The sequence below is a fragment of the Pseudomonas sp. RIT-PI-q genome (assembly GCF_001297125.1).
Classification (GTDB): Bacteria; Pseudomonadota; Gammaproteobacteria; order Pseudomonadales; family Pseudomonadaceae; genus Aquipseudomonas.
The window spans coordinates 55397-112042 of sequence record NZ_LHPC01000038.1 but is presented as its reverse complement, the minus strand read 5'-3'; the positions used below and the strand labels follow the sequence as shown (position 1 = coordinate 112042).

Annotated in this window: 51 protein-coding genes and 2 tRNA genes (2 of these 53 only partly in view); 30 read left to right on the top strand and 23 right to left on the bottom strand. The window is 60.0% G+C overall.

All coding sequences use genetic code 11. From position 1 onward, the window contains the following. Both AEQ67_RS19805 and AEQ67_RS19800 read right to left on the bottom strand, forming a co-directional pair. A protein-coding gene (locus tag AEQ67_RS19805; RefSeq protein WP_059405518.1) for a DNA topoisomerase III crosses the window boundary here: on the bottom strand, positions 1-1307 show its 5' portion. Its footprint begins 643 nt before the window's first position; the window shows 1307 of its 1950 coding nt (coding positions 1-1307); the start codon lies at positions 1305-1307; its stop codon lies off the left edge, out of view. 118 nt (positions 1308-1425) lie between these two features. Then, positions 1426-2325, bottom strand: coding sequence for an NAD-dependent epimerase/dehydratase family protein (locus AEQ67_RS19800; protein WP_059405517.1), 900 nt, complete (start codon positions 2323-2325; stop codon positions 1426-1428). Between the two features lie 113 nt (positions 2326-2438). On the opposite strand from AEQ67_RS19800, the gene AEQ67_RS19795 reads away from it, so the two are divergent. Beyond that, complete coding sequence (locus tag AEQ67_RS19795) at positions 2439-3347, top strand: LysR family transcriptional regulator (protein WP_059405516.1); 909 nt, start codon at positions 2439-2441, stop codon at positions 3345-3347. Here AEQ67_RS19795 and AEQ67_RS19790 read toward each other — a convergent pair. Further along, entirely contained in the window at positions 3344-4249 is a 906-nt protein-coding gene (locus AEQ67_RS19790) for a LysR family transcriptional regulator (protein WP_059405515.1), read from the bottom strand. The two genes, AEQ67_RS19795 and AEQ67_RS19790, sit on opposite strands and share 4 nt — an antisense overlap. A gap of 120 nt (positions 4250-4369) precedes the next feature. Between AEQ67_RS19790 and AEQ67_RS19785 the strand changes: the two genes are divergently transcribed. The 6 genes from AEQ67_RS19785 to AEQ67_RS19760 all read left to right on the top strand — a co-directional run bounded on the left by AEQ67_RS19785 (position 4370) and on the right by AEQ67_RS19760 (position 13760). Beyond that, the gene (locus AEQ67_RS19785) at positions 4370-5029 is read left to right on the top strand and encodes a gamma-glutamylcyclotransferase (protein ID WP_059405514.1); all 660 of its coding nucleotides are present in this window, start codon (positions 4370-4372) and stop codon (positions 5027-5029) included. A gap of 536 nt (positions 5030-5565) precedes the next feature. Beyond that, on the top strand, positions 5566-6744 hold the full coding sequence (locus AEQ67_RS19780) for an efflux RND transporter periplasmic adaptor subunit (protein ID WP_059405513.1): 1179 nt from the start codon (positions 5566-5568) through the stop codon (positions 6742-6744). Positions 6745-6759: 15 nt separating this feature from the next. Next, positions 6760-9921 (top strand): efflux RND transporter permease subunit, encoded by a 3162-nt coding sequence (locus AEQ67_RS19775; RefSeq protein ID WP_059405512.1) that lies wholly within the window; start codon positions 6760-6762, stop codon positions 9919-9921. Between the two features lie 13 nt (positions 9922-9934). Further along, positions 9935-11437 carry an efflux transporter outer membrane subunit gene (locus AEQ67_RS19770; RefSeq protein WP_059405511.1) on the top strand — a complete coding sequence of 501 codons (1503 nt, stop codon included), beginning with the start codon at positions 9935-9937 and terminating at the stop codon, positions 11435-11437. A gap of 312 nt (positions 11438-11749) precedes the next feature. Beyond that, entirely contained in the window at positions 11750-12115 is a 366-nt protein-coding gene (locus AEQ67_RS19765; protein WP_059405510.1) for a DUF427 domain-containing protein, read from the top strand. A gap of 106 nt (positions 12116-12221) precedes the next feature. Beyond that, complete coding sequence (locus AEQ67_RS19760) at positions 12222-13760, top strand: MFS transporter (RefSeq protein ID WP_059405509.1); 1539 nt, start codon at positions 12222-12224, stop codon at positions 13758-13760. A gap of 122 nt (positions 13761-13882) precedes the next feature. On the opposite strand, the gene lldD is transcribed toward AEQ67_RS19760, so the two are convergent. Continuing rightward, a complete protein-coding gene (gene lldD / locus AEQ67_RS19755; protein WP_059405508.1) occupies positions 13883-15031 on the bottom strand; it encodes an FMN-dependent L-lactate dehydrogenase LldD in 1149 nt (382 codons plus the stop codon). A 276-nt stretch (positions 15032-15307) separates the two neighbouring features. Then, the gene (locus AEQ67_RS19750; protein WP_236710385.1) at positions 15308-15751 is read right to left on the bottom strand and encodes a hypothetical protein; all 444 of its coding nucleotides are present in this window, start codon (positions 15749-15751) and stop codon (positions 15308-15310) included. 497 nt (positions 15752-16248) lie between these two features. On the opposite strand from AEQ67_RS19750, the gene AEQ67_RS19745 reads away from it, so the two are divergent. From AEQ67_RS19745 to AEQ67_RS19705, 9 genes are all read left to right on the top strand, one after another. Next, positions 16249-17199 (top strand): LysR family transcriptional regulator, encoded by a 951-nt coding sequence (locus AEQ67_RS19745; RefSeq protein ID WP_059405507.1) that lies wholly within the window; start codon positions 16249-16251, stop codon positions 17197-17199. A gap of 217 nt (positions 17200-17416) precedes the next feature. Continuing rightward, positions 17417-18877, top strand: coding sequence for an NAD(P)-binding domain-containing protein (locus AEQ67_RS19740; protein WP_059405506.1), 1461 nt, complete (start codon positions 17417-17419; stop codon positions 18875-18877). After that, the gene (locus AEQ67_RS19735; RefSeq protein ID WP_059405505.1) at positions 18874-19848 is read left to right on the top strand and encodes an ABC transporter permease; all 975 of its coding nucleotides are present in this window, start codon (positions 18874-18876) and stop codon (positions 19846-19848) included. The genes AEQ67_RS19740 and AEQ67_RS19735 overlap by 4 nt, the downstream gene beginning before the upstream one ends. Next, positions 19845-20765 (top strand): ABC transporter permease, encoded by a 921-nt coding sequence (locus AEQ67_RS19730; RefSeq protein ID WP_059405504.1) that lies wholly within the window; start codon positions 19845-19847, stop codon positions 20763-20765. Before AEQ67_RS19735 ends, AEQ67_RS19730 begins: the two co-directional genes overlap by 4 nt. Next, complete coding sequence (locus AEQ67_RS19725) at positions 20762-21775, top strand: ABC transporter ATP-binding protein (protein ID WP_059405503.1); 1014 nt, start codon at positions 20762-20764, stop codon at positions 21773-21775. Before AEQ67_RS19730 ends, AEQ67_RS19725 begins: the two co-directional genes overlap by 4 nt. Then, a complete protein-coding gene (locus tag AEQ67_RS19720; protein WP_059405502.1) occupies positions 21765-22778 on the top strand; it encodes an ABC transporter ATP-binding protein in 1014 nt (337 codons plus the stop codon). The genes AEQ67_RS19725 and AEQ67_RS19720 overlap by 11 nt, the downstream gene beginning before the upstream one ends. Before the next feature lie 54 nt (positions 22779-22832). Further along, complete coding sequence (locus AEQ67_RS19715) at positions 22833-24398, top strand: ABC transporter substrate-binding protein (RefSeq protein ID WP_059405677.1); 1566 nt, start codon at positions 22833-22835, stop codon at positions 24396-24398. Between the two features lie 68 nt (positions 24399-24466). Continuing rightward, complete coding sequence (locus AEQ67_RS19710) at positions 24467-24994, top strand: CMD domain-containing protein (RefSeq protein WP_059405501.1); 528 nt, start codon at positions 24467-24469, stop codon at positions 24992-24994. Then, positions 24994-25584, top strand: a complete 591-nt coding sequence (locus AEQ67_RS19705) for a peroxidase-related enzyme (protein WP_059405500.1) — start codon at positions 24994-24996, stop codon at positions 25582-25584. The genes AEQ67_RS19710 and AEQ67_RS19705 overlap by 1 nt, the downstream gene beginning before the upstream one ends. On the opposite strand, the gene AEQ67_RS19700 is transcribed toward AEQ67_RS19705, so the two are convergent. Beyond that, a complete protein-coding gene (locus tag AEQ67_RS19700; RefSeq protein ID WP_059405499.1) occupies positions 25581-26153 on the bottom strand; it encodes a TetR/AcrR family transcriptional regulator in 573 nt (190 codons plus the stop codon). The two genes, AEQ67_RS19705 and AEQ67_RS19700, sit on opposite strands and share 4 nt — an antisense overlap. Before the next feature lie 172 nt (positions 26154-26325). Here AEQ67_RS19700 and AEQ67_RS19695 point away from each other — a divergent pair, with 172 nt between their 5' ends. The 5 genes from AEQ67_RS19695 to AEQ67_RS19675 all read left to right on the top strand — a co-directional run bounded on the left by AEQ67_RS19695 (position 26326) and on the right by AEQ67_RS19675 (position 32921). Then, positions 26326-26604: a LysR family transcriptional regulator gene (locus AEQ67_RS19695; RefSeq protein WP_059405498.1), complete on the top strand. Its 279-nt coding sequence runs from the start codon at positions 26326-26328 to the stop codon at positions 26602-26604. Between the two features lie 140 nt (positions 26605-26744). Next, a complete protein-coding gene (mexE, locus tag AEQ67_RS19690; protein ID WP_059405497.1) occupies positions 26745-27989 on the top strand; it encodes a multidrug efflux RND transporter periplasmic adaptor subunit MexE in 1245 nt (414 codons plus the stop codon). 11 nt (positions 27990-28000) lie between these two features. After that, complete coding sequence (locus AEQ67_RS19685) at positions 28001-31195, top strand: efflux RND transporter permease subunit (RefSeq protein WP_059405496.1); 3195 nt, start codon at positions 28001-28003, stop codon at positions 31193-31195. Then, positions 31192-32610 (top strand): efflux transporter outer membrane subunit, encoded by a 1419-nt coding sequence (locus AEQ67_RS19680; RefSeq protein WP_059405495.1) that lies wholly within the window; start codon positions 31192-31194, stop codon positions 32608-32610. The genes AEQ67_RS19685 and AEQ67_RS19680 overlap by 4 nt, the downstream gene beginning before the upstream one ends. 95 nt (positions 32611-32705) lie before the next feature. After that, positions 32706-32921 carry a hypothetical protein gene (locus AEQ67_RS19675; protein ID WP_059405494.1) on the top strand — a complete coding sequence of 72 codons (216 nt, stop codon included), beginning with the start codon at positions 32706-32708 and terminating at the stop codon, positions 32919-32921. 330 nt (positions 32922-33251) lie between these two features. Here AEQ67_RS19675 and AEQ67_RS19670 read toward each other — a convergent pair whose 3' ends face one another. Then, positions 33252-34160 carry a LysR family transcriptional regulator gene (locus AEQ67_RS19670; protein WP_059405493.1) on the bottom strand — a complete coding sequence of 303 codons (909 nt, stop codon included), beginning with the start codon at positions 34158-34160 and terminating at the stop codon, positions 33252-33254. A 131-nt stretch (positions 34161-34291) separates the two neighbouring features. Between AEQ67_RS19670 and AEQ67_RS19665 the strand changes: the two genes are divergently transcribed. Beyond that, positions 34292-34684, top strand: coding sequence for a tautomerase family protein (locus tag AEQ67_RS19665; RefSeq protein WP_059405492.1), 393 nt, complete (start codon positions 34292-34294; stop codon positions 34682-34684). A gap of 59 nt (positions 34685-34743) precedes the next feature. Here AEQ67_RS19665 and AEQ67_RS19660 read toward each other — a convergent pair whose 3' ends face one another. After that, a complete protein-coding gene (locus AEQ67_RS19660) occupies positions 34744-35739 on the bottom strand; it encodes a zinc-dependent alcohol dehydrogenase family protein (RefSeq protein ID WP_059405491.1) in 996 nt (331 codons plus the stop codon). Positions 35740-35867: 128 nt separating this feature from the next. Here AEQ67_RS19660 and AEQ67_RS19655 point away from each other — a divergent pair, with 128 nt between their 5' ends. From AEQ67_RS19655 to AEQ67_RS19635, 5 genes are all read left to right on the top strand, one after another. Next, a complete protein-coding gene (locus tag AEQ67_RS19655) occupies positions 35868-36773 on the top strand; it encodes a LysR family transcriptional regulator (protein WP_059405490.1) in 906 nt (301 codons plus the stop codon). 353 nt (positions 36774-37126) lie between these two features. After that, positions 37127-39688, top strand: coding sequence for a nitrite reductase large subunit NirB (nirB, locus tag AEQ67_RS19650; RefSeq protein ID WP_059405489.1), 2562 nt, complete (start codon positions 37127-37129; stop codon positions 39686-39688). After that, positions 39688-40065: a nitrite reductase small subunit NirD gene (nirD, locus tag AEQ67_RS19645; RefSeq protein ID WP_059405488.1), complete on the top strand. Its 378-nt coding sequence runs from the start codon at positions 39688-39690 to the stop codon at positions 40063-40065. Before nirB ends, nirD begins: the two co-directional genes overlap by 1 nt. 233 nt (positions 40066-40298) lie before the next feature. Then, a tRNA-Cys gene (locus AEQ67_RS19640) sits at positions 40299-40372 on the top strand. A 193-nt stretch (positions 40373-40565) separates the two neighbouring features. Further along, positions 40566-40652 (top strand) — tRNA-Leu (locus AEQ67_RS19635). A gap of 82 nt (positions 40653-40734) precedes the next feature. On the opposite strand, the gene AEQ67_RS19630 is transcribed toward AEQ67_RS19635, so the two are convergent. Together AEQ67_RS19630 and AEQ67_RS19625 are read right to left on the bottom strand one after the other, a co-directional pair. Further along, positions 40735-41472, bottom strand: a complete 738-nt coding sequence (locus AEQ67_RS19630; protein WP_059405487.1) for a metallophosphoesterase — start codon at positions 41470-41472, stop codon at positions 40735-40737. Between the two features lie 209 nt (positions 41473-41681). Then, positions 41682-41885 (bottom strand): hypothetical protein, encoded by a 204-nt coding sequence (locus AEQ67_RS19625; RefSeq protein WP_059405486.1) that lies wholly within the window; start codon positions 41883-41885, stop codon positions 41682-41684. Positions 41886-42110: 225 nt separating this feature from the next. Here AEQ67_RS19625 and AEQ67_RS19620 point away from each other — a divergent pair, with 225 nt between their 5' ends. Further along, the gene (locus AEQ67_RS19620) at positions 42111-42506 is read left to right on the top strand and encodes a hypothetical protein (RefSeq protein ID WP_059405485.1); all 396 of its coding nucleotides are present in this window, start codon (positions 42111-42113) and stop codon (positions 42504-42506) included. 64 nt (positions 42507-42570) lie between these two features. On the opposite strand, the gene AEQ67_RS19615 is transcribed toward AEQ67_RS19620, so the two are convergent. After that, entirely contained in the window at positions 42571-43407 is an 837-nt protein-coding gene (locus AEQ67_RS19615; protein ID WP_059405484.1) for an NAD(P)H-binding protein, read from the bottom strand. 144 nt (positions 43408-43551) lie between these two features. Here AEQ67_RS19615 and AEQ67_RS19610 point away from each other — a divergent pair, with 144 nt between their 5' ends. Further along, a complete protein-coding gene (locus tag AEQ67_RS19610; RefSeq protein ID WP_059405483.1) occupies positions 43552-44214 on the top strand; it encodes a TetR/AcrR family transcriptional regulator in 663 nt (220 codons plus the stop codon). Here AEQ67_RS19610 and AEQ67_RS19605 read toward each other — a convergent pair whose 3' ends face one another. The 10 genes from AEQ67_RS19605 to AEQ67_RS19560 all read right to left on the bottom strand — a co-directional run bounded on the left by AEQ67_RS19605 (position 44215) and on the right by AEQ67_RS19560 (position 53720). Continuing rightward, entirely contained in the window at positions 44215-44640 is a 426-nt protein-coding gene (locus AEQ67_RS19605) for a hypothetical protein (protein ID WP_059405482.1), read from the bottom strand. It abuts the gene before it with no gap. A 157-nt stretch (positions 44641-44797) separates the two neighbouring features. Continuing rightward, positions 44798-45082, bottom strand: coding sequence for a hypothetical protein (locus AEQ67_RS19600; protein WP_059405481.1), 285 nt, complete (start codon positions 45080-45082; stop codon positions 44798-44800). Positions 45083-45394: 312 nt separating this feature from the next. Further along, positions 45395-45625: a hypothetical protein gene (locus AEQ67_RS19595; protein WP_059405480.1), complete on the bottom strand. Its 231-nt coding sequence runs from the start codon at positions 45623-45625 to the stop codon at positions 45395-45397. Between the two features lie 128 nt (positions 45626-45753). Next, positions 45754-45975, bottom strand: coding sequence for a hypothetical protein (locus AEQ67_RS19590; RefSeq protein WP_059405479.1), 222 nt, complete (start codon positions 45973-45975; stop codon positions 45754-45756). 216 nt (positions 45976-46191) lie between these two features. Then, complete coding sequence (locus AEQ67_RS19585; RefSeq protein ID WP_059405478.1) at positions 46192-47235, bottom strand: DNA topoisomerase IB; 1044 nt, start codon at positions 47233-47235, stop codon at positions 46192-46194. 75 nt (positions 47236-47310) lie between these two features. Beyond that, on the bottom strand, positions 47311-48390 hold the full coding sequence (gene modC / locus AEQ67_RS19580) for a molybdenum ABC transporter ATP-binding protein (RefSeq protein WP_059405477.1): 1080 nt from the start codon (positions 48388-48390) through the stop codon (positions 47311-47313). Between the two features lie 3 nt (positions 48391-48393). Further along, complete coding sequence (modB, locus tag AEQ67_RS19575) at positions 48394-49074, bottom strand: molybdate ABC transporter permease subunit (protein WP_059405476.1); 681 nt, start codon at positions 49072-49074, stop codon at positions 48394-48396. Then, positions 49075-49842, bottom strand: a complete 768-nt coding sequence (gene modA, locus AEQ67_RS19570; RefSeq protein ID WP_059405475.1) for a molybdate ABC transporter substrate-binding protein — start codon at positions 49840-49842, stop codon at positions 49075-49077. A gap of 257 nt (positions 49843-50099) precedes the next feature. Then, on the bottom strand, positions 50100-51164 hold the full coding sequence (locus tag AEQ67_RS19565) for an NAD(P)H-dependent flavin oxidoreductase (RefSeq protein ID WP_059405474.1): 1065 nt from the start codon (positions 51162-51164) through the stop codon (positions 50100-50102). A 102-nt stretch (positions 51165-51266) separates the two neighbouring features. Further along, entirely contained in the window at positions 51267-53720 is a 2454-nt protein-coding gene (locus AEQ67_RS19560; protein ID WP_059405473.1) for a hypothetical protein, read from the bottom strand. A gap of 168 nt (positions 53721-53888) precedes the next feature. On the opposite strand from AEQ67_RS19560, the gene acuI reads away from it, so the two are divergent. Then, positions 53889-54872, top strand: a complete 984-nt coding sequence (gene acuI / locus AEQ67_RS19555; protein WP_059405472.1) for an acrylyl-CoA reductase (NADPH) — start codon at positions 53889-53891, stop codon at positions 54870-54872. Positions 54873-54963: 91 nt separating this feature from the next. Here acuI and ada read toward each other — a convergent pair whose 3' ends face one another. Both ada and alkB read right to left on the bottom strand, forming a co-directional pair. Next, complete coding sequence (gene ada / locus AEQ67_RS19550) at positions 54964-56028, bottom strand: bifunctional DNA-binding transcriptional regulator/O6-methylguanine-DNA methyltransferase Ada (RefSeq protein ID WP_059405471.1); 1065 nt, start codon at positions 56026-56028, stop codon at positions 54964-54966. A gap of 87 nt (positions 56029-56115) precedes the next feature. After that, on the bottom strand, positions 56116-56646 hold the 3' portion of the coding sequence (gene alkB / locus AEQ67_RS19545) for a DNA oxidative demethylase AlkB (RefSeq protein ID WP_059405470.1). It continues 150 nt past the right edge of the window; the window shows 531 of its 681 coding nt (coding positions 151-681); its start codon lies beyond the right edge, outside the window; its stop codon occupies positions 56116-56118.

Below are 56646 nucleotides of genomic sequence, written 5' to 3'. Positions count from 1 at the left end.
TCGACGATCTGCTTGCCGACGGCGCGCAAGGCTTCACCGGCACAGTTGAAATCGGCCTGGGTCCGGTCGTATTCATGGTTGGGCAGAAACTGCGCCAGATAGCGCGCGCGGATCAGCGTATAGACCGCTCGCTGCTTGCCCACCAGACGCTCAAGGTTTTTCGCTGCCGCAGTGGGGATGATGCCGTGGTGAGCGCTGACCTTGGCATCGTTCCACGCTCGGGAGCGTCGCTGGGGCTCCAGGTAATCGTTCAAGGCGTTCAGCGTCGGATCCGCCTGGCGCAGCGCCGCCAGAATACCGGGCGCTTCGCTGTGCTGGCTCAAGGGCAGGTAGCCGCAGTCGCTGCGCGGGTAGGTGATGACTTTGTGGGTTTCGTAGAGCGCCTGGGCAATGTCGAGGGTTTCCTGGGCACCGAGGCCGAGTTTTTTCGAGCAGACTTCCTGCAAGGTGCCCAGATCGAACGGCAATGGCGCCACTTCACGCATCCGCTCGGTGCGCAGCTTGATCACGCGAGCGCTCGCCGCGCCGCCCATCGCTGCCGCTGCTTGCTGTGCCAGCGCCTGATTCAGACAGCGATCCTGATCGTCGCAAACCTCCGAGGCCGCACGCCACTGGGCGGTGAACGCCGTGCCGTCATGCAGCAGTTGCACGTCGATGGCCCAATAAGCCACCGGCACGAAATCAGCGATGCTGCGATCGCGATCCACCACCAGGCGCAGGGTCGGCGTTTGCACCCGGCCGACCGGCAAGACGCCCTGATAACCGGACTGCCGCCCCAGCAAGGTGAACAGCCGGCTCATGTTCATTCCGATCAGCCAGTCGGCCCGGGAGCGTCCCAGTGCCGAATGATAAAGGCTGAACGTTTCGGCCCCCGGCTTGAGCGCCGAGAGTGCCTTGCGGATCGAGGCATCATCCAGCGCCGATAGCCATAACCGCTGGATCGGCCCGCGATAGCGGCAATGTTCGACCAGTTCCCGGGCAATCATCTCGCCTTCACGGTCAGCGTCCGTTGCGATCACCAGCTCATCGGCCTCGCCGAGCAAGCGTTTGACCGCCTTGTACTGGCTGGCCGTGCGCGGCTTGACGGTCATTTTCCACTTCTCTGGAATGATCGGCAGATCCGCCAGTACCCAGCGCTTGTAGCGCGCGTCGTAGGCATCCGGCGGCGCGGTTTCCAGCAGATGGCCGATGCACCAGGTGACCGTGACGTCCGTTCCCAGCCAGCAGCCGTCGCCTCGACGCCTGGCGCCGAGCACTGCTGCAATGTCTTTGGCCTGGGAAGGTTTTTCACAGAGGTACAGCCGCATAACCACCATCGTTCAGTCGGTTTGAAGAGGTGAACAGAATGCGCAGGGAAAGCGATTGGAGCAACCTTTATCTGTATGGATATACAGATAAAAGATTGCCAGTGATGACGAACGCGGCTTAGAGCGGCATCTCGTTCTTGACCCAGTCCAATATCGAGTCGTGACGTGGCGCCCAGCCCAGTTCCGCCCGGGCGCGCTTGGCGATCACCCGGCTGTTGCTGCCGAACGTGTAATGCACGTGCATCGGGTCCCAGTGATTCGAGGCTTCCTCGACCGACCACGACTGAACCGGCCCCAGTTCCATGCGCTCGGCGAGGACCGCGCCGATATCGGCGAACGACGCCTCGCCATTCTCGATGAAGTAGAACGCCCCGGCCGGTGCCTTGTTCAAGGCCAGTACAAACAGTTCGGCGACATCATCGATGTGCACGTTGGACCAGCGATTGACCCCTTTGCCAACGATGCGCAACACACCGGTTTCACGGGCGCGGGCGATCAGGAAGGGCAGTTGAAAGCTGTGATCGGTCAGGCCGTGGCCCACGCCGTAAATGTTGCTGGGGCAAATCACTACGGTGCGAATGCCTTCACTGGCGGCCTTCATCAAACGCAGGTCGATGTCGTAGCGTGGTTGTTTCAGCGGCTCGACGATGAAGGGCGTGTCCTCGTCGAAGATGTTGCCGGACAAATCGTTGCCCTTGGCGTCATCGCCGATGATGCTTGAACCGCTGGTGTGGATCAGCAGTTTGCCGGAGCCTTTCAGCGCTTCGATGAACGACTCGACAGCGCCGGCATGATCGCTGTTGGCGGCGTCGATAACGGCATCGGCCTTTTGCGCTTCAGCGACCAGCAGCTCGTGGTCGTCGAGACTGCCGATCACTGGCGTGATGCCCAGCGCCCGAAGGTGTTCGGCTTTCTGTGGATCGCGCAGCAATCCGCGAATCGAGTGCCCTTCAGCGATCAGGCGATGAGCGACACTGCCGCCAACGAAGCCGTTGGCACCGGTCAGGAAAATATTCATGGAGGAAAACCCTTTGAAAGTGAGCGAGCGCCCACCTTAGCCCTCAACGATTAGCGGAAAAACAGGCCTCGGTTCTGTTTAGAATGGACTCTGGAGTCATCAATGGAGCTGTCATGGAAAGTCTGAGCGCTATCGGCGTATTCGTCGCCGCAGCCGAAGCCCGCAGCTTTGTCGGCGCGGGAAGAGCCTTGGGCATCTCGGCCTCCGCGGTGAGCAAAAGCATTGCGCGACTGGAGGCGAAATTCGGTGTGCGGCTGTTTCACCGCAGCACCCGCAGCATCACCTTGACTGCCGAAGGCACGCAGTTTGTCGAGCGTTGCCGTCGGGTCCTGGCGGAACTGGACATCGCCGGAGAGGAGCTTTCGCAAAATGTCTCGATGCCACAGGGACCGCTGCGCATCAGCCTGCCGATGATCGCCAAACCTTTTCTGTCGATGTTTGCCGAGTTCCAGTTGTGCTACCCCGATATCCAGCTGGATCTGGAATTCACCGACCGCCTGACCGATGTCATCACCGAGGGTTTCGACGCGGTGATCCGCAGCGGTGCGCCGAAGGACTCTGGGTTCTCGGCGCGGCCGCTGGGCACTTACCGCATGCTCATCGTCGCATCGGCCGAGTACCTGGCTCGCAAGGGGACGCCGCAATCGCCCGAAGATTTGCACCAACATGCCTGCATTCATTTTCGCTTTCCCAAATCCGGAAAATTGCAGACATGGCTGTTCAAGCGAGACGATCAGCCGGTCGAACTGGAGCTGCCACGTTCGATGATCTGCAATTCGGTGGAAGGGCGCATGGACCTCTCCGTGCAAGGTCTCGGCCTCACCTATGCCGCCGACTTTGTGGTGCGCGAGGCATTGGCCGATGGACGCTTGGTGGAAGTCCTCGAGGACTTCACCTGGGAGAAGGGCCAGTTCAATTTGCTCTGGCCATCCGGGCGGCAGGTGCCGCCGAAGTTGCGGGTGTTTATTGAGTTTGTGGTGGCGCACATGCCGCTGACGCCTGTGGCTCGTCCCTTGGTTTAACTCCCGCGCACACTGTCCGCCAAATGATTGAGCACCGCGCGGGTCTTCGCGCCCATGCGCTGACCCAACGGGATCAGCGCATGCACCGGCGGGCCGTCGACATCGGCGCCCGGCAACACATGCACCAGTTTCCCGGCCTCGACATAGGGTTGCGCCACCCGGTCGAGAATCTGTGTGATGCCCATGCCGTGCACGGTGGCTTCGATCAGGACTTGCCCGTCGCTCATGACCATGACCGGGTCCATGGCGATGTCGCGCACAAAGCCGTTGTCGAGGAGGGTCCAGGGCCGCAGGCGCCCGGTCGAGCCGCGAAAGACGATGGCGTCGTGGCTGGCCAGTTCGCTGACCGCGTTCACCGGGCCTCGGCGCGCAAGGTATTCCGGGGAGGCGTAAAGGCCGAAGCGCAGGTCGCACAGCTTGCGCACGGTCATGTCGCTGTCCTGGGGCAGTTCGCCGATCCGCACCACGATGTCCCAGCCTTCGGCCACCGGGTCGGACATGCGGTCGGTCAGCGCCAGTTCGAGCGTGACCTTCGGATAGCGCTGGCGCATGGCGGCGAACGTCGGCAGCAGCAGGCGACCGAAGCCTGCCGGTAAATCCAGGCGCACTCGGCCGATCGGTTCTTCGCGCCGCGCTGCCAGCGACAACTCCGCTTCGCGCAGCCCGTCCAGCGCGGCTTGTGCCGCCACCAGGTAAGTCTCGCCGTCTTCGGTCAGGCGCACCGCGCGAGTGGTGCGTTGGAACAGCTTGGTGCCAAGGCGCGCTTCGAGCCTTTGCACGGCCTTGCCGATGTTCGATTTGCTGCTGCCCAGGCCTTCGGCGGCCTTGGTGAAACTGCCGGTTTGGGCGACTGCGGCGAAAGCTGCGATGTCGGGAATCGAGGTGTCTGTGCGTTCGATCATTGTCTCTACCAGGGCGACTAAGCGTCTCGGGTGGGTCGGTTTATCAAGCAGGATGCGGCAGTCAGAATTGCTCCCACGGCTCCGGCAAGTCAAGCCCGAGCAGGACGTGAGGACGCCAACATGTTGACCCGACAGTCGCTCAGCTCGGGCGCCTACCTGGCGTGTTTTGACACGCTGCCCAAGGAGGTGCTCTGGACCCGTGAACGGATTGAACAATCATTCTTGGCCACGATGAACACCCGACCAGCGTCGCAAGGCATTTGGGTTTTCGGTTACGGTTCGCTGCTGTGGAATCCGGTGCTCGAATTCATCGACCAGCAAGCCGCGACGCTCCACGGCTGGCACCGCAGTTTTTGCCTGCGGATGATTTTTGGCCGTGGTTCGGAACACGCGCCGGGGCGGATGCTCGCGCTGGAACCCGGCGGGGTCACTCAAGGCCAGGCGTTTCAACTGCACCCCGACCGTGCCGATGAAGAATTGCTGCTGCTGTGGATTCGCGAAATGCCCACGGGGGCTTATCGACCACTCTGGGCGGATGTCACGCTCGACGATGGCCGCGAGGTCAGCGCGATTGTGTTTGTCGCCGAGCCGGATCATGTCCACTACGAGGCGGATTCCACTGTGGCGGTCATCGCGCCGTTGGTGGCCAGCGCTTCAGGACAATTCGGCAGCAATGCCGAATACGTCTTCAACCTCGCCACGGCGCTGGAGCAACGCGGTGATCGCGATGCCTGCGTCGATGCCCTGACCTGTGAATTGCAGCGTCTCTCTGATCGGTAACTCCCTCCTTATGAAGCTCATCGTCATCAGCAGTGCGGTGCTTGCGCCGTTGTATGTGTGTTCGCTATCGGTCGGCCTCCGGCATCGAGCTTGGCTTCAGGACACTTGCGCCGAAGCTGGCCCTGAGCAATTCGAACTCAAGGCAACGCGGAGCGCAGGGCCTGCGATTTATCAGCCACACCCCCCCCGTAGCAGCTGGCGAAGCCTGCGTTCGGCTGCGCAGCAGTCGTGAGATCAGGCAACGCGATCCTTCAGTAATACCGCGCATTCAGGTTTCACGACTGCTGCGCAGCCGAACGCAGGCTTCGCCAGCTGCTACAGGGGTTGCGTCTTGCTGGCGATGGCGGTTACGCATTCAACATTGATGTTGGTTGATCAACCGCTTTCGCTAGCAGGCTCGCTCCCACAAATTTATTGTCGCTTTATATGCTACAAATCGTCGCTAGTTAGGTTGTTTATCAAGAATGTAGCGACAGTCACACTTGGCCTCAGCCGGTTCTGATCTCCACGGAACCAACAAAAACACGAGGCCCCAAATGTCCACTTCCCGCAAACATCTGTCCGTCGCGCTGAGCGCGCTTGTTGTGGTCGGCCTCGGGGCCGGCCTTGCTGTTCATCATGGCTATAGCGTGAGCCCCGTCAGTTCGGCGGTGGCCGCGAACGTGGCACCGGCCACCGAGGTGGATGTCGCCCTGGTGGTGTCGCGCTCGATCTCGCAATGGCAGAGCTATTCGGGGCGGCTCGAAGCGGTGGACAAGGTCGATGTGCGGCCGCTGGTGTCCGGCACCATCGTCGCTGTGCATTTCAAGGACGGCGCCCTGGTGAAGAAGGGCGATCAGCTGTTCACCATTGATCCACGGCCGTATCAGGCTGAAGTCGATCGCGCCGCCGGGCAACTGGCCGCCGCTGAATCCCGGGCCGGTTACACCGCCACCGATGCGTCGCGCGCCGCACGCCTGATCGAAGCCAATGCGGTGTCGAAACGCGATTTCGATGAGAAACAAAACGCCTCTCGCGAAGCCGTTGCCCAAGTGAAAACCGCCAAGGCCGCGCTGGAAGTCGCGCGGATCAATCTGGCCTACACCGCGATTACCGCGCCCGTCAGTGGCCGGGTCTCCCGTGCGGAATTGACCGTCGGCAACAGCGTTTCCGCCGGGGCCAACGCGCCGTTGCTGACCACGTTGGTGTCGCTGTCGCCGATCTACGCCTCGTTCGATGTCGACGAGCAAACCTACCTCAACAACCTCAGCGCCGCGAACGGCCAGACCCCGGTGACCCTCGGCCTGGCCAACGAAAGCGGCTATTCCCGTGCCGGCGTGGTCGACTCGGTGGACAACCACCTCGACAGCAGCTCCGGCACCATCCGCGTCCGCGCCCGTTTCGATAACCCGCAAGGTGCGTTGCTGCCCGGCCTCTATGCGCGGCTCAAGGTCGGCGGCGACCAGCCCCACGCCGCGATCCTGGTCGACGACTCGGCCATCGGCACCGATCAGGCGAAAAAGTACGTGCTGGTGGTCGATGGCGAAGACCGTGTGCATTACCGCGAAGTCACCCTCGGCAATCTTCATGAAGGTCTGCGCGTGGTCACCAACGGGCTGCAGGCCGGCGAGCGCATCGTCGTCAACGGCATCCAGCGTGCCCGTCCCAACGACAGCGTTCGCGCCAACAGCATCGACATGGCCGACGTTTCACCCGTCGCCAAACCTGCGGCCTAAGGGGAGCAGACACTCATGAATATCTCGAAATTCTTCATTGACCGGCCGATCTTCGCCGGTGTGCTGTCGGTGCTGGTGCTGCTGGCCGGGCTGATTGCCCTGACTCAATTGCCCACCGCCGAATACCCTGAAGTGGTGCCGCCGTCGGTGGTGGTGCGCGCCGAGTACCCGGGCGCCAACCCCAAGGTCATCGCCGAAACCGTGGCTTCGCCGATCGAGGAGCAAATCAACGGCGTCGAAGACATGCTCTACATGCAATCGCTGGCCAACAGCGACGGCAAGTTGACCACCACTGTGACCTTCAAGCTCGGCACCGACCCGGACAAGGCCCAGCAATTCGTGCAGAACCGCGTGGCCCAGGCGTTGCCGCGTTTGCCCGAAGACGTGCAGCGCCTGGGCGTGACCACGGTCAAGTCGTCGCCGACCCTGACCATGGGCGTGAGCATTCTCTCGCCGAACAACCGCTACGACCTGACGTACCTGCGCAACTACGCGCTGATCAACGTCAAGGATCGCCTGGCGCGCATCCCCGGTGTCGGTGAAGTGGTGATGTGGGGCGCCGGCGATTACTCGATGCGCATCTGGCTCGACCCGCAGAAAGTCGCGCGGCTGAACCTGACAGCCACCGATGTGGTGAAAGCCATTCGCGAGCAGAACGTGCAGGTGGCGGCGGGGATCGTCGGCGGTGCGCCGATGATGAGCAACGTGCCGATGCAACTGAGCGTCAACGCCCAGGGCCGGCTGAAAACCGAGCAGGAGTTTCGCGACATCATCCTCAAGACCACGGGCGGCGCGGTGACTCGCCTGGCCGACGTGGCGCGGGTCGAGATGGCCGCCTCCGAGTACACCTTGCGGGCAATGCTCGACAACAATCCCGCCGTGCAGATGATCATCTTCCAGCAACCCAACGCCAACTCGTTGCAGATTTCCGATGACGTGCGCAAGGTCATGGAGGAGATCAAACAGGACATGCCTGACGGGGTCGACTACGGCATCAAGTACGACCCGACCCAGTTCGTGCGTGACAGCATCAACGCGGTGATCAAGACCCTGCTCGAAGCCATTGCCCTGGTGGTGCTGGTGGTGATCGTGTTCCTGCAAACCTGGCGCGCTTCGCTGATTCCGTTGCTGGCGGTGCCGGTGTCGATTGTCGGCACTTTCGCGCTGTTGCTGGGTTTCGGCTACACCATCAACGCCTTGTCGCTGTTCGGCATGGTGCTGGCCATCGGCATCGTGGTGGACGACGCGATCGTGGTGGTGGAGAACGTCGAGCGCAACATCGCCGCCGGCCTCTCGCCGCGTGACGCCACGTACAAGGCGATGCAGGAAGTCAGCGGGCCGATCATTGCCATCGCCCTGACGCTGGTCGCGGTGTTCGTGCCACTGGCGTTCATGTCGGGCCTCACCGGGCAGTTCTATCAGCAGTTTGCGATGACGATTGCGATCTCCACAGTGATCTCGGCGTTCAACTCGCTGACGTTGTCGCCAGCGCTGGCCGCGCTGTTGCTCAAGGGTCATCACGAGCCGAAAGACTGGCTGACTCGTGCCATGGACAGCCTGTTCGGGCGCTTCTTCAATGCCTTCAACCGGCTGTTCAACCGTGGCTCGGACAACTACGGCAAAGGTGTGCGCCGGGTGGTCAACCGCAAACTGGTGATGCTGGTGATCTACGCCATTTTGCTCGGTGGCGCGGTGTACATGGGCAAGATCGTGCCCGGCGGTTTCGTGCCGGGGCAGGACAAGGATTACGTGGTGGCCATCGTGCAGCTGCCGAGCGGCGCGACCCTGGAGCGCACCGAGAAAGTCGTGCGCCAGATGGGCGAAATTGCCCTGCAGATTCCCGGGGTGAGAAACGTGCCGCAGTTCCCCGGCCTGTCGGTGAGCCTGGCCAATTCGCCGAGCAGCGCGCTGGTGTTCGCGGTGCTGGAACCGTCGAACAAACGCAGCAAGGAGCAATCTGCGGCCGCCATCGTTGCGCAGTTGAACGCCAAATATGCCGGCATCAAAGAGGCTTCCATTGCGGTGTTCCCGCCGCCACCGGTGTCCGGCCTGGGCACCGTCGGTGGTTTCAAGTTGCAGATCGAGGACCGTGGCGCGTTGGGTTATGAAGCGCTGAACGCTGCAACCCAGGCGTTCCTGGCCGCTGCGGCGAAAGCGCCTGAACTGGGCCCGACGTTCTCGATGTTCCAGATCAACATGCCGCAGCTCAACGTTGAACTCGACCGGGTCAAGGCCAAGCAGTTGGGTGTGTCGGTGACTGACGTGTTCGACACCCTGCAGATCTACCTCGGCTCGATGTACGTCAACGACTTCAACGCGTTCGGTCGCGTGTATCAGGTGCGGGCCCAGGCCGATGCACCGTTTCGCGCTACCGCCGCCGATATCGGCTTGCTGAAGACCCGCAACGCTGCCGGCGACATGGTGCCGCTGTCGTCACTGCTCAAAGTCACCACCACCTACGGCCCGGAAATGGTCGTGCGCTACAACGGCTACACCGCAGCGGATATCAACGGTGGGCCGGCACCGGGCTATTCATCTGATCAGGCGCAGGCCGCGGTCGATCGCATCGCCAAGGAAGTTTTCCCGCGCGGCATCAGGTACGAGTGGACCGACCTGACCTATCAGCAAGTGCTGGCGGGTAACTCGGCGCTGTGGGTGTTCCCGATCAGCGTGCTGCTGGTGTTCCTGGTGCTGGCCGCGTTGTACGAGAGCCTGACCTTGCCGCTGGCGATCATCCTGATTGTGCCGATGAGCATTCTCTCGGCGTTGCTCGGCGTGTGGCTGACGGGAGGCGACAACAACATCTTCACCCAGATCGGTTTGATGGTGCTGGTGGGGTTGTCGGCGAAGAACGCGATCCTGATCGTCGAATTCGCCCGTGAACTGGAGATGCAGGGGCGCGGCATTGTCGAGGCGGCGATTGAAGCCAGTCGCCTGCGTTTGCGGCCGATTCTGATGACGTCCATCGCTTTCATCATGGGCGTGGTGCCGCTGGTGTTCTCCACCGGGGCCGGCGCGGAAATGCGCCAGGCCATGGGCATTGCGGTGTTCTTCGGAATGCTCGGCGTGACCCTGTTCGGACTGATGCTGACGCCGGTGTTCTACGTGCTGTTGCGCAAGCTGTCCGGAGTCAAGCACCTGGTGAACAAACACATCCACGAAACCACTGCCGCGTAACGAGGAGCACAGCATGAAATTTTTATCTGCACAGCGATTGTTGAAAGCCCCGTTGTTGGTGGTGACCTTGCTGGCGATTGCCGCGTGCTCCCTGGCGCCCACCTACGAAAAACCTGCATTGTCGATGCCGCCTGCGTTCAAGGAGGAACGTACCGAAGCACCGTTGAAACCCTCCGAAACGGGCAACTGGAAAACCGCGCAACCCTCGGAGGACGTAGCCCGTGGCCTGTGGTGGACGGTGTTCAATGACCAGACCCTGAACGGTCTGGAGCGCCAGGCGTTGGACGCCAACCAGAACCTGGCGGCGGCGACGGCGCGGGTGAAAGAGGCGAGGGCGCTGAATCAGTCTGCACGCTCGGCATTGTTCCCTTCCGTTGATGCCGGATTCGGTGCGACCCGCGAGAAGGTCTCGCCGGCCTCGCAGTTCCAGTCCGACAGCGGCAGTGGCGCGCAGCAAACGATGTGGCGGGCGCAGATGGGCCTGTCTTATGAAGTCGATCTGTTTGGCCGCGTGGCCAATAGTGTCGACGCGTCCGGCGCTGAAACCCAGCGCAGCGAAGCGTTGTTCCGTTCAGTGCTGCTGACGTTGCAGGCCGATGTGGCGCAAAACTACTTTGCCCTGCGGGAACTGGACGCCGAAGCCGCGGTGTTTGCCACCGCCGTGGATTTGCGTGAGCAAGCGCTGAAACTGGTGCAGCAGCGTTATTCCCTCGGGGACATCAGTGAACTGGACGTTGCCAGCGCCGAGGCAGAGCTGGCCACGGCGCGCTCCGATGCGATGACCGTGCAGCGTTTGCGTGCAGCGTCCGAGCACAGCCTGGCGGTGTTGCTGGGACAGAACCCGAGCACCTTCAGCCTGGCGGCCAATCCGCTGCAACCGGTTGATTTGCGGATCCCGGCCGGGTTGCCGTCGACGCTGCTGGAGCGGCGCCCGGACATTGCCGCGGCGGAACGTACGATGGCGGCGGCCAATGCGCGGATCGGGGTGGCGAAGGCGGCGTTTTTTCCATCGCTGACCTTGACCGGTTCGGGTGGGTTTGAATCCGGTTCGCTGGGCAATCTGTTCCAGTGGAGCAGCCGCACCTTCCTGCTGGGACCGTTGGCCGGCACGGCGTTGAACCTGCCGATCTTCGACGGTGGCAAGCGCAAGGGTGATCTGGCCAATGCCCGGGCCGAGTATGAGGAGGATGTCGCGCAGTACCGGCAGCAGGTGTTGGTGGCGTTTCGCGAAGTGGAGGACAGCCTTTCGCAGTTGAGGATTCTTCAGGGACAGACCCAGACGCAGGGGCAAGCCGTTGATGCATCGGCACGGGCGGCCAGGTTGTCCCAGGCGCAATACCGTGAGGGTGATGTGATCTTCCTCAACGTGCTGGATGCCGAGCGCAGTGTGTTGCAGGCGCGAAGGGCGGCGGTGCAGTTGCAGGGGCAGCAGGCGGTGGCGACGGTGAACCTGATTCGGGCGTTGGGGGGCGGTTGGGGGAGTGAGCCGGTTCAGGTTTCAATCCTCGACCAATAATCCGTTGAACCCATAAACCATCGCAGCCCTCAGCAACGCCTACATCGATCCCCTTGTAGGAGCTGGCTTGCCAGCGAAGGCGGTTGAACGGTCGACCTTCGCAGTGAGTCGCACATTGCCTTCGCTGGCAAGCCAGCTCCTACAAGGGATGTTTTTACATCCCTCATCCTCCGTTCGGCTGCGGAGCAGTCGTGATGGTGAAATCTGGGTTATACCTGAAAGTCATGATTGCTGGTTTTGGGGCTGCTGCGCAGCCCATCGCGGGCAAGCCATGCGCCTACAGGTCCATCACCGTCATGAGGAACGTGTTCCATGAAAAGCTCCGGTCCTAGTCCTGTCATCACCATCGCAGAGCAACCCGGCTGCCTGTTGGTGAAGTTTCACGGTATCCAGGTGGCCGCGTCCGCACGGGCGCTGGTGTTGCTGGAGGCCAACTATCCTCCGGTGTACTACGTTCCGCGGGAGGACATCGACGAAAAATATTATGCCCGCACTGATCACACCAGTTACTGCCCCTACAAGGGCGATGCCAGCTATTTCAGCCTGCAAATCCCGGGGCATGAAGGGGCCAACGCGGTGTGGAGTTATGAGGACCCCAAGGTGTCTGTCGAGCAGATTCGCGGATACGTGGCGTTTTATCCTGATCAAGTGACATTTGAGTTGCTCAAAGATGTCTGATTGTCGTTATTTTGGAGACAAAGTAGCCACTTTTTAACAGTTTATTTCCTTGTCGGCAAAATCCAGAATGTCCATCAACCCACCTTGGACACTCTGGATTCCCTCCATGACAACCTCATCCGGCCACGGCACCGACCGTGGCAAATTATTCATCCTTCTGGCGATCTGCCTCTCGGCGCTGGTGTTGCCCTTGAGCTTCACCGGCGGCGCCGTGGCCACCCCGGCGATTGGCCGCGATCTGGGCGGCAGCCCGGTGGCGCTGACGTGGATCACCAACGCTTTCATGCTGACCTTCGGCAGCCTGTTGATGGCCGCCGGAGCCCTGGCCGATGTCTACGGGCGCAAGCGTCTGTTCAGCCTCGGCATGCTGCTGTTCACCCTGGTTTCACTGGCTCAGGCGTTTGCACCTTCGGTGTTCTGGCTCGACGTGATGCGCGCCGTGCAAGGCGTGGCAGGTGCGGCAGCATTGGCTGCCGGCTCTGCGGCACTGGCCCAGGAATTCGAAGGACATGCCCGCACTCGTGCTTTCAGCATGCTTGGCACCACCTTCGGCATCGGCCTGGCCTTCGGCCCGTTGGCGGCGGGCATCCTGATCGAGCTGCTCGATTGGCGGGCGGTTTTCCTGTTTACCGCGCTGATCGGCGTGATCGCCATGCTCTTCGGCCTGCCGCGCATGCGCGAAACTCGCGACCCGGCCGCCAAGGGTATCGACTGGCCCGGCACGTTGACCTTCAGTGCCACCCTGGCGTTGTTCACCTTCGGCGTGATCCAGGCGCCGGAAAGCGGCTGGAGCAGCCCGTTGGTGATGGGCTTGCTGGCGACTTCGGCGCTATTGCTGGCTGCGTTCGTATTGATCGAACTGCGAATCAAGCGCCCAATGCTTGATCTGTCGCTGTTCCGCTACCCGCGTTTCGTCGGCGTGCAAATCCTGCCGATCGGCACCTGCTTTTGCTACATCGTGCTGGTGGTGATGCTGCCGTTGCGCTTTATCGGCGTGGAAGGCCTGAGCGAAATTGATGCCGGTTGGTTGCTGGTGGCGTTGTCGGCGCCGATGCTGGTGGTGCCGATCGTGGCGGCGACGCTGACCCGCTGGATCAACGCGGGCGTGTTGTCGGGGGTCGGGTTCCTGATCGCAGCCGTCGGCTTGCACTGGTTGAGCCTGTACCAAACGGGCGAACCGAAACTGGCGCTGATCCTGCCGATGCTGTTGATCGGTGTAGGTGCTGGCTTGCCGTGGGGGTTGATGGACGGACTGTCGGTGAGTGTCGGGCCCAAGGAACGTGCGGGCATGGCGGCGGGGATTTTCAATACCGCGCGAGTGGCGGGTGAGGGGATTACCCTGGCGATTGTCGCGGCGTTGTTGGCGTCCTTGGTGCAATCGAATCTGAGTGGCATTGCGCTGTCGGCGGATCCCGCGCGGCTGGCAGAAGCCGCGCAGCGAGTGACGACCGGGGACATGGGTGGCGCGGTGCATTTGTTGCCGGAAGTGGCCAGGCCGTTACTGGTGGCCGGGTATGCCGAGGCGTTTCAATACCTGCTGCATGTGTTGACGGTGATTACGGTGCTGTCGGCAGTGGTGGTCTTGAGTTTGCTCAGCCGTCGCCGCACCGAGGACGATCCGGTCGGTGTTCCTGCTCAAGTCTGACCCCGGCCTGATACTTTCAAAAACGTCAAAAGATCGCAGGCTGCGCCAGCTCCTACATGGCATGTGTACACCTGTAGGCGCTGGCGAAGGCTGCGATCTTTTGATGTCGATCGTTCCCATGCTCAAGCAAAAGATCGGACATCCACCAACGTGGATTGATCAATCTGGCTAATCGACGTCACTCCAGTCAACGTCATCGCTACGCGCATTTCCTTGGCGAAAATATCCAGCATATTCTCCACCCCGCGTTGACCATCGGCCGCCAGTGCATAGGCCATGGAACGCCCCAGCAATACGCCTTTTGCGCCCAGCGCCAACATCCGCACGACATCAAGCCCCGAGCGGATGCCCGAGTCGACCAGCACCGTCAGGTCATTGCCGATGGCTTGCATGATGGGCGGCAATGCCTTGGTGGTGGAGAGCACGCCATCCAGCTGCCTGCCACCGTGGTTCGACACCACAATGCCATCCGCGCCGAAACTGACCGCGTCTTTGGCATCCTGAGGGTCGAGAATGCCTTTGATGATCATCGGGCCTTTCCAGAAATCACGAATCCACTCCAGATCGCTCCAGCTGATCGAAGGGTCGAAGTTGTTGGCCAGCCAACCCATGTAGTCTTCGAGGGTGACGGCTTTACCGAGGTACTTGGAGATATTCCCAAGATCGTGTGGACGCCCCATCACGCCGACGTTGAATGCCCAGTCGGGTTTGGTCATGGCCTGAAGCATTCGTCGCGATGATGCAAAAGGACCTGACATGCCCGAGTGTGCGTCCCGGTAGCGGGCGCCAGGCGTGGGCATGTCCACGGTAAATACCAGGTTCTTCACCCCGGCGGCCTTCGCACGTTCCAGTGCGTTCCTCATGAAGCCCCGGTCTTTGAGCACATACAGCTGAAACCAGATCGATTGTTGGCTGTGGGCCGTGACTTCTTCGATCGAGCACACCGAGACGGTTGAGAGGCAGAGCGGGATGCCTTTGTTTTCCGCCGCTTTTACCGCCTGCACTTCGCCACGGCGGGCGAACATGCCGGTCAGTCCGACGGGTGCCAGGATGATCGGCATTGCCAGTGGCTGATCGAAGAGGGTGGTTTGCAGGCTCAGGGTTTCGACGTTTTTCAGGATCCGCTGGCGCAGGCTGATGCCTGTCAGGTCGGCGCTGTTGGCCCTCAGCGTGTGCTCTGCGTAAGCGCCCCCGTCAATGTAATCAAACAGGAACCGGGGAAGTTTGCGGCGGGCGGCCTCGCGATAGTCGGATGCGGATGAAATGATCATGGAGCCTCGGTCGGGTGAGTGGCGGGGCGATGGATGCGTGGTGTCAGAGTAGCGAAAACAACCCGGGTTTGCGGATGTTTCCCCGAAACCATTGTGGGAGCAACCGTCTTCACCATGCCGCTCGGCCTGTGGGAAAGGGGCGGCAGATCTGACGCCAAAGCAGCAGCAAGATCAAAAGATCGCAGCCTTCGGCAGCTCCTGCGTTGACCGTGTCGTCCCCCAACCCTTTGTAGGAGCTGGCTTGCCAGCGAAGGTCGTCAACGATGACGCGAGACGCTAAACACAGGCATCCGCGACGGCTTTTTCGGCGCGTTTGATTTCCTGCTTGATGTCAGTGGGTATTCGCTGTTTTTTGAGTTGTTGCTCGAGAAATTGCTGGCTTCCCTGGTTTTTTAACTCTGCGTCGGTTGCGGCGTCCTGCGTTTTCAGCTCGGCGGCGTGTGCGTCAATGACGGCTTCAACCTCGGCATCATTAGTTGCAGTATCCAGGGCACTGACCAATTTGCCCACCTCGGCCTTTTCGGCCTCTGCGTAACCTTCGACAGATAGCCCGGCAGCCATCGCTCGCGCTTGAATTTCCAGGGTTTCCATATGTTGCTGTGCTGTCTTGCACACTGCATCCCGCCGCTCGCTCTCGGCAGATTTCCATTCCATAAACTCATGCGCCGTAACACCAATCACCGTCATGATGATGACGACCCCAATCAAACTGCCTCTCACGTTTCGCAACCTCAACCGTCAAGGGGAACAGAGTTTCGTGAATATCGCCGAGTCCATTCGGCAAATTGAAAGCGTAGCAGGGGAGGCTGAAAAATTGCTTGCCGCCTGAATAACCAATGGAATAAACGCGGTGAGATCAGTCACCCTGGGCCGTTCAGGCATCATATATCATCCCTTTTGTCTGAAAATCCTTCCGCTGTTTTGTCTGGCAAGGGGGTAGGTTTCGCAAGCCTGGTTGAAGGTTAGCCTACGAATATCGCTGACAGCCGAGCCAGTGCGACCCACTCGGATTTTAGATGGATGGTCATGCAAAGCGGCCGTTTCTCGACGCGATCTCTACCCGACTCGCCGACCTCCAGTTACGCAACGCCGTGAGGCGCAGAAGGGCCGGGAGTGACGCGATATATGCTTCAACAGTGTGTAGACTTTCGCGCTTCGAACCTGGGAGCCTTACGTTCTGCGCTCCTGCCAGTCTGTGTATTGATTAAGGCGTGCTTATGGATCTGCGTCAGCTTGAAGCGTTTGCCGCTGTGATGTCGGCAGGCAGTGTCACCGCAGCAGGAAAGATGCTCGGTCGTTCCCAGCCATCGGTGACACGGGTCATTCAGGAACTGGAGCAAGAACTGGGTTTCGCTTTGTTCGAGCGCAGCGGGCCAAAGGTCACGCCGACCCACAAGGCGTTCATGATGTACGGCGAAGTCGAAAGCGCACTGCTGGGGATTCGCAACATTCGCCAGCGCGCGCAGCACATCGCTCGAGAAGAGAGTAATCAAATCAAACTGGTCGCGATCTCGGCGCTGGCGGCAGGGCTGTTGCCTATGGCGTTGTCGCGATTGCCTGACAGCCTGCGTCCGCAACAGATCCAGTTGCAGAGCATGTCGCCGGAAAATGTGGTGCAGGCGGTGCTGTCGAAAACCATGGACCTGGGCGCAGTGAGTCTGCCGCTGGAGCATCGCGGACTGGACATTCACTGGATCGGCGAGGCGCCTTGCGTCGCGGTGTTGCCGGCCAGCTCCGAACTGGCGGTGCACGAGGTGCTGTCGATGGAGCTGTTGGCGCAGCAGACCCTGATCACCATGGCCAATCCGTATCGTTTTCGCCGGCGCGTCGACAAGGCTTTCCACGATGCCGGTGGGCTACAGCCACGCATGCTCGACACCAACACCTCGTTGATTGCGATGCAGATGGCCAGGGTCGGATTGGGCGTTGCGCTGGTCGATCCCTTTACCGCCATGGGGGTGCCCCTGGAGGGCGTGGTGGTCAGGCCGATTGCCTGCAACATCCCGTTTTTCTTCGGCCTGATTTCGGCGTTCGCCAGCCCGTTGTCCGATGTGGCGCGTGCGCTGATCGACGAGATTGCCACGTCGGCAAAATGTCTCCTGCCGCAGATGATCATGCATGAAGCCAGCGTCCACGACGCTCTGTTGCAGAGTATTTACGCCGAGTAAAGCGCCCAGGCGTCCATGCATTCCATTGCTCTGTAATTCCATTTATGAATATCAATATACTTTTTTGCGCGTTGCAGGAATAAAAAACCCCTTTTAGTATTCACTTTAAGCATTCAAAGGCCTATAGAATTCATTTCTTGTCGCCCTGCAATGTTTTGAAGTGATTTCAATCAAAGGGTCGAGTGATGTGCTCTCGATCGTCATCGAGTAGCGATCAATGTCCGATGTAAACCCACCTGCCGGCCTCGCGGCACTCGAAGCACGCCTGCGCCAGGACCTGGACTGGCTCGACCTGCCCGCCAGTCCATGGGTCAAACCACGCCTCAGCGACGGCGCGGCCGTGCTCGATGTGGCGATCATCGGCGGCGGCATGGCCGGCTTGGCGCTGGCCGCCGAACTGCGCCACCTCGGTGTCGCTGCGGTGATTTTCGATCAGTCGGCGGCGGGCTTCGAAGGGCCGTGGGCCACCACCGCACGCATGGAAACCTTGCGTTCCCCCAAACACCTGACCGGACCGGCGCTGGGTTTGCCCGCGCTGACTTTCCGCGCCTGGTACGAAGCGCAATTCGGCGCCGAAGGCTGGGCCGCGCTGGACAAGATTGCGCGTCTGCAATGGGCCGACTACCTGCGCTGGTATCGCAAGGTATTGGCGCTGGATGTGCGCAACGAGCATCGCGTCAGCCGGGTTGCACCACGCGCCGACGGGTTGGTTGAGTTGGAGCTGGTGACGCCTGTACAGATGCACATTCTGTTGGCGCGTCATGTCGTGCTGGCCACCGGGCGTGATGGACTGGGCGGCCCTTGGGTGCCTGAGTTCGCTCGGCAACTGCCGCGTCAGTTGTGGGCGCATTCGGCGGACGGTTTGCAGGACGCGTGGTTTGAAGGCAAACGCGTCGCCGTCATCGGTGGCGGGGCATCGGCCATGGACAGTGCGGCGACAGCGCTGGAAGCCGGCGCGCAGGCGGTCGACCTGCTGATCCGTCGCGCCGAGTTACCCCGCATCAACAAAGGCAAGGGCGCTGGCAATCCGGGCATGATCCATGGCTATTGGCGTCTGCCGGATGCCTGGAAATGGCGCATTCGCAACTACCTCAATACGCAGCAAGTTCCTCCACCACGCAGCAGCACGCTCAGAGTGTCCAGCTCGGGCAGGGCGCGGTTTTTGTTGAACAGTCCGGTGGTGTCGGTCGAAGAAAATCCGGCTGGCGGTCTATGGCTGCACACGCCCACGGCCCGGATCGAAGCGGATTTCCTGGTGTTTGCCACCGGTTTCCGCACGGACTTTCAGCAGCGTCCGGAATTCGCGCCGTTCTCCTCGCACATCCGCGTCTGGCGGGATCGCTTCGAGGCACCGTCCACTGAACGTGATGCCGAGTTATCGGAACTGCCGGACTTGGGCGACTGTTTCGAATTTCAGGAAAAGATACCCGGCACTTGCCCGGGGCTGAACCACATCCATTGCTTCAGCTATCCCGCCGCACTGAACTATGGCGCGGTGTCCGGAGACATCCCGGCCATCAGCGAAGGCTCCAAACGCCTGGCTCATGCCTTGGTCGGCCAGTTGTTCAACGAAGACATCGCGCTGCATTTCGAATCCATGCGCAGCTACGCCGACCCCGAACTGCTCGGCGATGAGTGGGTGGCCGGCCAGCCGACTACCGAAGAGTGGCGGCAATGATCGGCTGGGCGCTGCGACGTTTGACTCAGTCACTGCTGGTTATTCTGCTGATGACTCTCGTGGTGTTCATCGGTCTGAACGCCATCGGCAATCCCATGGACATTCTGGTCGGCGAAGACCTCAATCAGGCGGAACGCTTGCAGGCCATCGCCCACCTGGGGCTGGACAAGCCGCTGTGGCAGCAATACCTGATTTTTCTCAAGGGCGCTGTCCACGGCAACCTGGGGCAGAGTTTTGTCTATCACGAAGACGCCATGCGCCTGATTCTGCAACGCCTGCCCGCGACGTTCGAACTGGCCTTCTGCGCGCTGTTCCTGGCCGTTGTGATTGGCGTCCCGTTGGGCATGTTTGCCGGCACCTATCCCGATCACCCGTTGTCGCGCCTGATGATGGCCGCCAGCATCGTTGGTTTTTCGCTGCCGGCGTTCTGGGTGGCGTTGATGATGATCATGCTGTTCTCGATCAAGTTGGGCTGGCTGCCCGCCAGTGGGCGCGGCGAAACCCGCGAGTGGCTGGGTGTGCAGTGGTCGTGGTTGACCCTCGACGGCCTGCAACACCTGTTGTTGCCGGCGCTGAACCTGGCGTTGTTCAAGATCTCGCTGGTGTTGCGCCTGACGCGCGCCGGCGTTCGCGAAGTGCTGCCACAAGAGTTCGTCAAATTTGCCCGGGCCAAGGGCCTTTCGCCGATGCGGGTGATGTGCATGCACGTCATGCGCAACAGCATGATCCCGCTGGTCACGGTGCTGGCGATGGAGTTGGGTTCGACCATCGCCTACGCCGTGGTCACCGAAAGCATCTTTTCCTGGCCCGGCGCCGGCAAGCTGATTCTGGACAGCATTAACACCCTGGACCGTCCAGTGGTGGTGGCCTATCTGATGGTGGTCGTGGTGATTTTCGTGGTGCTCAATCTGATTGTCGACGGCTTGTATTACCTGCTCGACCCGCGCGTGCGCATTGAGGTTTCCCGATGAATGCCCTGCAAAAAACAGCCTCGGTCGGCGTGCGCTTGCAGGCCCAGTCGCCTTGGCGTCGGGTGGCCGTGGAGTTCATGAATTCGCCGACGGCGGTGGTGGGGCTGTTGGGGTTACTGGCCATCGTGCTGGTCGCGGTTTTTGCCCCGTGGATCGTGGTGCAGAACCCCTACGACCTGATGCAACTCAACGTGCTCGATGCACGCCTGGCGCCGGGCAGCACCAACATGGACAGTGGCTACACCTATTGGCTCGGCACCGATGGTCAAGGCCGCGACCTGGTCTCGGCGATCCTGTATGGCTTGCGCATCAGCTTGTGGGTCGGTATCGGCTCGGCGCTGATCGCGGCATTGATCGGGTCGCTGCTGGGCCTGGTGTCGGCGTATATCGGTGGCTGGGTCGACGCCTTGTTGATGCGCCTGGTGGACTTGCTGCTGTCGTTCCCGGTGATTCTCATGGCGCTGATGATCCTCGCCTGGCTGGGCAAGGGCGTTGGCAATGTGATGCTCACGCTGGTCCTGCTGGAATGGGCCTATTACGCCCGCACCGCCCGTGGCCAGGCATTGACCGAAAGTCGCCGCGAATACGTCGACGCCGCGCGAGGGCAGGGGATTGGTCCATGGCGCATCGTCATCGGGCACATCCTGCCCAATTGCCTGCCGCCGCTGATTGTCATCGGCGCCTTGCAGATCGCTCGCGCCATCACGCTGGAAGCGACCTTGTCGTTTCTCGGTCTCGGTGTGCCAGTCACTGAGCCTTCGCTCGGCCTGCTGATCGCCAACGGCTTCCAGTACATGCTCAGCAACGAATACTGGATCAGCCTGTTTCCGGGGCTGGCGCTGTTGCTCACGATCGTCGCGATCAATCTGGTCGGTGACCGGTTGCGTGATGTCCTGAACCCGAGGTTGCAGCGATGAGCCTGCCTGAAGTGCTTTTGCCTCCGTCGACTGTGCAACAGCCAACCCTGGAAGTACGGGGCCTGTGCACCTCGTTCTACACCCGGGCCGGCGTGCTGCCGGCGGTGCGCGATCTGTCGTTGCAGGTCCAGCCGGGGCGGATTCTGGGATTGGTGGGTGAATCGGGGTCGGGCAAATCGGTGACCGGTTTTTCCATTCTCGGGCTGGTCGATGAGCCCGGTCGTATCAGTGCGGGCCAGGTGATGTTCAAAGGTCGAGACCTGACAAAACTCTCGGCTTCGCAATTGCGCGCGTTGCAAGGCAATCGGATCGCGATGATTTTTCAGGACCCGATGATGACCCTCAACCCGGTGCTGCGGGTCGACACGCAAATGATCGAAGCGGTGCGCGCCCATCGTCCACTGAGCCGGCGCCAGGCGCGCGAACACGCCAGCCGCACCTTGGCGCTGATGGGCATTGCCAGCCCTGAAGAACGCCTGCGCGCCTATCCGCATCAGTTGTCCGGCGGCATGCGTCAGCGGGTGGCGATTTCCATTGCGTTGCTGCACTCGCCTGACCTGATCATTGCCGATGAGCCGACCACGGCGCTGGACGTGACGATCCAAGCGCAGATCCTCAGCGAAGTGCAGAAACTGGTGCGCGAGCAGGGCACCTCGCTGATCTGGATCACGCATGACCTGTCGGTGGTGGCCGGGCTGGCAGATGATGTGGCGGTGATGTACGCCGGACGCATCGTCGAACAGGGTTCGGTCGCCGACGTACTCGATCGTCCGCCACACCCCCCCCCCCAAGGGTTGATCGATAGCCTGCCAAGCCGCAACCGGCGCGGTCAGCGCCTGCGGCAGATTCCCGGCATGGCGCCGGACCTGTCCGCGATGCCGGCAGGGTGTGCGTTCGCCGAACGCTGTTCGCGAGCGTCGCCGGCCTGCGCAGAGGAACCTGAACCTCGCGAGATCGTACCGGGCCAGACGGTTCGTTGTTTTCACCCGGGAGCCGCCGATGCTCAGTGATCAAATCCCCCTTATCGAATTGCACCAGGTCAGCAAGACCTTCGGCAAACCGCTGGAAGAACATTCCGTCCAGCACCTGCTGCAGCGGTTACACCTCTCGCGCCCCAAATCGGTGACCCATGCAGTCGACCGCGTAGACCTGCGCATCGCCCGTGGCGAAGTGGTGGGCCTGGTCGGTGAATCCGGCTGTGGCAAATCAACCCTCGGGCGCATGGTGGCGGGGCTGTTGCCAGTGTCTTCGGGCACGGCGGCGGTGGACGGCAAGTCGCTCGGTAGCATGACGGCGGATGAACGCCAGGCCGTGCGCCTGAAGGTGCAGATGATCTTTCAAGACCCGTCGTCGAGCCTCAATCCGCGACTGCGGGTCGACCGTATCGTTGGCGAGGGCGCGCTGCTGCACGGCTTGACCGACAATCAGGGCTTTGACGATTACGTCAGCGCGCAACTGCAACGCGCCGGGCTCAGCCCGCAGTTGCGCCAGCGCTATCCGCACCAGTTCAGTGGCGGTCAACGCCAGCGCATCGGCATTGCCCGGGCATTGGCGGTGCAGCCGCAACTGTTGGTCTGCGATGAGTCGGTGGCGGCGCTGGACGTGTCGATTCAGGCGCAGATTCTCAACCTGTTCATGGACCTGCGCGATGAACTGGGCCTGACGTATCTGTTCATCAGCCATGACCTGGGCGTGGTCGAGCACCTGTGCGACCGCGTGGTGGTGATGTACCTCGGGCGGGTGGTCGAGAGCGCATCGGTCGATGACCTGTTTGGCCGCGCCAACCATCCCTACACCCAGGCATTGCTGGCGCAGATCCCGCGTTTCGATGTCCGCAGTACCCGTTATGACGCGATCAAAGGGGAAATCCCCAGCCGGCTGAACCCGCCCGCCGGGTGTCATTTCCATCCTCGTTGCCCGCACGCTTCAGCGCGCTGTCGCGAGGAAGGTCCAGCACTCAGGGAGGTTTCGCCGAACCACCTGAGTGCGTGTCACCTCAACGACCATTTTTGAACGAGCGCTATGACGTTCGTCATGCCCATTGCCATTGCGTACAAGGAATTATTCATGAAGCCACTTGTTCGTTCACTGTTAGCCTCGGCGCTTATTCTGGCGGCCGGCAGTGCTGCCGCACAGACCCTGCGCATCGGTTACGCCGACCCCGTGTCGTCTCTCGATCCGCAACTCAACAACTACGCCGGCGACCGTTCGGTGGCGTTGCATGCCTTCGAATCGCTGGTCAGTCGCCGCGACGACAAAACCCTGCCGGGGCTGGCCAAGAGCTGGAAAGTCATCGATGACACGACCTGGGAATTCGCCCTGCGCGACGACGTGAAATGGCAGGACGGCACGCCGCTGACCGCCGATGACTTTGTGTTCTCGTTCGAGCGCGCCCGCAGTGTGCCGGGCAGCGTGGCCTCTTATGCCGGGTCCACCCGTACCGTGGAATCGGTCACGGCCAAGGACGATCACACGCTGATCATCAAGACCCGCACGCCGAACGCGAACCTGCTGCCGGACGTCGATTCGATCTACATCGTCAGCCGTCACGCCGGCGCCAATGCCAGCAGCGCCGATTACAACTCGGGTAAGGCCATGGTCGGCGTAGGGCCGTACCGTTTCGTTTCCTACGTGCCGGGTGACCGGACGATCTTCGAGCGAAATGATAGCTACGGGGGTGCCAAGCCGCCCTGGGACAAGGTCGACTACCGCTTCATCGCCAACGCCGCCAACCGCACCGCCGCGTTGCTGGCCGGCGATGTCGACGTGATCGACAAGGTCTCGCCCACTGATGTCGAGCGTTTGCGCAATACCCCGAGCGTCAACGTCTACGCCTATCAGGGCTTGCGTGCACTGATCATCCAGCCAAGCTTTCGCGAAGGCCCCAACGAGTTCATTCGTGATAACGCCGGCCAGCCGCTGGCCGAGAACCCGCTGCGTGATGTGCGCGTGCGCAAGGCGCTGTCTCTGGCGATCAACCGCCAGGCCATTGACGAACGCATCATGCAGGGCACCGTCACCGAGGCCAATCAATGGATGCCGGCCAATACGTTCGGCTACAACCCGGACCTGAAAAACATTCCGTACGACCCGAAACAGGCCAAGGAACTGCTGGCGCAGGCAGGCTTCCCGGACGGCTTCCAATTGACCGTGCATGTCCCGGGCGATCGCTATCCACAGGCGCCGGAAGCCATGCAGGCGGTGGCGCAGTTCTGGTCGCGGATCGGCGTCAAGGTCCAGCTTGAAGTGTTGCCGTGGGCCGTGTATGCCGGCAAAGCCAACAAGAATGAACTGGCGATCAGCGTGATCGCCTGGGGTAACGGCACCGGCGAAGCGGCGTATGCGTTGACCAACATCCTGACCACGGTGGACAGCAACAAAGGGCAGGGCGCCTCCAACTGGGGTCGCTACAGCAATCCGCTGGTGGACAAGGCGCTGGTGGATTCGACCGCCGAGTTTGATGAGGCCAAGCGCCGCAAGATCCTTCAGGAGTCGGTCAAGGTGGTCAGTGATGACGTCGGCATCATCCCGCTGTTCCACTACCAGAACATCTGGGCCGCCCGCAAAGGCCTGAAAGTCGAACCTCTGGTCAGCGACCGCACGGCGGCGACCATGGTCACCGAACTACCTTGAATCGATGTGCGCCAGAGCCCGCGCGGGCTCTGCGCGCAACACCTGCCAACCGTCTTACGGGATTTTTCATGACCTCGACCGCTGAACGTACTGCCGAGCCGGATTTGCTCGACAGCTTGCTCGACATCCAGCCGGGCACACCGCTGCACACCGTGCGCCACGCCCGGCACAAGGTCGCCTCGGCGACGCAGGGTAGCCACGATCTGTTTTTCGATCCGGCACTGGAAAACAACCTGTCATTGAGTGAGCGCCTGTGGGTGGCTTACTACGCGGCGCGACTGACGCCGCAAGCGACGTTGACCGCGCACTACCGGGAGCAATTGCAGGCGCTGGGCGTGGATGGAAGCGTGCGCGCAGCCGTCGACGCCGGTGCCATCGAAACGCTGGAAGATGCGCGTCTGCGGGCGATCCTGGGTTTCACCCGGACCTTGATCGAATCACCGGTCGACGGCGATCAAGCCGCGTTGCAAGCGCTGCAACATGAAAGCCTGAGCACCGCCGAAATCGTCGTGCTGGCGCAGTTGATTGCCTTCCTGTCCTATCAAGTGCGCCTGGCTGCTGGGCTCGGCGCGTTACTGTCTGCCGGAGCAGCCTGATGAGTGAGCCCATTCGCAGCAACGGTTTCACCAACGAAGTGTTGGGCTGGAAAGCCTGGCTGCCCACCGTCGACCTGGACAGCGCCACGCCCGAGCAAGTGGCGGTGCTGCAAGAGAGCCATCCGCAGGCCATGACGTCGGACTACTACCTGACGCTGGCGCACCACCCGGACATCCTTCGCCAGCGTTCGCAGGCCTTCAACGCCATCATGTATGCCCCCGGCGGTTTGTCCCGTGCCGAGCGCGAACTGGCGAGTACCGTGGTGTCGCGGGTCAATCGCTGCGTGTACTGCGCGTCGGTGCATGCGCAACGGTTCGAGCAACTGGCCAAGCGCAATGACGTGATCAGCGAGGTGTTTGCCGACCCTGCCACCGCCGGCACGACAGTTCGCGAAAAGGCCATCGTGCAGTTCGCCATTGACCTGACCCTGGCGCCGGCGTCGCTGAACGCCAGTCACATCCAAATGCTGCGCGAGCAAGGGCTGGACGACGCTCAAGTCCTGGATCTGATCCACGCGATTGCGATTTTCGCCTGGGCCAATCGACTGATGTTGAATCTGGGTGAGCCGGTGTTTGACCGCGACGTTTAATCGCCTGCTGTTTTTTTCTCGGGAGCGGCAGGCCAGGCATTGATGACCGACTGCAGGAATTGCTCGGACAACTCAGGGTTGTCCAGCGCTCGGGCAATCAGCATCGCACCGGTGATCGACGAGAGTATGCGTAGCGACTCCTGATACTTCTCGTCGTGGGTTTCCCCTTCGACAAGCGCCATCAGCGTATCGATCAAATGTTCGATGCCTTTGGTGAAGGAACTGCTGACAGCACCGCCGGTGCGGGCAACATCTGCGGCCAGTGCCGGGATGGGGCAGCCATCGATCCAGTTATTCAGATGCCCCAGCGTCAGGTAACGCTTGATGAGTTCGGGAACGGATTTGGCGTCTCGCCAGACATTGGACTCGAACGTGCGGGTGATCGCCTCCGAAGCCAGCTGTTCCTTGCCGCCCGGAAACTGTCCGTAAAAGCCGCCATGGGTCAGGCCCACGGAGCGCGACAGTTCGCCAATGCCGATGCCGTCGATGCCTTTTTCCCGGTACAGCCGAGACGCGGCCGTGAGGATCGCTTCTTTGTTCGCCGCGGCCTGGTCTTTCGTGACTTTCATGAGACTGCTCCTGTAGCGCACTGGGCCTCGCCTGCGCAAAGCTTGACTGAGAGGCTAGCTTTGATGATGCTCGTCATATAAAGTTGATGCAATGGCTTTGTCGGTATCGTCGGTAGTCTGGCGGATCCCGAGCCTGCGGCTCAAGTCAAACATCTCTACGTGGACCTGACTCATGAAACGTAATGACCTGCGCAGTATCGATCTGAATCTGCTGGTGGTGTTCGAAGCGCTGATTCAGGAGTGCAACGTCAGCCGCGCCGCCGAGAAATTATCACTCGGCCAGCCAGCGGTCAGCGCAGCGCTGGTGCGTTTGCGAAAGCTGTTCAACGACCCTTTGTTCTTGCGCGTCGGTCGCAGGATGGTGCCCACGCCACGGGCATTGAGTGTTGCGCAGACGGTTGGGCCGGCACTGGATTGTGTTTGTACCGCGATCAGCAATGCAAAGATTTAGTCAGGCCGATCCCTTTTTTTGTCCTTATACATGACGGTCATCATTATTGTTGATAGCCAACTTCACTCCGTTCGATTCGTCGTGACCTCGCGCGAGGTCGAGAATCCGGAAAATCCTAAATCGTCTGGCGGACACTACCCATGGAACAGTCACTCAAACCTTTGCGTTATCCCCTTGCTGCGCTGGCGCTGATGGCGCTTGCCGCGTGTGATCGGACACCCAATGCCGCTCAGGCTCCGAAGGCGCCGCAGGTCACCGTTGCGAAAGTGCTTGAACAGCCTATTACCGAATGGGATGAAGTGACTGCGCGTCTGGAAGCGCCGGAAACCGTCGAGGTGCGTCCACGGGTAACCGGGCAGATTGACCGCGTAGCCTTCGCTGACGGCGCGCTGGTGAAGAAGGGCGATTTGCTGTTCCAGATTGATCCACGTCCGTTCGAACATGAAGTGCATCGCATCGAAGCGCAGCTGCAACAGGCTCGCGCCACACTGGTCCGCACCGGTAACGAAGCGCAACGCGGCCAGCGACTGTTGAGCAGTAACGCGATCTCCGCCGAGCTGGCCGACACCCGCACCACCACCGCCCAGGAAGCCAGGGCCGGTGTCGATGCCATTCAGGCGCAGCTGGATCTCGCGCGTTTGAACTTAAGCTTCACCCGCGTCACCGCGCCGATCACTGGCCGTGTCAGCCGTGCGGAAATCACCGCTGGCAACATCGTGACCGCCGACACCACAGCGCTGACCAGCGTGGTCTCCACCGACAAGGTTTACGCCTACTTCGATGCGGACGAACGCATGTTCCTCAAATACAGCCTGCTTTCCCGCCAGGGGCAGCGCGGTCAATCCACCCCAGTGTACATGGGCCTATCGAACGAGGAGGGCAACAGCCACCTCGGGCAGATGAACTTCGTCGATAACCAGGTCAATCCGAAAACCGGCACCATCCGGGGTCGCGCGGTGTTCGACAACGCGGACGGCCAGTACACCCCCGGCCTCTACGCGCGGTTGAAACTGGTGGGCAGTGCCGCTTATCCCGGCCTGCTGATCAAGGATGAAGCGGTGGGCACCGACCTCGGCAAAAAATTCGTGTTGGTAGTCGATCAGGACAACAAAGCCGTGTATCGCAGCGTCGACCTGGGGCCGAAACTTGAAGGCTTGCGCATCGTGCGCAGTGGTTTGCTGAAAGAAGATCGCATCGTCATCAACGGCCTGCAGCGCGTTCGGCCTGGCGCGCAGATCGATCCTCAAGATGCACCGATGGCCAGCCCGGAAACGGTCGCCACGCTAGCCCGCCAGCGTCAGGCAATTGAAGCCGCCAATCAGCCGGATTCCGCCAAGTCGCCCGCGCTGGTGAAAGCGGACTCTGCCGCTGCACCTCGCGGATAAGGAGCCTCGACATGAAGTTTTCCCAGTTCTTTATCACGCGACCGATCTTCGCCGCCGTGCTGTCGCTGCTGATCCTGATTGCCGGCGCCATCTCGCTGTTCCAGTTGCCGATCAGCGAATACCCGGAAGTGGTTCCACCGACCGTCGTGGTCCACGCCAACTACCCGGGCGCCAACCCGAAGGTCATCGGCGAAACCGTGGCGGCGCCGCTTGAGCAAGCCATCACCGGCGTCGAGAACATGCTGTACATGTCCTCGCAGTCCACGGCGGATGGCCGGCTGACATTGACCGTGACGTTCGCCTTGGGCACCGATCTGGACAACGCCCAGGTCCAGGTGCAAAACCGCGTGACCCGCACCGAACCCAAGCTGCCCGAGGAAGTGACGCGCATCGGCATCACCGTCGACAAGGCGTCGCCCGAACTGACGATGGTGGTGCACTTGACCTCGCCGGACAAACGCTACGACATGCTCTACCTGTCGAACTACGCGATCCTCAACGTCAAGGATGAGCTGACTCGTCTGAACGGTATCGGTGACGTGAAGATGTTCGGTATCGGCGACTACTCGCTGCGAATCTGGCTCGATCCAAACAAGACTGCTTCGCGCAACCTGACCGCGACAGACGTCGTCAACGCGGTGCGTGAACAGAACCGTCAAGTCGCGGCCGGGCAACTGGGTTCGCCCCCGGCACCGAATGCCACGAGCTTTCAGATGTCGATCAACTCACAGGGACGCCTGGTCACCGAAGAAGAGTTTGAAAACGTAATCGTGCGCAGTGGCCCGGACGGCGAGATCACTCGCCTCAAAGACATTGCGCGGATTGAACTGGGTTCCAACCAATACGCGTTGCGCGCCTTGCTCAACAATCAGGAAGCGGTAGCGATGCCGATCTTCCAGCGCCCCGGCTCCAACGCGATCGACGTCTCCGACCAGGTACGGGAGACGATGGCCAGGCTCAAGAATAACTTCCCGCAAGGCATGGACTACGAGATCGTCTATGACCCGACCATCTTCGTCCGCAGTTCGATTGAAGCGGTGGTCCATACGCTGTTCGAAGCGCTGGTCCTGGTGGTGCTGGTGGTGATCCTGTTCCTGCAAACCTGGCGCGCTTCGATCATTCCGTTGGTGGCGGTGCCGGTGTCGCTGATCGGTACGTTTGCCGTGATGCACCTGTTCGGCTTCTCGCTGAATGCCTTGTCGCTGTTTGGCCTGGTGCTGGCCATCGGCATCGTGGTCGACGATGCGATTGTGGTGGTGGAGAACGTCGAGCGGAACATCGAGTTGGGCCTCGAGCCGATGGAGGCCACCAAAAAAGCCATGGGCGAGGTGACCGGCCCGATCATTGCCACGGCATTGGTGTTGTGCGCGGTGTTCGTGCCGGCGGCGTTCATTTCCGGGCTGACAGGACAGTTCTATAAACAGTTCGCGTTGACCATCGCCATCTCCACGGTGATCTCGGCGTTCAACTCCCTGACCTTGTCGCCAGCCTTGGCGGCGGTGTTGCTCAAGGCTCATGGCGCACCGAAAGATCGTTTCTCCAAAGTGCTGGATCGCCTGTTGGGTGGTTGGCTGTTCAAGCCGTTCAACCGTATCTTCGAAAAGGCCAGCCATGGCTATGTGATCGGGGTGGCCAAAGTCATTCGAGGCAGCAGCGTGGCCTTGCTGGTGTACGCCGGTCTGATCGCCATGACCTACATGGGTTTCAGCACCACGCCAACCGGTTTCGTACCGACCCAGGACAAAAAGTACCTGGTGACCTTCGCGCAACTGCCGGATGCCGCGAGTCTTGATCGCACCGAGTCGGTGATCCGCCGCATGAGCACCATCGCCATGAACGAGCCGGGTTTTGACAGCGCCGTGGCATTCCCCGGATTGTCGATCAACGGCTTTACCAACAGCCCGAACGCCGGCATCGCGTTCATCGGCTTGAGTTCTTTCGATGAGCGTAAGGACCCAAGCCTCTCAGCCCGCGCGATTTCCGCTTCGCTCAATGCCAAGTTCGGTGGCATTCAGGACGCCTACATCGCCGTATTCCCGCCACCGCCGGTGCAAGGCCTGGGCACCATCGGTGGCTTCCGTCTGCAGATCGAGGACCGCGGCAACCTGGGCTATGACGAGCTGTACAAAGAGACCATGAACATCATCGCCAAGAGCCACAGCGTTCCGGAACTGGCCAACTTGTTCACCAGTTACACCGTCAACGTGCCGCAGGTCGAAGCCGCCATTGACCGGGAAAAAGCCAAGACTCACGGCGTGAAGATCAACGATATCTTCGACACCTTGCAGGTGTACCTGGGCTCGCTGTACGCCAACGACTTCAACCGTTTTGGCCGGACCTATCAGGTCAACGTGCAGGCCGAGCAACAGTTCCGCCAGGAGCCCGAGCAGATCGGCCAGCTGAAAGTGCGCAATGACCACGGCGAGATGATTCCGCTGGCCACGTTCGTCAAGGTCAGCCCGACATCAGGCCCTGACCGCGTCTCGCACTACAACGGTTTTCTCACCGCAGAAATCAACGGCAGTGCAGCCCCCGGCTACAGCTCCGGCCAGGCACAAGCGGCGATTGAAAAGCTGCTCAAGGAAGAGTTGCCCAATGGCATGACCTACGAGTGGACCGACCTGACCTACCAACAGATTCTGTCCGGCAACACCGCGCTGCTGGTGTTCCCGCTCTGCGTGCTGTTGGCGTTCCTGGTACTGGCCGCGCTGTATGAAAGCTGGAGCCTGCCATTGGCGGTGATCCTGATCGTGCCGATGACCCTGCTGTCGGCGATTGCCGGGGTGATCATTTCCAAGGGCGACAACAACATCTTTACCCAGATCGGCTTGATCGTGCTGGTCGGCCTGGCCTGCAAGAACGCAATCCTGATCGTCGAGTTTGCCAAGGATAAACAGGAACAGGGCATGTCGCCGCTGGAGGCGGTGCTGGACGCCTGCCGCATGCGTTTGCGGCCGATTCTGATGACCTCCTTTGCCTTCATCATGGGTGTGATTCCGCTGGTGACGTCCACCGGAGCCGGCTCGGAAATGCGCCGCGCAATGGGCGTCGCGGTGTTCTCCGGAATGCTCGGTGTGACCTTCTTCGGGTTGCTGCTGACGCCGGTGTTCTTCGTTCTGATCCGCCGCTACATCGAGCGCAAAAACGCGCACAAGGTTACCAAGGCTCACCAGGCAAACGCAGTGAATCCGGAGGCACACGCATGAACACCTTGAAGCTTTTTTTACCCAGCCTTCTGGTCATCGGGCTCGCCGCGTGTACGGTCGGTCCCGACTACAAAACGCCCGATACCGCGCCTGCAAATATCGTGTCTGTGCAAACCGGCCACTACGATCAATCGCGTTTTGAAACGGTGTGGTGGCAGCAGTTTGATGACCCCACGCTCAATCAGTTGGTGAGCAAATCCCTGGAGGGCAACCGCGACTTGCGCGTCGCGTTTGCCCGCTGGAAAGCCGCCCGTGCGATTCGTGACGACATCAGCAACGACAATTTGCCGGTGGTCACCAGCCGTGTCAGCAGCCAGCAGGGCAAGGCGCAAGTGCCGGGTCAAACGGAAAACCGGGTCAATATCGAGCGTTACGATCTGGGGCTGGACATGGCGTGGGAAGTCGATCTGTTTGGGCGGATCCAGCGCCAACTGGAATCCAGCGACGCCCAGGAAGACGCAGCGGCGGCAGACTTGTATCAGCTTCGCGTGACGATGATTGCCGAACTGGTGGATGCCTATGGCCAACTGCGCGGCGCACAGCTGCGGGAAAAAATTGCCCTGGCCAACCTGAAAAATCAGCAAGACTCGCGCTCCGTGACGGTCAGCCTGCGTGATGCCGGCGTCGGCAATGAACTCGACGTGGTGCGTGCCGACGCACGTTTGGCCGCGGTCGAGGCAACGGTGCCGCAACTTCAAGCAGAGCAGGTACGGCAGAAGAACCGCATCGCCACGCTCTTGGGTGAACGCCCGGATAAATTGAGCGTGTCGTTGAGCCCCGCCGAGTTGCCCGCCATCGCTAAAGCGCTGCCGATCGGTGATCCCGCCGAATTGCTGCGTCGGCGTCCCGATGTGCTCGCCGCCGAACGCCGGCTGGCTTCCGCGACGGCGGATATCGGTGTGGCCACCGCTGACCTGTTCCCGAGAGTGAGCTTGAGCGGATTCCTGGGTTTCACTGCCGGCCGTGGTTCGCAGATAGGTTCCAGTGCTGCCAGGGCCTGGGGTCTGGGACCGAGCATTACCTGGGCGGCGTTTGACCTGGGCAGCGTGCGGGCGCGCATCCGCGGTGCCGACGCCAATGCCGAAGGTGCGTTGGCCACCTATGAGCAGCAAGTGCTGTTGGCGTTGGAAGAGTCGGAAAACGCCTTCAGCGACTATGGCAAACGCCAACAGCGGTTGTTGTCGTTGATCAAGCAAAGCGAGTCGAGCCGTGCCGCGGCGGACCTGGCGGCTATCCAGTACAAAGAAGGAACGGTGGATTATCTGGTGTTGCTGGACGCACAGCGTGAGCGGCTGAATGCCGAGGATGCTCAGGCACTGGGTGAAACTGATCAGTACCGCGCAATCGTCGCGATCTATAAAGCGCTGGGAGGAGGCTGGGATAGCAGCGGTGGCAAGATAGCGGGGATTAATTGATGTGCCCGTGGGGCAGCGTCAACGCGCGGAGCTGAAACATTGCCGAAATATCCGGGCCGTATGATTCAGGTCATCGAAAACCTGGGGTGTTATGGATGAATCGGTCATCACGGAGCATGCGCAAACTGCTGGACGCTGTCGCCAGCAACAATGAAGTCGCCGCGTTGGACGTCATGCGCGCCACCGAGCAACTCAAGGACGAGCTGTTGCGCCAGCGGTTGCTCAACCTGATTCACCAGCTGAATCAGGACGCCCATGACTTACGACTGGCTCGTGACGACGTCCAGGGCGGGACCATCAAATTCGCGTGATGGGCCACCCAGCGACTCTATGCAGCGACCTATGCAAAGCCGAGGAACGACAGGACCACTACGACTACCACAACTAATCCGACGATGTAGATGATGTTGTTCATGAAGCCCACCTTTCAATCTGAATAGGATTGCGATACGAGGGTGCTGCACATAGGTACTGCACCTTTTGCGCGCCCTTCCATTTGGCAATTCAAATAGCCCAGCCCTGCCCAGGCAGTACGCGTACCAACCCCGGGCAGATGTACAACGCGGGTCAGTATTAGTAGGACCCGCTTGTTCTGCGCAAGGTTTCAGCCTTTCATCAGAGGCTGCTGAGGATGGGGCGCTTCAGGCGTCACCGACTGGCACCCGTAAGCCATCCAACACCCTATCGATCAGCAGGTCATACGCCTGCCTCAGGTTTCCAGGTTGGGTGGACTGAACAATCCAGATGTCCATCTTGAGCGAGAAGTCGTTGATTTCGACGATGGACAATTGATCCGCTGACGGACTGCTTTGCAGGAGTTGCACGGGGATCAAACCGAGCCCCAATCCGGCCACGACCATCCGCATCTGCATGGCCGCGCTATGAGTGTCGACCCCCAGTTTCAGTTTTTGCCCCTGTCCGCCCATTGCCGCTTCCAGAGCTGCTCGATACCCGCACCCCTTGGGGTTCAGGATCCACTCTTTGCCAGACAAGCTTTTGATATCGCTATGCGAGCCCACGACCGGCTTTTCTTTGCTTTGAACCACGAGGATCTCAAGCGTGGTCACCCGCTGGCCTTTCAGTCCGTCAGGCAGGTTGCTGGGGGCGGGCAGCATCAGCGTTGCTGCGTCCAATGCCCCATGCAGTATCAAATGCTCCAATTCGGAGCTCCAGTCAGTAATAAGTTGCATCTCAAGATCAGGAAATTTCTCCCGCATACGGGTCACAACGTCGAAAGCCACCGCGTCCGCAACCATTTGTGTAAACCCGACCCGGAATCTGCCGCTCGGCAACGCATCTTCCTGCGGAATGCTCAGCAGGTAGTGGGCATCGCGCAGTAAACCGACAGCGGACGCATAGATTCGGTGACCCATGGCAGTGGGTACAGGAGGGCGACTGGTGCGATCGAACAAGCTGACGTTCAGCGACTCCTCCAGATGTTGAATTCGCCGGGAGACCGCCGACTGGGTTATGCATAAAACTTCGGCGGCTTTGGTCAGTGAGGCGCACTCAATCACCGCGACAAAAGCTTTCAGATCTTCAAATAGCATGCGTAATACTCATTTATATCGAGCAAATAATGCGCTTGATGAATTTTGTCGTCCAGCCTAGCGTATTGCCACGTGCCAAATCATTTGTTCCGGCCGTACGAGCACATCCCATTCAATCAGGAATGCCCCCCATGCCATTAGCCAGAATCGACGTTGCCGCGCACACCTCAGCAGAAACAGTCGCCGCCATTGGCGATGTTGTTTATGAGGCGATGATCAATATTGCCAATGTTCCGGAGCACGACAGATTTCAGATTATCCATCGCCATGCAAAGGATGAATTGGTCTATCCCTCTGCAGGTTATCTCGGTTTGACCTACACGCCGGACATCATTTTTATCCAGATAACCTGGGTTGCCGGGCGCACGGTTGAGATCAAAAAAGCGTTCTACAAGGCGATCGCCGACGCGATTCACACCAGAACCGGGCTGCGCAAGGAGGACATCTGGATCAACTTGATCGATGTGAAGCGCGAGGATTGGTCCTTTGGTAATGGAGAAATGCAGTACGAACCGAAGGAATAATATCGATACTCAATGAAGGGAGATGTATCTCCCTTTTTTGCACCCTTTGAGTGAGTCAGTTAGATATCGACAACGACCTTACCCGTTGCCTCACCCCCGGCAACAATCGCATAGGCGTCATTAACGGTGTCGAGCGTAAAGCGCCGATCGTCCAGCAGAACCCGCAACTGTCCTGCTTCGGCCATTACGGTGGCTTCAGCGAGGATTTCGCCGTGGTGCTTGCGTCCTTTGCCGGTAATTAATGGCAGCAAGGTGAACACCCCGGAATAGGTCGCACCGCGAAACGACAGTGGCGCGAGTGTGTGTTCACCCCACCCGAGGCAACTGACGACGTGGCCGGTGTAGACCTTCGCCACGGCGAACGAGGCGTCCAGTGTCGCACCGCCGACGGTGTCGTACACGATGTCGAAACCCTCACCGTCGGTGCATTGCTCAAGATAATCCGCAGGCTTCTGTGCTCGGTAGTCAATGGCTGTGGCACCGAAGCGCTCGATTATTCCGAGTCCTTTAGCACTCCCGGTAGCGAATACTTCTGCGCCGCGTGCCTTGGCAATCTGAACAGCAACATGTCCGACGCCTCCGGCGCCACCTTGCACCAACACCCGATGCCCCGACCGAACATTGGCCCGGTCCACAAAACCTTCCCACGCGGTAATGAAAATCAGAGGCAATGCAGCAGCTTCGCGCATGCTCAGGTTACGCGGCTTAAGCGCCAGCAAGTCGGCATCGACGGCGATGTATTGCGCCAGCGAACCCTGTTGGCCGCCAATGCCACCGGCCATGCCGTAAACCTCGTCGCCGATTTTAAATGCCGTGACGTCGGCACCGACCGCTTCAATCACACCGGCCAGATCCATCCCCAAAACAGCGGGCAAAGGTTGGCGGGCGTGAAGTCCCTGACCGTTGCTGATTTTCGTATCCAAAGGATTTACGCCACTGGCGATGATCTTGACCAATACCTGTCGGGCGCTGATCTCAGGCAACGGCAGGTTCTGAATCTGTAAAGCGCTCGCAGGATGCCGAGCGACGGCAGCGAACATGGTTTTCTGGCTCATGTGGAACTCCTGTTGAAATGATGACTGCCACTTGGGGGCGATGGGTACAGTCTCACGCAGCAGAGGGATGCCGATAAGAGGGCAAATGCCTATAGTATTAATTCCAAATCATCGCTAAGTGGGCGGCTATGGATACGTTGGAAGCGATGGCGATTTTTATGCGAGTGGTCGAGCGGGGCAGCTTCTCAGCCGTTGCCCGAGAGATCGGGCTCAGTCAGCCGACGATCAGCAAGCAGATAGGCGCCCTGGAAACGCGGCTGGGCGGCCGACTGTTTGCCCGCAGCACGCGCAACCTTTGTTTGACGGACGAAGGTCAGCGCTACTACGAACATTGCCGGTTGATTCTGGCGGCTGTGGACAACGCCGAGCACAGTTTTCAGACTGGGCAGGAGCGGGTTGCCGGTGCACTGCGCATCGCGTCTTCAGGCAGTTTCGGACGGATACAGATAGCGCCGCGGCTGCACGGTTTTCTCCAGCAACATCCCGACGTGACGATCGACTTGCAACTAAGCGACAAAAACGTCGACCTGGTCAGCGAGGGGATCGATGTTGCCGTGCGAATAGGCGAGTTAAAGGACAGCAGTCTGGTCGCCAGGCAAATCGGCCTGACAAGACGTCGGGTGTTCGCGTCCCCGACGTATCTTGAGCAACACGGGTGGCCTGCAACACCTGATGATCTGCGCTTTCACAACTGCCTCGTGTTCAATCAACTGGAACACTTCGACAACTGGAGTTTCGAGCACGGCGGCCAATGGAGCAGCGTGCAGGTCAAGGGCAATGTACGCAGCAACAACAGCGAGTCGATTCGGCAAATGGTCCTGAGTGGATTAGGCATATCACTTTCCCCATCATGGTTATTTCGCGAGGACCTGCAGGCCGGGCGAGTGCTGGCGTTGCTGGATGGGCACACACCGTCATCTCTGCCCATCCATGCAGTGTCTCCCCCGGATCGCCGGCAGTCGGCTCGAGTGCGGGCGTTTACCGACTATTTACGCGATGCTTTTGCGGTCGACGGCGACGTCAAACCCATGTAGCGCTGTCATTTGTGCACTTTTATAAAGCCGTGGGGCAGGTCTCTGCACTATGCGATGGCAAACGCCGGATGGCTTCCCATGCCGCTTCAACAGTCACACGCCTGAAAAGCCTGCTCGAAGCGCTGTCTGCGCGATCTGGCACAAACGCTGCAAGACACTGTTCAGGCCCACCGCAAACGCAGTCGAGTGGGCAGCTCCCTCGGTCAACGACGATCGATTCGTGGGCAACATCGGTGGATCAGGCATAGACGTCTGGTGCTAACACCGCAAAAGAACAGGCAAAGACGCCTGGAACCGCAAAGGTTTCAGGCGTTTTTTTTTGCTTTTTGAACCGTTTTAGCCGGGTGCTTCTTATGAACTCCAATGTTGCCACGTTGAACAAGCTGCAAACGCTGATCGTGATCGGCAATGGCATGGTCGGACATCATTGCGTCGAACAACTGATCGAGCGCGGTGCGCTCGATCACTATCGGCTGCACGTCTTCAGCGAGGAGCCGATGCGAGCCTACGACCGCGTGCACCTGTCCGAATACTTCTCCGGCCGTGATGCCGAATCACTGGCGCTGTCTGACGCGTCGCTTTACCAGACGCCGGGCGTCACCCTGCATTTGGGTGTCCCGGTCCTGGAAATCGACCGCGCCCGGCGTGAGGTAATTACCGCGCAAGGTTGCGTCACTTACGACAAATTGGTCCTGGCCACCGGGTCCTACCCGTTTGTGCCGCCGATCGAAGGCGCCGAGGGCGACTCGCGCCTGGTCTATCGAACCCTCGAAGACCTCGACGCTATCCGTACAGCGGCTACCAACGCCCGGCGCGGTGTGGTGGTGGGCGGTGGCTTGCTGGGCCTTGAGGCCGCCAATGCGCTGAAAAGCTTGGGCCTGGAAGCGCATGTCGTGGAATTCGCCCCGCGCCTGATGCCGGTGCAGCTGGACGAGATGGGCGGCTTTGCGCTGAAGTCGCAGATTGAAAGGCTTGGCGTCGGTGTGCACCTGTCGCGCGCCACTCAATCGATCAGTGCCGGCGAGCATTACCGCTACCGCATGAATTTTGCCAATGACGAATTCCTCGAAACTGACCTGATCGTGTTTTCGGCCGGTATCCGCGCACAAGATGCGCTGGCCCGCCAGTGCGCACTGGAAATCGGTCCGCGCGGCGGCGTGGTAATTGACGATGAGTGCCTGAGCATTGATCCGAACATTTACGCCATCGGCGAGTGCGCCTCCTGGAATGGCAGCCTGTTCGGCCTGGGCGCGCCGGGCTACCAGATGGCTCGCAGCGTCGCGGCGCGGCTGGGCCACGAGGTCGCCGAGCCGTTCATGGGCGCGGACATGTCGACCAAGCTCAAGCTGCTGGGCGTCGATGTCGGCTCCATCGGTGACGCTCACGCCAACACGCCGGGTGCACGCAGTTATCAGTTCATCGACGAAACCACGGCCAGCTATCGACGCCTGGTGGTGGACGCGACCGGCAAACACGTACTCGGTGCGGTGCTGGTTGGCGACAACAGCTATTACGACACCCTGTTGCAATACATGCAGAACGCCATTGCGCTGCCGTCCGAACCAGCCAGCCTGATTCTGCCGTCGTCCGAGGGCGCACCAGCCCTGGGGCCAGGCGCGTTGCCTGAATCGGCAACCGTCTGCTCGTGCCATAACGTCACCAAGGGCGCCATCTGCTCGGCCATCGACGGCGGCTGCACCGACCTCGGCCAGCTCAAGTCGCAGACCAAGGCGTGTACTGGCTGCGGCGGTTGTGCCGGTTTGCTCAAGCAAGTCTTCGAACACGAACTGATCGCCCGTGGCGTCAGTGTCGACAAAAGCCTCTGCGAACACTTCGCCTATACCCGTCAGGAGCTGTACGCGCTGGTGCGGGTAGAAGGGGTGATCACCTTCGAAGAACTGCTGGCCAAGCATGGCCGTGGCCACACCGGTTGCGATGTCTGCAAACCGGCCGTGGGCTCGATCCTCGCTTCGTGCTGGAATCAGCCGATCATGGACGCCTCACTGGTGCCGTTGCAGGACACCAACGATACCTTCATGGCCAACATGCAAAAAAACGGCACCTATTCGGTAGTGCCGCGCATCCCCGGCGGTGAAATCACCGCCGACAAGCTGATCGCGATTGGTGTGGTGGCGAAGAAATATGACCTCTACACCAAAATCACCGGTGGCCAACGTATCGACCTGTTCGGCGCCCAGTTACATCAGTTGCCGGAAATCTGGGGCGAGTTGATCGAAGCCGGTTTCGAAACCGGGCACGCCTATGGCAAATCGACCCGCACGGTGAAGTCCTGCGTCGGCAGCACCTGGTGCCGTTACGGCGTGCAGGACAGCGTACAAATGGCCCTGACCATCGAGGACCGCTACAAGGGCCTGCGCTCGCCGCACAAGCTCAAATTCGCGGTGTCCGGTTGCACCCGCGAGTGCGCCGAGGCACAGAGCAAAGACGTTGGCGTGATCGCCACGGAGAAGGGCTGGAATCTCTACATCGCCGGCAACGGCGGCATGCGCCCACGCCACGCCGAACTGTTCGCCACCGACCTCGACGATGAAAGCCTGATCCGATACATCGACCGCTTCCTGATGTTCTACATCCGCACCGCCGACAAATTGCAGCGCACCTCGGTGTGGCGCGAAAGCCTCGAAGGCGGCCTCGATTACCTCAAGGACGTGATCATCCACGACAGCCTCGGGCTCGGCGCAGAACTCGAAGCGCAAATGCAGTTGGTGGTCGACCGCTATGAATGCGAATGGGCCAACGCCCTCAAAGACCCGGAAAAACTCAAGCGCTTCCGCACCTTCGTCAACGATAAACGCCCGGACCCAGACATCCACTTCGTCCAGGAGCGCGGCCAACGGCGCCCGATCATGGCCGCCGAACTCAACCTTATCCCTGTCACCGAGGAGATTGCCTGATGAGCCAGTCCAATACCCAACGCATCGACTCCCTGAAAAACACCGAAGTCTGGCAAACGGTGTGCGAACAACAGGACCTCGTCAGCAACTCCGGCGTCGTCGTCTGGCTCGACGGCGCACAAGTGGCACTGTTCTACCTGCCGGCTGCGGAGGGCCGGACCCTCTACGCCATCGACAACCATGACCCGCAATCCGGGGCGAACGTCATCGGTCGTGGGTTGGTGGGGAGCATCAAGGGTGATCTGGTCGTTGCTTCGCCAATCTACAAGCAACATTTCCGCCTGGAGGACGGCAGTTGCCTGGAGTATCCGCAACAGCGCCTGCGTGTCTGGCCGGTGCGGTTGAACGGCGACGAGGTGGAAGTTGGACGGGCTTAAGCGTGCTATCTGGAGTCTGGTGGGGCAGTATGACTCTGGAAAAACAGGCAAACCGCCCGGTAGAATTTTTTTTGAAATCAAGGGGTTGCCAGCCTCGGGAAATCAGTACATAATTCACGCCATCGAAAGCACTGACCGCTCAAAAAGCTCAATGTTTTCAAGGAGTTAGATCAAGTATCTAAATCCAAGTTTGTACGCGTTTGGTGTTGTGCTACATGACATCAGATGTTTGAGGCCGAGTAGCAAAATGGTTATGCAGTGGATTGCAAATCCACCTACGCCGGTTCGATTCCGACCTCGGCCTCCACTTTAAACAAGCTCCGTAGATCTATGATTTACGGAGCTTTTTTATTTGCACTGCACTGCAAGATTTAGTCTTGAAAAGGGTAGATGCGAACTTGCTTCACCGGGGTGGGATGTATATATTTCCTCCTCTGCTGCACAAGCGTCAGAACTGCCAGATTGTTATGTGCAGTGTCAGGCCGCTTTACCGCGCTACCGCCCGAATGGCGAAACTGGTAGACGCATGGGACTTAAAATCCCCCGCTCGTAAGGGCGTGCCGGTTCGATTCCGGCTTCGGGCACCATCTAAAATCAAGGGTTTGCGGGCGAAAGCTGATGCAAACCCTTGTTTGTTTCTGGGTCGCTATTTTCCATCTGCTCCACAATTCACTGCCTATGCGATTGGTTGGGTGGCATTGCGGGGATAGTTTCCAGTGTGTCGAGATTCAGAAGGGTGAAATAACCACGGTCCGGTTTCCAGCCAGCGGTGTCGATGTGAATCACATTGCCAAGCCTGACTGGCCTGCGAAGCGGTGTATGTCCCACCACCAGTGCGCGTAGGCCTTCAACACCCTGCGTCTCAAGCTGATCGATTCGCCGTCGTGACCACATGCACCTATTCTGCAATTGCGTCAGTTGCACATTGTTTTCTGGCGTTTCCAGTTCTATTCGCAGTTCCTCCCACGATGGAAACGGGCAGTCGGCGTGCACGATGCCGATCAGGCCGTGTGCTGTTTCGATTTCGATGGCGATAGGGAGTTCGGCGAACTGCGCCGAGAAAGCTTGCTGGTCGGCTAGCGACAGGCCTGCAAACCATGAACCGCCGTTGTAGATCCAGCTGTCGACGTCGCAGGTATCGAAGTGAACCACGTAGTCGTCATGGTTGCCGCGCACCGGATGGAACCAGGGCCTGGCAAGCCAATGAAGTACATCGCGGCACTCAGGCCCGCGGTCAATCAGATCGCCGACACTGAACAGGCGATCGAGCAAGGGATTAAACCCGGCTGCATCCAGCGCGGCCTGCAACCGAGTGAAATAGCCATGAATGTCGCCGACCGCGAAATCTCGGCCGACCGCGTTCGCGGTGAAGCGCTTCACGCGCGACACCTCTATCGTTTTTCGCATGGGAATGCCTTGCCCCTCACAGGCCAACGGGCTGGTGTTCAGTTGAGTTTAGGCCAGGACGGGGTGGAGGGCAGTGAGGCTGGCAGCCCCGATATCGTCGGTGCTGACATGGCGGGTGTGCCTGTTCGATTTCAGCTTAAAAAACTATCTAAAACCAAGGGTTTGCCGGCGAAATCTGAAGCAAACCCTTGTTCATTTCCGGGCCGTTGTTAGCGACCACCCGCAGACGGATCGGCATTGCGCCGATCACTCCCGTCAGGGTTGCCCGTGTCCAATAGCCTTCTTTCCACCAACACATTTTGCAGGGCCTGGCGGGCCACAGGATCCAGCTGATGCTCTCGCTCCTTGAGTTCCAGCAAGATCGGGCTGGACCAGGTGCGATAGGTTTGCTCGGCAATACGAATGGCAGTCATCTATCTCTCCTTGATTGGGCGTCTTCCAGCAAGGCGCCACATTTCGATGCGATAGAAATCCTAGTTGAGGAATCTGTTTATCGCCAACACACGACCTGGCAAGGCTGACGCAAGTGCAGGTGAAGCTATTGAATTAATAGTCAAATAGTATATTCAGTGCTTTTAGTTTATCTAATCTTAAGGTTTGCGTTGCCTGATTGTATAAATAAGAAAGAGGTGGAAGTGATGAGTAAGTTATTGACTGCCTTTGCAGTAACGCTATTCCTGGCTGGATGCGCTTCAGGTCAGCAGACGCCCAATGCAGCCCATATGCCCGCACCTCCAGGCGCGAAGCAATTGAGTGGAGCCGAGATTCACCAGACGTTGATTGGTCGTAAGCTGCAAAGCGAAACTGCTGGGGGACTGCCTTTCTGGGAGACCTTGAGCCCTGATGGAACAGCGGCGATTCAAATTGCCAAAGATCCGATTCAAAAAGGCAGTTGGACCGTTGCTGGCGACGTCATCTGTGTCACCTACCAAGAGTACGGAAAAGAATGCAATACAGCACACAGTGACGGTGTTTCAGTCTGGCTTGTCGATCAGACGAAAAAGACGACCAACAATAGGTTCAGTGTGCATTAGTTCAAGGTTATCTAACTAACGCACACTAACTGTCTCACTCGCAAGCGTGCACCGGGCCGCCAATTCAACCTTCGTTTGCCCAGACGCCCGAAGCGGCTGTGCGCCGAACATAATCGGTAAAGTCCCGCGCCGGTCGACCCAATGCACGCTGTACGCCATCGGCAACCGGTGTATTGCGGCCATCGAGTACGGTGGTGAAGAGGTACAGCACCAGGTCAATCAGTTGAGCCGGTAGTTCTGCCTGTTCCAACGCCTGGCGATATTCTTCCGCTGGCACTGCGGCGAAACGGATATTGCGTTGGGTCTCATCGGCGATTTCAGCGACTGCCTCGGCAAAGGTCAGCGCGCGTGGCCCCGTCAGTTCATAGAGTTGGCCTGAGTGCCCTGGTTGGGTCAGCGCCTCGACCGCGATCTCGGCGATGTCTTCTGCGTCGACGAAGGGTTCTGCGATGTTGCCGACGGGGAGGGCCAGTTCGCCCTGAAGAATCGGTTCCAGGAAATGCGCCTCGCTGAAGTTCTGGAAGAACCAGCTGGCGCGCAGGATTGTCCAGTCGACTCCGCTGTTTTGTACGACGCGTTCGGCTTGCTCAGCTTCGACTTCACCGCGACCCGACAGCAGCACCAGTTTGCTGACGCCGCTTTTGACGGCCAGGTCGGTGAATGCCTGAACCGTTTCAAGGGCGCCGGGGACGGCGAGGTCCGGTTGGTAGGAGATGTAGACCGCGTGTATGCCATCAAGCACCGCGTCCCAAGTGGTTCGATCTTCCCAGTCGAAGGCCGGAGTCGCGGCGCGCGAGCCCTGGCGAACGGCCAGGCCGGCGGCTTGCAGGCGTTCAGTGATGCGCCGTCCGGTTTTGCCCGTCGCGCCGAGAATCAGGATGGTTTCTTGTGTGGTTTTCATCGCGTTCATCTCCATCGGGTTAATGTGAGTGATGCTCATGTTTAAAAGATGATAAACGCTCACGTTCTATCGTCAACCAATGGAATCGATGAAACCGACGTGCGGTGCTAAGGTGAGCCTATGTCACGTTATTGATCGGGAACCATGCCAGTGCCCAGGAAAACCACCGAGCAATCTGTTTCAGAGCCGACTCGACGCAACCCCACGCAACAACGCAGTCGCGAGCGTAAGGAGCGAATCCTGAGCGTGGCGACGCAACTGATCGCCACCAAGGGCAGCGATCAAGTAAAGATGAGTGAAATTGCCGAGCGGTCAGAGATCTCGATCGGATCGCTGTATCAATACTTTCCCGACAAGAGTTCGGTCATTCGCACGTTGGCCGAACGCTATAACGTCGAAAGCCGTCGCTGTATCGAGGAAGCGCTGGCCGCGGTCGAGGATGAACAGGGGCTGAGTAGCGCTTATTCGGAGCTGCTCGACCAGTATCACGAGATCGTTCTCGCGACACCCGCAATGCGTGATATCTGGTCGGGCATGCAGGCAGACAAGCAACTTCTGGAACTGGAATTGGAGGAAAGTCGTGTCGCCGGGGCGTTACTGGCCAACGCGATGCTGCGGGTCAATCCAGCAATTGATGCGCAACAGGTCGCTGACGCTGCCTTTCTGATCTGGCAACTGGGTGAGGCGACGATGCGCCTGGCGATTTCATGCGCGCCCGAGGAAGGGCGGCGCCTGGTCGAAGCCTACAAGCGCATGTCGCTGCGCGAAATCATGCAGTCAGTGTCTGTGATGACACCCGGTTCATAGCTATTTCTGTGTCCAGCGCCCGCCGCCTGTTTCGCAATCGATCTTGGCTTGCTCTGGGTGTTCAGCACCATAGTAGTAAGTCGTTATCTGCGCATTGTCGGGAATGTGTAGCGACTTGCTGTTCTTGTCCTTGCTAATGGACTGAGGATTCGCCAGCGACTCTTGCGTCAATGTCGCCAGGCAGGTCGCCTGATAATGGTCGCCGCACTGTGCGACTTTTTTCTTGGTGCGGGTCAGCATTTCCTTGCTCTCGTTGCTGCACGACCAGTCGATGGCGTCCACCGGCATGTTTTCGTATTCATAACAGGTGTGGGTTTCGACCACGGGAACGGAAGGGCTCTGGGATCGGGTCATGACGTCGCAACCTTGGGCGAACACCAAGGTCGGGCTCAGGCTGGCGATCAGCAGCATCAGTCGGCTGTTCATCAGGATTTTCCTCTCCAATAGCGCCCTGTTTGCGAAGTCAGGGCCTATAGGTTTCGAAAGATGATGAATCGTCTCGTTCAATCCAATTTTCTGATATTGCCACGCGGCATCTGGCGGCTGAATCGGGTTAATTCGACTCAGCCGCCGACGTTGTCAGCTAAACGAAGGGTTGACCGGTAAAACCACGAGGCAATCTTTGCCGGCCGGCCATGGCAGTAAGGCGCTCGGTCCAGGCCGCGCGCCAGTCATTGGCGGTGTGGGTTGCTTTGGCTTTGCGCGCGGCACGGCGTGCAGCGTTGCGTTCGTCTTTGCGTGCGTCCTTGAATGCATCGGTATTGCGGCAGCTTCTGCATTTGACGCGGGTAAGTTCTTTGGTTGAAACGAGGTTGCTACCTGTGTGACCGCAGGCCAGATGCCCGCCGACTTTGAAGTGAGTGACCATTGGGACGTCTCCTTCGTGATGTGTGATCGTTTGACCTCCAGCGAGCGGTGACGTTCGTTGCCTGGAAAAAGGCCAAAAAAAGGCCCGCATGCGGGCGGGCCAAGGGATTCATCAATAGGAGTGGGTTCACTGTAGGACTTGAGTTGTGAAGGCTGTGTGAAAGGGAACATCTCGCAATAAAAAATCCCGGCGCCAGGCTGGGTTGGGGGAATAAACGGAGGCAATCAGGCAAGGACGCACCCGGTGACGATAACGTCGCCGTTCATGCGCCCTGAATAAGGCCGTAGCTTCGATGCGTAAATCCAGATTGAATCATCTGAACCGTGGCAGGGGCGGGTCGACAGGTCTGAGTGAAGACAGCGTGTTGCGAATCAGTGGCGCATCCTTCTCGATGTCGTTCAGGCGATCACGAATTCTGAGGGCCGTCGGGTGCCCGCCTTGATGATCGACCCAGTCGGCGATTTCCTTGCACGCCGCTGCCAAGCGAGCCTGGCGAGAGTCAAGCAGGGTGAGCAGGGTGGTGATGGACTCTTTTTCGGACATGGGAAACACCTCCGTTCAAGAAACCTGTAATTGGCAGCAAAAAGCCCGCTTGAAGCGAGCTGTCTGCCGATGGGGTCGCTGATCCTTCAGCTGATTTCAGTATAGACCCGGAAACGACAGGTGAATGTTCAGCCGTGTCGGGCCGTAAATTGTGACCTGGCGTTGAGTTGGTGGCATTCACGCTGGGCGTCTTCTTCAACAACGAAACCGTCACCGATGAAACCGCGAGTGCGGGTATCGGCGATGCGATACCAGACGGCTGCGTCGGGTGGTGGATGATTGACTTCACCGGCGCGGCGTCCATGAATGATGATCTTGTTGCAACGCTTCACAACGAAAATGTCTTCCATGGCGTCACCGCAGCTCATTTGTGTTCAGAACAACTATAGAAGCCATTTGCGATCGTGCAAAAAATAGGCAGGTCAGTTCGTCGGTTGAATCCTCACTCAAGCCCTGTAGGAGCTGCCGAAGGCTGCGATCTTTTGATCTTGATCTTTTCGAGACCGCTGAAAATCAAGATCAAAAGATCGCAGCCTTCGGCAGCTCCTACAGGTGCACGCGTTGTTTCAAGGGTTAGTGTTTTCAATGGCTTCGACCATCTTTTCCAGGTACATCGCCAGCCCGACTTCCTCGGCTCGAAGCCCCTTGCGCATTCTCGGTCTGGGCAACTCAGCCAGTGCACCCATGAGGAAACCGTCGAGCACGGCAGGGTGGATGTAGCACTTGCGGCAGACTGCCGGGGTGTTGCCCAGTTGCCTGGCGACGTTCTTCACCATTTCCACCACATGCCGCTTGGCATCCGACTCCGGCTCCCATTGCAGTTCGCGCAATACCGCCAGCGCCAGGGCGCTGCCGGCCCAGGTGCGGTAATCCTTGGCGGTAAAGTCGGCGCCGGTGAGGGTTTGCAGGTAGGCGTTGACGTCGTTGGAACTGATGGTGTGTCGCTCACCGTTTTCATCGAGGTACTGAAACAGGTTTTGCCCGGGAATGTCCTGGCAACGTTTGACGATCCGCGCCAGGCGCCGGTCCTTCACGGTGATCTGATGTTCGACGCCGCTCTTGCCACGGAACTGGAACAGGATCGCGCTGCCGTTGACCTCGACGTGACGGTTGCGCAGGGTGGTCAGGCCGTAGGAACGATTGTCCCGTGCGTACTGCGTATTGCCGACGCGGATCAGCGTTGCATCGAGCAAGGTGATGACCGTGGCCATGACCTTGTCGCGACTGAAACCGGGGGCTTCCAACAGCGCTTCCAGTTGTTTGCGCAGCTTCGGCAAAGCCAGGCCGAAGTCCCTTAGACGCGAGTATTTGTCGGCGTCGCGCACTTCTCGCCAGCGCGGGTGATAGCGGTATTGCTTGCGACCTCGGGCATCGCGGCCGGTGGCTTGCAGATGACCGCGCGGGGCGGCGCAGATCCACACGGCGGTGTAGGCCGGCGGCACGGCCAGCGCATTGATCCGTTTGATCTCGTCCGGGTCAGTGATGCGTTGACCCGTTGCGTCGAAGTAGCAGAACTTGCCGCGCAGTTTCTTGCGGGCGATTCCAGGCAGGGTGTCATCGACATAATGCAGGTCGGGCGGCAACACGTCGGGCAGCGCGGTATCAGGCATGGCGGTAGTCCTTGGCATCGAATCAGGGGCCGTTACAGCCATTGACCGCGCGCCATTGCAGTCGTGCCAGCGGATTTACGCCAGCACCGCCACCGCCTTGATCTGCGCCCAGAGTTGCTGGCCGGGGTGCACGCCTAATTGGTCCCGCGAGTAGCGGGTGATCCGCGCCAGCAGCGGGGTGCCGGCCGCGTCCAGGCGGATCAGTACATGGGCGGCGTTATCCGCGCCCAATTCACTGATCACCGTGACCGGCAGGCGATTCAGGATGCTGCTTTGTTCGACGCTGTGCAGGCTCAGGCTGACATCCCGCGCCTGAACCTTGCAGCGCAGTGCCTGGCCTGCGTCCATCGGCGTATGAGCCACGCGAATGTTCAGCGCTGTGTTGGGCAGTTGCAAAGTCAGCAATTGATAGTCGGCGTCATAGGCGCTGACGTGACCCTCTATCACCACGCCAGCATCGTCGCCCAGCGCCAGCGGCAGGTCGAGGCGGGCCAGGGTTTCACCGATCGGGCCGCTGGCCAGCGCCTGGCCGTTACTGAGCAGGACGATGTGGTCGGCCAGCCGCGCCACCTCATCCTGAGAATGACTGACATACAGCACCGGGATGTCCAGTTCGTCGTGCAACCGTTGCAGGTAGGGCAGGATTTCACTTTTGCGGTGCGCGTCCAGCGCCGCCAGCGGTTCGTCCATCAATAACAACTTCGGGCTGGTGAGCAACGCGCGAGCGATGCCGACCCGTTGCCGTTCACCGCCCGAAAGGTGTTGCGGATGGCGATCCAGCAAATGGCCGATCCCGAGCAGTTCAGTGGCGTGAGCCATATCGACCCGGCGCTGTTGTTTTGGAATTCGCTTGAGGCCGAACTCCAGGTTGGCCAACACCGAAAGATGCGGAAACAGGCTGGCTTCCTGAAAGACGTAACCCAGTGCGCGTTTGTGCGGCGCTACGAAAATCTTCTTGTCGCTGTCCTGCCAGACTTCATCGTTGACCTGGATAAAACCCTGTTCGGCTCGCTCCAGACCGGCAATGCAGCGCAGGACAGTGGTCTTGCCCGAACCGGAGTGACCGTACAATGCGCTGACGCCGCGCCCCGGCAATTGCAAATCCACATCCAGGGCGAACCCCGAGTAACTCAGTTTCAGACGCGTATGAATCATTAATCAGCTCCAGCCCGCTTTGGTTTTGCGGCTGGAGTAGAGCGCCAGCAACACGGCAAAAGAGAACACCAGCATCGCCCCGGCCAGCCAATGGGCCTGGGCGTATTCCATCGCCTCGACATGATCGTAGATCTGCACCGAGACCACGCGGGTCTTGTCGGGGATGTTGCCGCCGATCATCAGCACCACACCGAACTCACCGACAGTGTGGGCGAAACCGAGAATGGCTGCGGTGATGAAACCTGGTCGGGCGAGCGGCAGGATGACGCTGAAAAAGGTGTCCCAGGGATTGGCCCGCAACGTCGCGGCCACTTCCAATGGGCGAGTGCCTATGGCGGAAAAAGCGTTTTGCAGCGGCTGTACCACGAACGGCATCGAGTAGAGCACTGAGCCGATCACCAACCCTGCAAAACTGAAAGTGAGGGTGCCGAGCCCCAGTGACTGGGTGAAGTGGCCGATAAACCCGTGAGGGCCGAGCGCCAGCAACAGATAAAAGCCAATCACCGTGGGCGGCAACACCAAGGGCAGGGCGACGATCGCCCCGACCGGGCCGCGCAGCCAGGATTGGGTGCGCGAGAGCCATAACGCAATCGGAGTGCCGATGACCAGCAGGATCAGCGTCGTCAGGGACGCCAGTTTCAGGGTCAGCCAGATGGCGGAAAAATCGGCACTCGTTAGCGTCATTTAGAGTTGGTAACCGTAGGACTTGATGACAGCGGCGGCTTTCGGACCTTTGAGGTAGTCAACCAGCGCCTTGGCGGCCGGGTTGTCCTTGCCTTTGTTGAGGATCACCGCGTCTTGTTTGATCGGCTCGTGCATGGTGGCCGGAACGATCCACGCCGAACCGCTGGTGACTTTGCCGTCTTTGTAGATCTGCGACAAGGCTACGAAGCCGAGCTCGGCGTTGCCGGTGGAGACAAACTGGTAGGCCTGAGTGATGTTCTGGCCTTCGACGATCTTGTCTTTGACCTTGTCGGTCAGGCCCAGCTTGGCCAGCACCTGAGTCGCCGCCAAGCCATACGGTGCGGCTTTCGGGTTAGCGATGGACAGGTGCTGATATTCGTTCTTTTTCAGCACATCGCCCTTGGCATCGACATAACCGTCCTTGGCCGACCACAGCGCCAAGGTGCCGATAGCGTAGGTGAAGCGCGAACCTTTGACCGTGTCGCCTTCGGTTTCGAGTTTCTGCGGGGTGGTGTCGTCGGCCGAGAGGAACACTTCGAACGGCGCACCGTTTTTGATCTGGGTGTAGAACTGGCCGGTTGCACCGAAGGACGTGACCAGTTTGTGCCCGGTGTCTTTCTCGAAGTCGGCAGCGATGGCCTGAATCGGCGCGGTGAAGTTGGCCGCGACGGCGACCTGGACTTCGTCCGCCTGGGCAGACCCGAAGGCGAGTGCAGCGAGAAGGCTTGCAAGGCTTGTGAGGGCAAAACGTGAGGCACGAATAGTCATGAAACGGCTCCGTGGTAGGCTCTACAGCGAGGGGGGTTAAACGCTATATAGCTGAATATATAGCGAATTGCCTGCAAACGGAACGTGTTGGATGCGCTCGTTGAAATCACGATAACCCTGTGTAGCAGCTGCCGAAGGCTGCGTTCGGCTGCGCAGCAGTCGTAAATCCTGTCTACACGGTTAATCTGAAACACCGCGGTGTCTGGTTTTACGACTGCTGCGCAGCCGAACGCAGCCTTCGGCAGCTGCTACAAGGGCTATGCACGAACCAGCTTCGCCAAGCCTTCTTCGGCCAGGCGTCGGGTCAGTTCTGCCGTCGTTAATTCAACCCCCAGCGTAAACGCCTGCCCGGCCCAGAGGTTGCTGAAATCCGCTTCTCCCTTGGCCCGCAAAGGCATTAACGCACCACCCGCCAACGGGAAGGTCGGTGCTTTATCGCTCATTGGGCCGACTTCACGCATCACCCGATTGAGAATCCCGCGCGCCGGGCGACCGGTGAAAATGTTGGTGACGGCTGTCTCACTTTCCTTGGCGGTGCGCAACGCCTTGTGGTGAGACGCGCTGACCTTGGCCTCTGGCGTGAACAAGTACGCTGTGCCCACTTGCACCGCCGAAGCGCCTAATAAAAACGCTGCCGCGACGCCTCGTGCGTCAGCAATACCCCCCGCCGCGATGACCGGCACGCTCACCGCATCGACGATCTGTGGCACCAATGCGAAGAGGCCCACCTGGCTGCTCAGGTCGTCGCTGAGAAACATCCCGCGATGGCCTCCTGCTTCGTAACCCATGGCGATGATTGCATCACAGCCATGCTGCTCCAGCCAGACAGCCTCCTCGACGGTGGTGGCCGAAGACAGGACTTTTGCCCCGGTTGCTTTCACGCGATCCAGCAAAGACTTTTCCGGCAGGCCGAAGTGAAAACTCACGACTTCGGGTCGAAACTCCTCGACCACTTCGCACGTAGCGTTATCAAACGGCGCTCGATTGGACACCGGCGTCGGTGCGTCGAAGTCAACGCCCAGTTCCCGGTAATACGGCTCCAGCAAATTCTTCCAGTCGCGGGCGCGTTGTTCATCGGCAGCCGGGGGTTGATGACAGAAAAAGTTGACGTTGATCGGGCGCTGGCTGTGTTGGCGAATTGTCTTCAGTTCTTCACGCAATTGCTCGGTGCTCAACATGGCGGCGGGCATCGAGCCCAGGCCGCCCGCGTTGCTCGCGGCAATCACCATGGCCGTACCGGTGGCACCCGCCATGGGCGCCTGGATGATCGGCAGTTCGATCCCGAAGAGGTCAAGAATGCGGGTGTCTGGCCATTGGCTCATTTGAAGATTCTCCGACGTGAAAACGGGGCAGGGTAGAGCAGAGTCTGTACCAGCCAAGGCTGGCGCACGACCCGTCCAGTGTAGGGCTGGTGAGCATACCCCTCAACGTCGATGCAGTCCGCCACCACCACCAAACGAGCGATTCATCGCCTGGGACGAGTTGTGATAGTTGTTCAAGCGTTCGTTACCGAACGAGCGCGCCTCTGATTCACGGTTGAGGTTTTGTACTTGAGCGGTGTTCCCCGGATTGACCCGGTTGGCACCTCCGACCATGGATTGCCAGCCGTCATCGGTTTTCTTGTACACATTGCCATCATGCCCGGCATAAACGTTGTCACCGACTCGGGCGGCACTGCTGTTGCGTCCGCGCACCCCACTGACCTGCGTGGTGTTGCCGGTATTGGGGTTGTAGACGGCGCCACGACCGGCCGTGACCTGGTTGCCGGTGCGGACGTTGCCGGCAGTCACCTGCTGACCGGCGATGGCGCCTCCATTGGGGCCGACCGCCACACCACTGCGTCCCGCTGCATAGTTGCCGGTATAGACGTTGTGCACCGCGCCGCGCTGGCCTGCCGCCGAAACGCCGGTGCGCGAGTTGTAGGAAGCGCCGACCTGGCCGGCCCAGCGGTTGCCGGTCCAGGCGTTGTAACCGGCACCGTAGCGGCTGACCGAGGCACGATCACCCCATTGGCGGTAGATATTGCCAGTGGTGCCGGCCCAGCCACCGGGACCCCAAGCCACTGCGCCCCCGTGATAGCCATAAGCTGCGCCGCCCCACGGCAATGGCGCCGGGTACAGGCGCGGGCCCCAGGCATAACCCCAGCCGTAATTGCCCCACCAGGGATAGGCACCCCAGCCCCAACCCATGGCCACGGTACTGCCGCCCCAACTCCAGCCGAAACCGAAACCGAAGGTCCAACCCGTCCAGGGCGTATAGCGGATCGCGACGCCGAAACCATAGGTCACCGGCGGTCCGTGCCAAACGCTGCCAACCCACGGCGAATAAGGATAACCGGTGCCATACACCACTACGCCGCTAACCGGGTCCACCGTGGAACCCTGATACCCCGGCGTGTAGCCCACCACCACGGTGTCGCCGCTGGATTCATACACTTTCACGTAGGTGATGTAGTGCATCGGCGAGCTGGGCGCAATCGTGTAGATCACCGCCGGCACCGAGGTGGCGACCGACCACGGCCCTTGGGGTGAAGTGGCGTTGAACCAGATACCGTTTTCAACGGCGTACCAGCTCTTGGCATCGACCATGATGATTGGCGTAGGGCTGTTCACCACGTATTGCAGCGGGGTGCCGGTGATGGCCTTGAGTTGTGGTTCGCCGTCGTATTGCGGCGGGGTCATTTTGACCTGGCTTTTGTTGATCGCCGAGGTCTGCGGGATGGTGGCCGCAATCGCCGCTTCCTTGGCCTGCGGTGTGCCGGCCACTGAGGCTTTGACGTTTTCTTTCGGGCTGTCATCGGGAATGTTGGCGAAGTCCGCGGGCAATTTGTCCGCTGGTGCAAAGGTCCAGGGGCCGTTCATGTCGGCAGCGCGGAACCAACGACCGGAGATCAACACATAGCTGTCCTGATCACCGATTTCCTTGAAAATGTGCCCGGTGGTGTTGGTGACATAAAGTAATTGAGTGCCCTGGATCGGCTGCCATTGTGGTGCGCCGTCGGTGACGATCAGCTCGGTGGGGATCGTGGCGATATGGATTTGCGGAATCGGTGGTTTGGCCAGGGTGGGTATTTTGTCCTTTGGGTCACTCTGGCCTGTCAGCAAGTCAACCTGGCGACTCTGGATCGCGGCTTTCTTGGCTTTTTCCAGAGCGGCGGACGGAATGGGCAGCGGTGCATACTGACCGCTGAGCTCATCGGCCACCATCCAGCCGTCAAACACATGCAGATAATGTTTGCCCTGGGCATCCTTGAGCAACAGCGGCCGGGTGTTGATCACCCGTTGCAGCGCGGTGCCCTCGACGGGGCGATAAGCCGGTTCGCCGTCGATGTACACCAGCATGGCTGGAACATCGGAAGTGATGATGTTCGGCGGGGTGTTTTCTATGGGGTCATTACTGGATTTTTGTTCCGCTGCGAGCACGCCCACGGCGGCTTCGAGTTGATCGAGGGAGATAGTTTTCTTGCGGTTCGCCGCATCATTTTTCAGCGTGGCGACCCAGGCATCGGACTTCGCGCTGGAGGGGAAATCGGCCTTGATGAGTGTGTACTGATCAAGCGCGACCCAGCGGGTGGCCTTGTCGACGAGCGTGTGAGCGCTGAATTGCACAATGCCGTAGGTGGATTTTCCATCCGGCCCGGTGGCCTCGACCGCTGCGCGCGCCTGCAGGGTGTAGCCGTCCCAACTGTCGAGTTGTGGCTGATAGATCGTCAGTTGGGTGTCGCCGCTGGTCAACACCTGAGGCCAGGTCGGGCTCGCCGGTGCCTGCGCTGCGGCCTCTGGCGGTGCATTCGTCGGCGCAGCCTGAACGCCGGGCATACAGAGCAGACAGAGCAGACAGAGCATCAGTAAAACGGTAAACGAGCGTGGGTGAGACATTGTCAGCTCCATCGACGGGACAGTTTCTATCGGCTTTCCAGGGCCGCGAAAAAAGCATAGCCGCCAGCAACCGAAATGCTCGGATTGGCTTAAAGTCGAGTACGGCAAGATGTTGCTTTGTGCTATTTCAATTGCACCACAACCGATTGATCTCATGAGGAAGCAGTAATGTTCAAAGGCATTTTGATCGACAAAGACGACAGCGGTTATCGGGCGACACTGCAAGAGATCAATGACGATCAACTGCCCGAGGGTGATGTGACGGTGCGTGTGGCGTACAGCACGCTGAATTTCAAGGATGGCCTGGCGATCACCGGCAGCAGCCCGGTGGTGCGAAAATTCCCGATGGTGCCGGGCATTGATCTGGCAGGTACTGTCGAGGTCAGTGGGCATCTGGACTACAAGGTGGGTGACCAGGTCGTACTCAATGGCTGGGGCGTCGGCGAAGGACATTGGGGCGGTTTGGCGCAGAAAGCGCGCCTGAATGGCGACTGGTTGATTCCACTGCCCAAGGCATTCACCGCCGCGCAAGCGATGGCCATCGGTACGGCGGGTTACACGGCGATGCTGTGCATCCTGGCGCTGGAACATAACGGCGTGACGCCTGATCAGGGCGATATCCTGGTAACGGGCGCCAACGGCGGGGTAGGGAGTTTCGCTATCGCGTTACTGAGCAAGCCCGGGGATCGGGGGGGCGCCTCCCCCGGCCGTACTTCTGAACATGACTATCTGAAGCAACTGGGCGCCAGCGGAATCATCGACCGCGCCACGTTGTCCGAACCGGGCAAGCCCCTGGCCAAGGAACGTTGGGCGGCGGTCGTTGATTCGGTGGGTAGCCACACGCTGGCCAACGCCTGCGCGAGCACCAAGGCCAACGGCACGATAGCTGCCTGTGGGCTGGCGCAAGGTATGGATTTTCCGGCTTCAGTCGCGCCATTCATTTTGCGCGGCGTGACCCTTGCCGGGATCAACAGCGTGACCCAGCCGAAAGCCAAGCGGGTACTGGCCTGGAATCGCCTGGCCGAGGACCTGGACTTCGCCTTGCTGCCGTTGATCAGCCATGAAATCGGTTTGAGTGAAGCGATCGACGCCGCGCCGCGGTTGCTCGCTGGTCAATTGCGCGGGCGGGTTGTGGTGGATGTGAATCGCTAAAGCAAAGATCGCAGCCTTCGACAGCGCCTACATTGGATCGACATCCACCCTGTAGGAGCTGCCGCAGGCTGCGATCTTTTGATCTTTCAATCTATTGGCTCTCACGCTCCAGCAACTGCCGCTTACGTTCCACCCCCCAGCGATAGCCCGACAAGTTGCCGTCGCTGCGCACCACTCGATGGCACGGAATCGCCACCGCCAAACTGTTCGCGCCACAGGCTTGAGCCACGGCGCGAACGGCTTTTGGCGCGCCGATGCGCTGGGCGATATCGGCGTAACTGGCAGTGCTGCCAGCGGGAATCTCCCGTAGCGCTTGCCAGACCCGCTCCTGAAACGCCGTGCCGCGTACGTCCAGCGGCAAGTCCAGACCTATGGCTGGGGCTTCGATGAAGCCTACAACCTTGGCGATCAATCGCTCGAACTCGTGATCGGCACCGATCAGATTGGCCCGCCGAAACTTGTCCTGCAGATCGCAGACCAGTTGGTGCGGATCATCACCCAGCAGAATCGCGCAAACCCCGCGCTCACTTTGCGCCACCAGAATCGCGCCCAGCGAGCACTGGCCGACGGCAAAACGAATGTCGTTGTTTTGGCCGGCCGCGCGGTAATCGCCGGGTTTCATGCCCAGCAGCTGATCCGCCGCTTCATAGAAACGGCTATTGGAGTTGAAGCCCGCGTCATACAGCGCGTCGGTCACCGAACCGCCATCGGTCAAGCGCTCACGGACCTTGCGTGAACGGTGGGCCGTGGCGTAGCCCTTGGGCGTCAGGCCGGTCACGGTTTTGAACACCCGATGAAAGTGAAAATTGCTGAGGCCGGCAGCAAGGGCCAGTTCGCTCAGCGCCGGCGGATGCTCGGCGGTTTCGATCTGGCGGCAAGCGGCGGCCACGGTGGCGGCATGCTGCGCGGCAACGTCGCTTTGATCTTTCGCGGCGCGTTTGCTCGGGCGATAACCCGCCGCCTGGGCCTGCTCGGCAGTGTCGAAGAATTCGACGTTTTGTGGTTTAGGCAGACGCGCCAGACTGCTGGGGCGGCAGTAGATCCCGGTGGTTTTCACCGCGTAGACAAACTGCCCATCAGCGCCGGGATCGCGCGCGACGACAGCGGCCCAGCGAGGGTCGTTCTCAGTGGCGATCTTTGTCGATTGGTGTGTCATGGCTTCATGTCCGTTGACCCGTTTCTGGCAGATTAACCAGTCGACGGGATCGTCGCACTCCGGGTCTTGCGGTCAAACTCGAAGACTTCATCCAGCGGTACGAAAAGTGAAGTTGATCCGTTGTTCGCCCAGTCGCGGGTGCTGCCCTTGCTTGATCGGCAAGACGCCGTGATAACGCAAGCGATCCACGCCACCCCAGACCACGATATCGCCATGCGACAGCGGTACTCGTTGACTCGTGTCGCTGCGCTCAAAGCCGCCGAAAAGGAACATCGCCGGCAACCCTAAAGATACCGACACGATGGGCGCGGCGTAGGACCCTTCGTCCTTGTCCTGGTGCAATGACATCTTGGCCCCAGGGACATAGCGATTGATCAGGCAGGAGTCCGGCACGAAATCGACAAACCCCGCTTCCCGGGCTGCTGCTTGTGCCAGTTCGAAAAACACCTTGGGCATCTCGGGCCAGGGTTGGCCGGTCTGCGGGTCGTTGCGGGTGTAGCGGTAACCGCTGCGATCGGTGGTCCAGCCCAGCGTGCCGCAACTGCTCAAGGCAGCCGACATGGTGAAGCCGCCCGGTGTGATCATCTGCCGAAATGGCGCGGCTGCCAAAACCGCCTC

Bases quoted from the DNA above. Each gene is read 5' to 3' on its own strand.
- AEQ67_RS19770 (WP_059405511.1), top strand. From the start codon at position 9,935: ATGAAATTTTTATCTGCACAGCGATTGTTGAAAGCCCCGTTGTTGGTG.
- AEQ67_RS19600 (WP_059405481.1), bottom strand. From the start codon at position 45,082: ATGGTCACTCACTTCAAAGTCGGCGGGCATCTGGCCTGCGGTCACACA.
- AEQ67_RS19655 (WP_059405490.1), top strand. From the start codon at position 35,868: ATGGATACGTTGGAAGCGATGGCGATTTTTATGCGAGTGGTCGAGCGG.
- AEQ67_RS19735 (WP_059405505.1), top strand. From the start codon at position 18,874: ATGATCGGCTGGGCGCTGCGACGTTTGACTCAGTCACTGCTGGTTATT.
- AEQ67_RS19625 (WP_059405486.1), bottom strand. From the start codon at position 41,885: ATGACTGCCATTCGTATTGCCGAGCAAACCTATCGCACCTGGTCCAGC.
- AEQ67_RS19740 (WP_059405506.1), top strand. From the start codon at position 17,417: ATGTCCGATGTAAACCCACCTGCCGGCCTCGCGGCACTCGAAGCACGC.
- AEQ67_RS19720 (WP_059405502.1), top strand. From the start codon at position 21,765: ATGCTCAGTGATCAAATCCCCCTTATCGAATTGCACCAGGTCAGCAAG.
- AEQ67_RS19585 (WP_059405478.1), bottom strand. From the start codon at position 47,235: ATGCCTGATACCGCGCTGCCCGACGTGTTGCCGCCCGACCTGCATTAT.
- AEQ67_RS19685 (WP_059405496.1), top strand. From the start codon at position 28,001: ATGAAGTTTTCCCAGTTCTTTATCACGCGACCGATCTTCGCCGCCGTG.
- AEQ67_RS19780 (WP_059405513.1), top strand. From the start codon at position 5,566: ATGTCCACTTCCCGCAAACATCTGTCCGTCGCGCTGAGCGCGCTTGTT.
- AEQ67_RS19745 (WP_059405507.1), top strand. From the start codon at position 16,249: ATGGATCTGCGTCAGCTTGAAGCGTTTGCCGCTGTGATGTCGGCAGGC.
- AEQ67_RS19800 (WP_059405517.1), bottom strand. From the start codon at position 2,325: ATGAATATTTTCCTGACCGGTGCCAACGGCTTCGTTGGCGGCAGTGTC.
- AEQ67_RS19695 (WP_059405498.1), top strand. From the start codon at position 26,326: ATGAAACGTAATGACCTGCGCAGTATCGATCTGAATCTGCTGGTGGTG.
- modB (WP_059405476.1), bottom strand. From the start codon at position 49,074: ATGACGCTAACGAGTGCCGATTTTTCCGCCATCTGGCTGACCCTGAAA.
- acuI (WP_059405472.1), top strand. From the start codon at position 53,889: ATGTTCAAAGGCATTTTGATCGACAAAGACGACAGCGGTTATCGGGCG.
- AEQ67_RS19790 (WP_059405515.1), bottom strand. From the start codon at position 4,249: ATGATCGAACGCACAGACACCTCGATTCCCGACATCGCAGCTTTCGCC.
- AEQ67_RS19630 (WP_059405487.1), bottom strand. From the start codon at position 41,472: ATGCGAAAAACGATAGAGGTGTCGCGCGTGAAGCGCTTCACCGCGAAC.
- AEQ67_RS19660 (WP_059405491.1), bottom strand. From the start codon at position 35,739: ATGAGCCAGAAAACCATGTTCGCTGCCGTCGCTCGGCATCCTGCGAGC.
- AEQ67_RS19675 (WP_059405494.1), top strand. From the start codon at position 32,706: ATGAATCGGTCATCACGGAGCATGCGCAAACTGCTGGACGCTGTCGCC.
- AEQ67_RS19775 (WP_059405512.1), top strand. From the start codon at position 6,760: ATGAATATCTCGAAATTCTTCATTGACCGGCCGATCTTCGCCGGTGTG.
- AEQ67_RS19765 (WP_059405510.1), top strand. From the start codon at position 11,750: ATGAAAAGCTCCGGTCCTAGTCCTGTCATCACCATCGCAGAGCAACCC.
- AEQ67_RS19565 (WP_059405474.1), bottom strand. From the start codon at position 51,164: ATGAGCCAATGGCCAGACACCCGCATTCTTGACCTCTTCGGGATCGAA.
- AEQ67_RS19680 (WP_059405495.1), top strand. From the start codon at position 31,192: ATGAACACCTTGAAGCTTTTTTTACCCAGCCTTCTGGTCATCGGGCTC.
- AEQ67_RS19725 (WP_059405503.1), top strand. From the start codon at position 20,762: ATGAGCCTGCCTGAAGTGCTTTTGCCTCCGTCGACTGTGCAACAGCCA.
- AEQ67_RS19590 (WP_059405479.1), bottom strand. From the start codon at position 45,975: ATGGAAGACATTTTCGTTGTGAAGCGTTGCAACAAGATCATCATTCAT.
- AEQ67_RS19605 (WP_059405482.1), bottom strand. From the start codon at position 44,640: ATGAACAGCCGACTGATGCTGCTGATCGCCAGCCTGAGCCCGACCTTG.
- ada (WP_059405471.1), bottom strand. From the start codon at position 56,028: ATGACACACCAATCGACAAAGATCGCCACTGAGAACGACCCTCGCTGG.
- AEQ67_RS19610 (WP_059405483.1), top strand. From the start codon at position 43,552: ATGCCAGTGCCCAGGAAAACCACCGAGCAATCTGTTTCAGAGCCGACT.
- AEQ67_RS19730 (WP_059405504.1), top strand. From the start codon at position 19,845: ATGAATGCCCTGCAAAAAACAGCCTCGGTCGGCGTGCGCTTGCAGGCC.
- AEQ67_RS19710 (WP_059405501.1), top strand. From the start codon at position 24,467: ATGACCTCGACCGCTGAACGTACTGCCGAGCCGGATTTGCTCGACAGC.
- AEQ67_RS19700 (WP_059405499.1), bottom strand. From the start codon at position 26,153: ATGAAAGTCACGAAAGACCAGGCCGCGGCGAACAAAGAAGCGATCCTC.
- AEQ67_RS19615 (WP_059405484.1), bottom strand. From the start codon at position 43,407: ATGAAAACCACACAAGAAACCATCCTGATTCTCGGCGCGACGGGCAAA.
- nirB (WP_059405489.1), top strand. From the start codon at position 37,127: ATGAACTCCAATGTTGCCACGTTGAACAAGCTGCAAACGCTGATCGTG.
- mexE (WP_059405497.1), top strand. From the start codon at position 26,745: ATGGAACAGTCACTCAAACCTTTGCGTTATCCCCTTGCTGCGCTGGCG.
- AEQ67_RS19705 (WP_059405500.1), top strand. From the start codon at position 24,994: ATGAGTGAGCCCATTCGCAGCAACGGTTTCACCAACGAAGTGTTGGGC.
- nirD (WP_059405488.1), top strand. From the start codon at position 39,688: ATGAGCCAGTCCAATACCCAACGCATCGACTCCCTGAAAAACACCGAA.
- AEQ67_RS19670 (WP_059405493.1), bottom strand. From the start codon at position 34,160: ATGCTATTTGAAGATCTGAAAGCTTTTGTCGCGGTGATTGAGTGCGCC.
- AEQ67_RS19715 (WP_059405677.1), top strand. From the start codon at position 22,833: ATGAAGCCACTTGTTCGTTCACTGTTAGCCTCGGCGCTTATTCTGGCG.
- AEQ67_RS19795 (WP_059405516.1), top strand. From the start codon at position 2,439: ATGGAAAGTCTGAGCGCTATCGGCGTATTCGTCGCCGCAGCCGAAGCC.
- AEQ67_RS19620 (WP_059405485.1), top strand. From the start codon at position 42,111: ATGAGTAAGTTATTGACTGCCTTTGCAGTAACGCTATTCCTGGCTGGA.
- AEQ67_RS19760 (WP_059405509.1), top strand. From the start codon at position 12,222: ATGACAACCTCATCCGGCCACGGCACCGACCGTGGCAAATTATTCATC.
- modA (WP_059405475.1), bottom strand. From the start codon at position 49,842: ATGACTATTCGTGCCTCACGTTTTGCCCTCACAAGCCTTGCAAGCCTT.
- AEQ67_RS19560 (WP_059405473.1), bottom strand. From the start codon at position 53,720: ATGTCTCACCCACGCTCGTTTACCGTTTTACTGATGCTCTGTCTGCTC.
- modC (WP_059405477.1), bottom strand. From the start codon at position 48,390: ATGATTCATACGCGTCTGAAACTGAGTTACTCGGGGTTCGCCCTGGAT.
- AEQ67_RS19665 (WP_059405492.1), top strand. From the start codon at position 34,292: ATGCCATTAGCCAGAATCGACGTTGCCGCGCACACCTCAGCAGAAACA.
- AEQ67_RS19595 (WP_059405480.1), bottom strand. From the start codon at position 45,625: ATGTCCGAAAAAGAGTCCATCACCACCCTGCTCACCCTGCTTGACTCT.
- AEQ67_RS19785 (WP_059405514.1), top strand. From the start codon at position 4,370: ATGTTGACCCGACAGTCGCTCAGCTCGGGCGCCTACCTGGCGTGTTTT.
- lldD (WP_059405508.1), bottom strand. From the start codon at position 15,031: ATGATCATTTCATCCGCATCCGACTATCGCGAGGCCGCCCGCCGCAAA.